Below are 52383 nucleotides of genomic sequence, written 5' to 3' on the forward strand. Positions count from 1 at the left end.
CGTAAGACTACTTCGGTAGCATTGGTCGATGAAGTGTTAAGAATCCTCTCGCCTTTAGGCAGGGGAGTATGTCAAAAACTGCACTCAGGTAAGGTAAGCGGAAAATCTCCATCGGGTCGGGATTTTCCCCCAAACTGTCTAATTCTTGCAGCAACTTCTGGCGCACCGAGGGCAAACTGTGAATCCAGTAAAACGCCCAAGCTAGGGCAGTTGCTGTGGTTTCGTGGCCTGCAAACAGCAGCGTCATCAACTCGTCGCGCAATTCTTCATTGGTCATTGGTTGCCCGTTTTCGTCGCGGGCGGCCATCATTAAGCTGAGAATGTCGGTGCGGTTGGGGTCTGGTTGGAGTCTGCGTTCTTCAATTTCCGCGTCCATCAGTTCGTCAACTTTGCGCTGCCGCTGTTTCATGCGTCCCCAAGGACTCCAAGAGCCCCAATCTTGCTGCATCCAGCCGAAAAACAGTATGCTCGATCGCAGGGGAGAGTTGGTCATATCGACGACTGAGGCAAGTAGTGGTCTGAGTGCTTGTAACCGCGGCCCGTCATCCATGCCGAAGACAGCTTGCAATATTACCCGCATGGTGACTTCCTGCATGGCGCTGCGGGCCACAAAAGGTCGATCGACCGACCACTTGCTGGCAACATCTTGAGCTATATCGCAAATTAGTTGACCGTAATTCCGCATCCGTTCGCCGTGAAAGGGCGGCATCAATAATTGGCGCTCGCGTTTGTGCCTTTCTCCTGAGAGCATAATCATGGATTGTTCTCCCAGCATGGGTTTTAGGATGCTGTTGAGCCTGCCTGGAGCGTGAAACGCGTTGCTGTTGAGCATCTCCTGGACAGCTTGCGGGTGGTGGATCATCACCAATGGTTTCCCGTTGTTCACTCTAGCTGTGAAAATGTCGCCGTATTGTTTGGCACATTTATCCATATATGTCAGCGGATCGCCGATCCATTGAATTAGCTGCACAAAGCGGGGGGTTTTGGGGCCGTTAGGTAGTGTCATAGGAATTACCTGGGTTTTGGTCACAGGACTTAGCAGCATCAAAAAACCTCAAAGGGTTTGAAGGTTTATTCAATCCCTCCCAACCCTTGTTTTTAAGGGGAGAATTGCGTAAGTCCCATCTCCAATAATTTTAATAGCTTATTCTTTAACCGTGTTCAAAATGTCCTCTCCAAGCTCTGTAAAACGCACAGTTTTGATTTGCCAAGGAGCATAACTGGTTAAAGTTTGGCGCACGCCGCCGAACAAAGCTAACATCTGACAACTCGACAGATTTTGCAATTTCTGCCGCGAATTTCCGGAGGCTCGCAGATCGACGGTAGCTATTCCGAGGTCGCGATCGATCTTGAGGCGATAACCAGCCAAACCAAGACTATCGAAAATTGGCTGCTTTAAGACTTCATTAACCGCCGATGACATTAACTGGTTCTCTGGGCCTGTAACTGTTTCCTGCTTCAGAGTTTGACACAAATTATCTACCTTATAAACCGTAACGGTGGCAGTATTTTCTGAGAGGGCAGCACTGCCTAAAACTGAGGCAACAGAGTTAGAAGGCTGCGTTAATTGACTCGATCGAGCCTCAATTTGATTTCCCGTTAGCTGTAGGTGTTGGAACTGAGGGGCGCTTGCTGAGAGTTGCCTCTGGTTTTCGGTTGAGGTAGCTGCATCTGAGCTAGAACAACTGCTACCGCCCATCAAAATTAACCAAAGGCCTAAATATCCTAACTGTTTGCAGATACGGTTCATAGTTTTTAATACTCTACTAAACGTCAGTGTATGGAGGGTAAATTTTGGTGGTAGAAAGCACTTAGACCCTGATTACACTCACTTAGAAGTATTTCCCGCAGTACGGAGATGAAAACAAGTTAAGAGTTCTTGTTAATACCGGGATTTTAGTGTTAGATCGGGTAAGAGGGGTGTAACCCTGCACTATCCCTGTCTCAGCAGAGCAAGCTCGCGACCGAGCTCGTAAGTGATATCAAATACCGTGTCACTAGGTGTGATGTACCCTTGCAATTCGAGCCATTCCAATATCTGAGGTAAAGAGCCTCTTTCCGGTTTGCGACAGCCCGAGCTGGATTAGTAGTAATGAGGACAGAATTCCGACTGGCGCGCGCATTTTAATGTCGGCTTCGGAGCGCTTTTTTTAACAGCGCCGAAATCGCGGTAGAGGGAACGTGCAAGTCGCGAACAATATCTAAACTTACGCATCAAGAGCAAAAAAACCGGGTTTTTTAACCAGGCATAAGGGCTGCAACGAAGTATTTTGGTAAAAAAAACTGGTTTCTGGTCAAGTCGCGAAGAACATAATTTCCAAGTCAGCGGAGTTGTAACGAACAAGCGTGTCAAGGGTGTTATCGCAGCATTCGGTGATTTTTGTGCCGAATCTCATAAAACACAGAGAAAAAATCATGAAACAGCAATTATTGACAAAAGTTTTGGTGGCAACAGCCCTCGCCCTCAGCGGCCTGACGCTTGCTTCTGGACCGAGTTACGGTAGGCGAGTACCGGGGGAAAGTGGATTTTGGTGCAGTACCTCGACTGGTGCGCCGGTGACGGTGTACCAAAACGCTCAAGGTGCCGTAGAGCCTTGGATTGAGTGGACTTCCGATTATTTCTCCGGTTCTGGCTACGATCCGGCAACTCGGTGTCAATTAGTCAGCCAACGCCTCGAAACCTATCGCCGCCAACGAATGCTTAAGTACATTACTGCAGGCCAAATGAACGGCCAGAACGTCATCTGCACGGCGAATCAAGTCAATGGGCGGTGTCAAAATTTGATTTATACCCTCAGACCCGGCCAAGACCCGATCGGCTCTTTGTATAATTTGTTGGCTTGGCGCCAAGGATATGTTGGGATGCCGTCTTTTGATGAAACCAGTAAAATTCCTTACATTGATGTCAGGGAAAAGCTAGGGGAAAACACGGATGAGGAGGCGCAACAGCCTTCTTTTTCCCCGCCGTCGGGACAGCCTTAAAGATGGGCAAATTTTCCATCCGATCGCCAATTCCAAGGATTGAGGTGGAAAATTTGGCGCGTCATTCGATTTTAGATTTTAGATTTTGGATTTTGGAGGCGAGCCCAGGGATAAATTCGGGGGCTTGAGGATTTTAGATTTTAGATTTTGGATTGATTCCACGGATCGAGCCGGGGGCTTGTACCACCTTTGAAATTCTTGGTCAAACAGCGGTACGCATCCCGACAGGGAAATCTTCGGGTTCTGGGACGATCGTCCGCCTGCCGGGCCAAACCTATACGGTGCTGACTAACTAGCACGTTGTGGCGATCGGACTTGTCACCGACGACGGCCTCCTCTACCTACTGCTAGGATCTCTGAGGCGGCTGGGCAATACCGATCGGGCGATCGTTCTGTTTCGCAGCGCGATCGAGTATAAAATAGCACGATTAAGCCTTGAGGCAGGAGCGGTGTCTGAGGCAATGCTGGTAGTCGGCTTTCCTGCGGGTGCTGAGGTTGGGAGTTTCGCTGACCACGAATTGCTTGATGGTATCCGCCACGTGATTTATCCGTCGAGTCAATCGAAAATCGAAAATCTAAAATCAGAAGAGCCCCCGCATTTATCCGTGGGGTCGCCTCTAAAATCTAAAATCTAAAATCTAAAATCGATTGACGCGGGCTTCGTTTCGGCGCTGCTACCCAAATCTTTGCCTCCAGGTTATAGCTTGGGTTATACAAATGAGGTTAAAATCGGTAGGAGTCGCGACCCGATTTTTAATGCCAAAGGTTTCTTGATTGGGATTAACGGTAGGGGCAAGTATCGAGATCCAAATTTGGGCGTCTATGCTTTTGAAGATGGAAGTGAACCAACAGCGGAATTATTGGAGAAAATGGTTAAATCCAGTTGGGGAATTCCGATTAGTATATATTTGCAGTTCGCCTCGTTTCATCTAGGGAGTTATCGATGAATGTGTGGAGTTTGCGGTTTGACGCGCTGACAATCATCTTGACAGGTGCATTAACAGTGACGGCGGTTGTTAGCCAACAATATGCTGCCTGTGCCAAAACAGCCGAAGAAATTGCCCAGCTAGCGACGTTGACAACTGTGGAAGTCAACAATACGCTGGGTTTTTTTGCTAGTGGATCGGGAGTAATTATTGCAAAACAGGGTAATATTTACACTGTTCTGACAGCTAATCATGTGGTGGCAAGCCTCGCTCAAAAATACAGTATTCGCACTCATTTAGAGAAGGATTATGCTGCGATTAGAATACAGCGCCTACCGAAAAATGACAGGGATATAGACTTGGCTTTGATACAGTTTCAGAGCCGAGAACAGTATCCAGTAGCACCAATGGGCGAGTCAGAACGTGCTGTTGTTGGTTCTGCTATTTACGTTTCTGGTTATCCGCTGCCAATTTCGGGAGTTGAACGAAAACTTGAGTTTACGACTGGTATCATCTCTTCTCGCTTGGGCAGCGCCTCATCAGGGTATCGTCTGCGCTACCAAGCTGTAACCAGGCGCGGGATGAGCGGCGGGCCTGTATTTAATGCTGATGGCAGGGTAATAGGAATTCACGGCCAGGGGGATACTGTTGGCACAATTAGGAGTCAGTGGAACGGTCAGATTGAGGAGATAAAAACGGGCTTGAACGCGGCAATCCCGATCGAGGCTTTTATGGCATTGCTTTCACAAAACAACCGTAACGGCTTGGATATTCTCAGCAATCTTTCTATCAGCAGCGCCTCGGGTCAAAACCCACCGAATCTGGGCTATGGAGGATTTGTGTGCGATACCTCAACGGGCGAGCCGGTGACTGTGTATCAAAATCCACAAGGGTTCAGGGAGCCTTGGATTCGCTGGAATTCTAATTTCTTTTCTAGTTCTGGCTACGATCCTCTAACTCGCTGCCAACAAGTGACTCAGCGCCTTGAGAATTATAACCGAAATAAACAGCTAAATTATGTGACTGTGGGTATGGTAAATAACCAGAAAGCGATTTGCACGACTAGCCGCGTTAATGGGCCTTGCGAAGGTTTGATCTACACGCTGCGCCGCGATCAAGATCCGACTCCTGCACTTAGCAGTTTTTTTGTTTGGCTGCGGAATCAAAAGGCTGTGCCTTCTCTTTCTGAAAGCGGTACTGTGCTGTATATCGATGTCCGGGAACGGCTGGAACAATTTTAGATTGGCGATTTAAGATTTTAGAGGGATGAGTAATGGGTAAACACAGAACCCCGACTTTTTTTTATACGTCGGGGTTCTCAAACAACTACTTATTAGCTGAAAAAGTGAGATATTTTACTTATTTATCACTCAATACGCTTGGGTTAAGGAAAATTGTAGCGAAAATCTTGGGTTTCGTTCCTCAACCCAACATTTTCGCTACTTATTAGCTGAAAAAGTGAGATATTTTACTTATTTATCACTGACATAATAGAACTCTTGATTTTTTGGAACACGGAAGCTATAAAATTACTCTTACATTAATCTAACTCAAATTTTTCAGGTATCAAGCATGACAGCAACTACCCCGCAGGCAAAGTCAACAACGCCCGCTTTTTGCGAAGGCATTCAATATTTTTCTGAAACAGTCCCTGGTTTTGAGACTTATGGGAAAACACCTGCGATCGCCGAGGGGAGCAAGTCGATCGCCGATCCTGCCGATCCCGTCGCCGTCTTTCAAACGATGCTGGGAGCAGACGCCCTGCGCTACCTGACGCTGCAAGTTACCGCCAGCAAGGCATCGGGACATCCGGGGGGTTTTGCTAGCCAAGCTGAGGCCTATGCCGCTTTGGTGATGCTGGGACACAAGAACATTGTCACCGAAGTCGGCCATCACGCCCCCGGCTTTTACAGTGCCATGTTTCTCGATCGATCTTTAGAGGATATGGGAATTTTCAACGTGCAGCAAGTGCGCGATAAATTCCGAGAAAAAGACGGTTTATTAGGACATCTTTCCGGTTTCATTCCCGGCCTTTTAGCACCGGCCGGCCCCCTCGGACAAGGGCAGCATTTCGCAATGGCTGGAGCGCTTTTGCACCGCGAAAAACTGTTTGCTTTCACAATGGGCGACGGCGGCATGGGCGAACCCTATCCGATGAGCAGCATGGCGCATTTCCACACTGCTTATCCCAGCGTTACTAACTTTTTGCCTGTGTTGGTTTGGAACGGATATTCTCAGGAACATCACAGCATGGTTTCGACTAAAACTAATGCTGAAATGATTGCTTATTGGCAAGGCAACGGTTTTGAAGAAGTTATCTTAGTTGATGCTAAGGAATTTGACGATAAAAATCAACCGGAAGATTATGTTGACAGCACTGCTTTTTCGCTCGAACAGCGCATGGCATTTACCAAAGCTGTTTTACAAGGAGTTGACAAAGCGGCAAAATCTGCTCTCGGCGGCAAATTAACTGCGTTTATTATCAAACAGTTGAAAGGTGCCGGCGTCCACGCGCGCGGAGCAAAATCTCACAACCTTTATCCGAAAGATACGCTGGATGCTCCGCACATTATCAGTGCTCTAAAAGAGCGCGCTTTGACTGCCGCTGCTTGGGAGTTGGTGCGGACAAATTGCGAGCGTGCGGGCGGCGGGCCGGCGGCGAAAACAGTTGTTACTGAGTTTACATTGCCGCTGGCAGATTTAGGCGAATTGCCTTTAGAAGAATTTGCAGTTGGGGGAGAACCGAAGATTTCGACAACAGCAATGGGACGTTTGGTAGGAAAAGTCGGCGAGTGCGATCGTACTTTTCTTGTCACTAATGCTGACGGCAATGAAGCATCGGCAATTGCCAATATCAACCAAGCTCTCAAAATTATTCACCCGACGACAGATGACCTGTACAATCAATCGCCCAACGGTCAAGTTTACGAACCTTTGAGCGAAGATGCTTGCGCTGGTTTAGCCGTAGGTTTATCGCTATTCGGAGCGCGGAGTTTGTGGTGCTCCTACGAATCTTTTGCCATCAACGGTTTACCAATTTGGCAAACTGTAACCCAAGCAATGGCAGAATTGCGTCGTCCAACTCCGGCAACTGTCACCTTATTTACAGCGGGTGCATTGGAACAAGGTCGCAACGGTTGGACGCACCAGCGGCCGGAAATTGAGGCTTATTTTGCGGCGATGATGCGGAACGGAAATGTGTTTCCTTTGTTTCCACCGGATGCTAACAGCATTCAAGCTTGTTATGAGTGGGCTTTGACTGCTAAAAATAAGGGAGTTGTGATTACTGCAAGCAAGTCGCCACTGCCAATTCGCACTACTCTTGAACAGACTCGCCAAGGTTTGCAAGACGGTGCAATAGTGCTGCACGAAGTCGATTCCCCGCAAGCTGCCCACAATCAAGGGGGGAGTAAGAAAGTTGTGTTTGCAGTTGTCGGCGACATGACGTTAATGCCAGTGTTTGAAGCGGCGGCATTTTTGGAAACAGAAGGGATTGGAGTGCGAATTGTTTCTGTTGTGAATCCCCGGCGTTTGTATCGTGCTAGCGATGTTGCCTGGGATACTTGTTCGGAAGCTGACGGCGGCTTTTTGAGCGATGAGAAATTTGCCGAAATCTTTGGCGGAGATGCCTTGATTGGCGTGACAGGCGGTGCTTCTGGGATGTTGGAACCTGTGATGCTCCGCAGCAATTGCAAGCGGGATACTTTCGCTTGGAAGCGGGGGGAAACTACTGCTAGTGCTGGTCAGTTGATGGCGTTTAATGGGTTGACTGCTGAGGCGTTGACTAAAAGGGCGATCGAGCTAGTTCATTAAGTTAGAATGTGAGTGAATGCCCCTGCCTGGTTTTTGCTGGGTAGGGGCTAGTAATATTTAAAATAGGATTGTGATACTTGTGACAGCAAAAATTTTAGAAGAAATAGGTACGCTTGCAGAACAGCGATTGATTCTCCCCGGTTATTATACTTGGGAGCAATTTGAGGCGATCGAATCTTTGATGGCCGACTCTCCTGGTTTACGGATAACTTATCTTGATGGGTGGATCGAGTTTATGACAGTGGGGGAAGAACATGAAAGCTTTAAAAAAGCGCTCGCTATATTACTGGAAGCATACTTTTTTGAACTCGGAATTGAATTTTTTCCTGTAGGTAGTGCAACTCGCAGAGACCGGGCAAGAGATGTATCATTTGAACCAGACGAGTCTTATTATATAGGTTCAAGAAAAGAGCATCCCGATTTAGCCGTGGAAGTAACGATTACTAGCAGTAGCACAAATAAACTAGCTAAATATTTGCGACTTCGTATTGCTGAAGTTTGGTTTTGGGAAAATAATCGGCTTGCTGTCTATCGGCTGCGCGAGGATGATTACGAGCAAGTTTCAAGAAGTGAGTTTTTGCCGGAGTTGGATTTAGCATTGTTGGTGCGCTGCGTTTTAATGCCTTCCAGGATTGAGGCAAGGACGGAGTTTCTTAATGGGGTTCGGCAAGTGGGTTGAATGCTGAGGAGTTGGTAAAAAGTGCGATCGTCTACGAGGGCTTCGCTAAGGACTTGATTGGTTAAGCTAAAATGCGACAGATAACCATTGGGTCTCACAAATAACCTTTGCGCGATCGGCTCCAACGATTGGTTAGACTTGTATGTGTAAAGTTACTAAGCTCAGAAATATGAAAATTTATAGCTTTTATATTAAATCTTTGAGAATCGGAATTATTCCTATCTCTCTTCTCTTCATCGGCGTGAATCTGCGTCAATCCATTGTCATCTGCAGTTAATACATTGTCTTTTTTTAACCGCAGATGAGGGCAGATCGACACAGATTAACGCAGATGAATTAGATCGAGTCCGGTTGCACCGTCCGTGATTGCTGACTGTTGACTCGATTTTAGCAGGACGAGGCTACGGGATTTGATATGATAGGATTCTAGAGTTATACGTGCAGCTTTAACCTCATGCTGAGGGGATAATTTATTGTTAAATTTTTCCTGGTTTAGTATTAAATAAGTTGGCTTTGTTAGCTGGGAATTTAGCTATAGTGCTAGAGATTGTGCTGCGACGGAACATTAATGTTGTGTGAAATATGTGTCTTAATTTTATTGCTTTTTTCCCCGCAAGCCATCAACCAAAAACTCATCATCTATCGATTTTTTGCCTAAGAACACGCGATTGTTTCTAATAGCAGTTACAGCCAATCAACCTGGAAGAATCCAGACACTCGCTGCTTACGCTGTCCTGAATCTAAATCGACTAACTGCCAATCGATAACTTCTCCATCCTGATTCAAAAATATTTCTGCACCGCGTGGATATTCTTTTCCACGAATCACATGACTCGATGATAGCACAATTAAACTGGGTCTACCGTCGGCATATCGCCACAGATCAAACTGTGAACTGCCAGGTAATCCCTCAACCCATTGATCCATATCTAGTGACTCAGAATACTCCAGCAATTCTCCTGTTTCATCAAAAGTGATACGGCTACCTGACCTGTACAAAACTTTGTTTATCTGGTAATCTGAAGCAAGCGACACATTCCACAACCGACCATTTTCATGCAGGTAGAGTACCGAATTACTAGCGCATGGAATGTCATCTAAGATAGTTTTCGAGGACAGCCAGCAGAGTTTAAGCTGTCCAGAAGAGTAGAAAACAACACTGCGACTGCCAGTACAGGGAATGTCCTGAATGATGGTATCCTGGGCAAGTATGGCATCATGAACGGAGCCGTTTGGAAACAACTCGACATCTTTTTCAAAAAAATCTATATTGTTGACTATCATGATCCTTATTAAAGCTTCTAGCAATAGCGGCTCGAACCATTTTGGGTAAGCCCTATTATTGATTTTTTTCCCCACAAGCCATCAACCAAAAACTCATCATCGATCGATCGCCCGCAGCTACAAACTCATCCCGCGAAACCAGATAGCTTTCTATTTCCGACTCGGAAATCAACCCCTGTTTGACCATCTGCAAAATGGGGCCGGAGTCAAGCAAAGGTTGAAACGCCTCAATTCCCATGATATCGCTGTGGCTGACAACCGCTTCTAAATCAACGCTAACAAACCCAGCTTCTTTGAGAATGTGGCACAGATTTCGCCCGACGCATAAATTGCCGCCCCGCGATGCTATCACCTGCTTGAATTTCTCCCTGACAATCTCGACTGACCAAGGCGGATTTGTCAGCCAAAACAGATCCGCGTCGCTATCAATAATCACCAGTTTTCCCCCAGGCTTCAAGATGCGGAATATTTCTCTAGCTGCTGCGACGGGATCTGGGAGGTGGACGAACAGCAAACGGGCGATCGCAAAATCGAAAGTGTTAGCCGCCAAACCAGTATCCGCAATAGATGCTTGGATGCGATTTACTCGATCGCCCTCTTTGTCCTGCAAATATGCTACTGCTTTTTCGTGCAGTACCGGGTCAATTTCTACCGCTGTTACCGAACTGTTTGGCAGCAATTCTAACAGTTTTTCGGTGAAGAATCCCGGCCCGCTACCCGCTTCCAAAACATTCATCCCGTCGGCTAAACCGAACCACTTTAAATTGCGCGCTTCCTTTTCCCAACTGAGGAGAACTTGAGCTTTTAACCGTTGGATTTCTCCCTCAAATTCCAGATTGTACGCGATCGCTTGATACGAACCTTCTGCGGTCATAAAATCATTCCTCTTACCGCGAAACTGGTGGCTGCAAAACTTTAGCATCATTGGCTATTTCCGTTTCCTCCAAAACCTCCTCTAAAACCGGAGAAGGAATCGGCACTTCTTCAACTACCTGATGCTTTTCCAAAGTCAAGCGAGACTGAGACGAACCAGACAATCTTTTCAACAATTTCGGTGTCGGATCGTACAGCAAATAAATAATTCGATCGCCTGCTTGCCAAATCTGAGTCGCCGACACTACTTGCAAGTACCCCTGCCTTTCCAGCAGCAGCGGCGCCAACTCCCCGGCTTTTACCAAAGCTTGCAAGTGAGCAATCTGAAACTGCAATCCCTCTGTTTTTAACTCAGTTTCCCCCAATTTCACTTCGCCGTCGCTCAAATATTCGTTCCAATCCTTCAGCGACAAATCGGAGACAAAAGCTTGATTGATTTTAGTCGGATTTGCAGGCGTATTTGCTTGCGGATCTTTGGGGAATATTGCCAAAACCCTCGGCGGTGCAAACTCTTCGGCTGCTCGCTGAGCTAACACTAAGTTTACCTCGCCGTTGTTAGTCATTGCCAAAAAAGTTCCCATCGATTCCAGTCCCGCTTCTTCTAACACGCTGTGGTCGAGAGCACTGCTCAAAAACACCCGCAAACCCTCTCGTTCTGCTTGTTCGCAAGCTTCCGGGTTCGTGTCGATAATTGCCACCGATTCTCCGCGTTCTTGAAACAAGCGAGCAATTAATCTGCTCAAAGGATTTGAACCCACAATTGCAGCACCGGTTGCGGATTTTGAGGTGATGCCCAACAGTTGAGCGATCCGTCCGGCGGTTAGTCCCTGGACGAAAACTGTCATAATAATTGTTAGGAAAACTAAGGCTTTAATCGAGTCGCCGCCGTTGATGCCCCGCTGAGTGAGCAAAATTGCAAATAAAGATGCGATCGACGCTGAGACAATTCCCCTCGGCGCTACCCAACAAACAAATAATTTCTGCCGCCAATTCAGTCCGCTGTTCCAAGTACACAGCCAAACGTTGATCGGCCGCACTACCCACATTAAAGCTAAAACTGTAAACAAACTTCCCCAACCGAGGGCGACCACACTAGCGAGGGATAAATCGGCCGCCAGCAGCACGAACAGCATGGAAATAGCCAGGACTGTGAGTTGACCTTTAAACCTCCTCAGCAGCCTTTCTTCCGGCACAGCAGCGGCTCTGAGGACGATGCCGGAGAGGACTGTTGCCATCAGTCCCGATTCGCTGCGGATTTCTTCTGCTAAGCCGAAAAATCCCCACAAACCGGCTAACACTACTAAGTTTTTGAGGTCTTCGGAGAGAAATTGCGATCGCTTGAGAATGAATCCCAGCAGCCAACCTCCCGCAACTCCGATGACTGCGCCAACTAAGAGTCGGACGATTAAATCTCGGAACACAACCAGCAAATCAGCATTGCCGTTCAAAATAATATTCAGCACCAATACTGCCAGAATTGCCCCGACAGGATCGATTAAAACGCCTTCTGCTTCTAGCAAGGCGGCAACTTTTTTGTCAACGGATACTTGTTTGAGCAAAGGGCCGATTACTGTCGGGCCTGTGACGACTACTAGAGAAGCATACAGAAATGCGATCGGCCAGGGAAATTCCCCCAACCAGTGTGCGGCCATTCCGCCGCCAATTAGTGTAATTAAAGTGCCTACCGTAACTAAATTGCGGATGCTGCCGGAAACTTTGCCCAAGTCTCGCAATTCCAAATTCAAGCCGCCTTCAAACAGAATTAAGGCTACGCAAAGGGATACCATAACTTCCAAACCGCTGCCCAGCAGATTGGGGTGCAGCACTCCGAAGCAGTCTGGACCGGCTAAAATGCCAAACAACAGCAAAAAGACGATCGCCGGAACTTTCAGATAAGCGGCGAGAACTTGAGCGCTGATGCCACAGATGACGGTCATGACCATCAACTGGGTGATGTTAAAGGGGATTTCCATAGATATAATTGTTACAGGCTGCCCGCTTAGTTTTAAATGTTCGATCGCGGGTAATTGGAGTGCAGGCGCTATTTTCGGCGCAGCTTACAAACTCGGCACGGCCCTGCATTTTTCCCAATAAGATTAAAAAACCTTGATAGTCGCTATAACTTTATCAGATAATTCTCTTGCCGTCAAAGATGCGAGTAAGCTGTAGCTAAGCGAGAGATTGTCTGTTATGTTCGAGAGTATGTTCGAGAGTCCGATGGGATGCGGGCACAGAGGGAGAGGATTTGACGAATTTTGATGGGGAGTCAATCGATTGCGCGATTTTAGATTTTAGATTTTAGATTTTAGAATTGAAGCATTGACCCCACGGATAAATTCGGGGGGCAAGTTTCTCGGATACAGGTTTTTTATTTCTGGGTCCTGAGTCTGCTTTCGGAATGAATCCGGGGGCTTGTATCCTCGATGCTTTCGGTCAATCTCCAATCAAAAAGCTCACATCTCCAATCGATCGCCGCCAGACTCATCTTTAGAGTAGTTTCCATCTAAAAAACTCTAAAATCCCAAGATTCATCTGTAGAGTCAATCTCAAATCTAAAATCTAATCGATCGCCCTCAGACTCATCTTTAGAGTAGAGTTCCCATCTAATATTATGTCCGGTCGATTACCCCTAATACGGTAGGGGCGGGTTCACCAACAATACCGGCCAATAATTGACCATCTCAAAAACCCGCCCTTTTAATCGCGGTCACTCGATCGGACATGATATAAAATCTAAAATCGCAAGATTCATCTGTAGAGTCAATCTCAAATCTATAATCTATAACCGAGTGGCATTCTGCCACCTGCGAAGAAACTCCGATAGAATTGCCGGCGAAACTCGCCCTTCCAGCCAATCTAAAGCCTGGTTTTGCTGGGGTGCGGCCCGATAAAATTTGCACGCATCTATCAGCCGAATCGGAGAATTAGTGACAATAGATTGAGAGCGCCATTTTTGTGCAAACTCGGTAATAATAGCCGGAGAAAGTTGTTTTTGCAGCCAATCTAAAGCTTGGTCTTGTTCTGCTAAACCGCGATAAAATTTGCCGACATCTATCAATCGCAAATTAGTGTCTTGAGGTAAGGTGGTTGCCCGCCATTTTTGAGCAAATTCCCCTAAAACAGAGGTAGAAACTTGACTTTGCAGCCAAATTAAGGCAGTATCTTGGCTAGCCTTAGCTTGATAAGACGAGAATACCTGAGTCAGCCGCACGCCTGATATGGGAGCGGGTGTCGGAGCGGGTGTCGGAGCGGGTGTCGGCCGCGGAGCGGGTGTCGGCGCTGGAGGGGGGACAACTACTTTGGGAGATTTTCGCATCAAAGCGGCCCAGGTTTTGAGGCTGGCAATGCCGTCTGGATTGAGACCTTGAGATTTCTGAAACGAGATGAGCGCCGCTGTGGTGTTGGCTCCAAATTTACCGTCCATCGCGCCTTGATAGAAACCTTTAATTCTTAATTCCCTCTGGATGTCTGCAACTTTATAACTTACGGCGCCTTCTCGGACGCTTTCATAAATATTGGTGTCTACATTGCCCGATACGCCAGAGACGCTGCCGCTGTCGCTGTACTGCCAAAAAGTCCAAGTTTTCCAGCCGCCGGGAACCCAAGGCTCCTCAGCAGTGGTATAGTGAGCAATCCACAGCGGGTAATCGGCAAACCGTTTTGTCCCCAGGTTGTCCCAGAAACCGGGGTAGGTGTAGATAATCGGTCGCATCAAGGTGGCTTTTTCGACGGCTTCTAGCCAAATTGCGGCTCGATCGCACAATTGATCCACAGTCAAACCGCCTGTAGTTTCGATATCCAAGACTGCGGGCAAATCCCCCGCTTCGAGTTTTACAGTTTTCAAGAACAAATCTATTTGCCCTTGAATGCTGCTTGCAGGTTGAAAAAAGTGGTAAGCACCGCGTTGAATCCCCGCCGCTTTCATCGCCGCCCAATTGCGAGCGAAAGTTTGGGCAACGAACGTTGCACCCTCGGTCGATTTGACAAAACTGAAGGTAATACCATCCCGCGCAACTGCTGGCCAATTGACATTGGGCTGGTAGTCGGAAACATCTATACCGCGAATACTCATATTGTGAAGAGTTGAAAAAAGCTGGTTGGTCTGAAGCAGCGACTCGATTAAGGGTACATTAAATTGTAATGCTAAGTCGCTAAGTGTTTTTTTGGAGGGGAGATGGTGCACATGAACTTCGATCGAATCGAGCCCGGCCCTGGTCAAGAGTCTGTTTGGGATTACCCGCGTCCCCCTCGGCTTGAGGAATCGACCAAACACGTACAGATAATTTTTAATGGAGTGACGATCGCCGACACGCGCCGTCCTCAGCGGGTATTGGAGACGAGTCACCCTCCTGCCTACTATATCTGCCCCGATGACATCAAAATGGAATATTTGCACAAAACTTTACGAGGCTCTTGGTGCGAGTGGAAGGGACAAGCCGGTTATTACACTGTGACGGTAGAGTCGAAAGAAGTAGTAAATGCTGCTTGGTTTTATCCCAATCCCACACAGGTCTTTGAGGCTATTAAAGATTATGTGGCTTTTTATCCGAGCCAGATGGATGCCTGTTATGTAGACGGGGAATTAGTGCAATCTCAACCAGGGGATTTTTACGGCGGCTGGATTACCAAAGATATTGTCGGCCCGTTTAAGGGAGGGGCAGGAACTTGGGGGTGGTGAGGGAGTTTTGAGTTTTGAGCTTTAAGTTGAGGACAGGGGCAGACACCGCGTTTTTTTACGCAAAACCTCGTTACAGCCTCGACCCAGGTTTAACAACCAGGTTTCTTGAGTTTGTGTGCACCGTCAATCGATTTTAGATTTTAGATTTTAGATTTTAGATTGAAGCATTGACCCCAGGGATAAATTCTGGGGGCTTGTTTATCGGATACAGGTTTTTTATTTTTCCACGGATGAGTACGGGGGCTTGTATCCTGGATGCTTTCGGTCAATGAGTTGAGGAATGGCGTCGAAATCGGTTTTTTTACGCCGTAAAAAGCCCCTCATCAAAAATCGAGGAAAAAAATAGAGAATAATTCAATAAATCTGTAATTTAGTGAGCATGAATCAATGCAATGCAGCTACGGCAAAAACTCAGGCAGCAGCAGTTTCCATTATTTAAAAATAGTGTAGTAAATAATACAACCAATGGTAAGAAATAAATAATTATATAATTTAAGAGCTGACACTAGCTTTGTTGCTGGTTTATTGTTTATTCGGATCTGCGCTGTGTCTGTTGAATTTATTGAGCCGTCTAACTCGCCAGAACACTCACCCCAAAATTTATCTTTAGAGTCTACCCTTAAGGATCTGGCTCTATTCAATTTTCAGGTTGACTCCTCATATCTCGCCAAAGAAGTAGCTCGGTTGTTTCAATCTCACCCGCTGCTTCCGGGAGTTATCTTGACCGTAAATGGGGAATTTTTAGGGATGATATCGCGTCGGCGATTTATGGAACGCATGAGCCGCCCTTACGGAGTAGATATATTTGCTTGCAGACCGATTATAGCCTTGTATCAAATAGCTCAAACCGATATTTTGATTTTACCAGGAGTAGCCTTAATTGTCATGGCAGCTCAGAGATCCGTGCAGCGACCGCCGGAACTGCTTTACGAGCCGATTGTGGTGCAGTTAGAGCCTCAAGTTTACCGACTTTTAGACGTGCATCAACTCTGGGTAGCTTTATCCCAAATTCACCAGCAAGCTACTTGGTCTATGAGCGAACTTTATTACAATTTATCGCTCACGCAATCCGAGTTAGAAGCAGCTAATTCTCAATTAAAAGCAGCTAATTCCGAATTGTATCGCCTTGCCAACTTAGATGGATTAACTCAGGTTGCCAACCGCCACTGTTTTAACGAATACTTAGAGAAAAAATGGCAAGAAATGGGAGAAGCAGCAGCAGAACTCTCTTTAATTTTATGCGATGTTGACTTTTTTAAGACATACAACGATACTTACGGACATCAGGCGGGAGATGCTTGTTTGCAGCAGGTAGCCAAAACTATTGTTGAGGCTGTACATTACTCAGCAGGCGAAGTTTCGGAGGAGACTCTGGTAGCTCGTTACGGAGGTGAAGAATTTGCGGTAATTTTACCCCGCACTTCGTCTGAAATAGCTGTTTGGATTGCAGAGCAAATTCGAGTGGGCGTCAAAGAACTAGAAATCGAACACCTTAATTCAGCGGTGTGTTCTTTCGTGACGCTGAGTTTGGGGGTAGCGAGCACGTTTCCTCAGCCCGAAACTTCCCAGGAAAACCTGATTGCAGCGGCAGACCGTTCGCTTTATCAAGCTAAACACCGAGGGCGCGATCGAGTAATTTTAGATGCTATAAAATTAGATAAGTAGAAGAGGTTTAGTTGAGGAACTTTTGGCTTATGGAATTGCAGGAATGGCAAAATTTGAGCGAAGAACAAAAAAATCGCTACTCACAGGAATTAGCAGCACATCTGCCACAGTCAGTAATTTTTAAAGGTTTGCGATTTTACCCTGATGGCGGCCCCGAACTCTCTATTGCCATTTTTGAGTATGGAGGAGCTTTATTTTCTCTGATGCCAGGAGGCGAAGTTCAAGTCGGATACGAAGCCAGCAACTTTCGCCCGACAGACGAGCAAATTGAATCATTTCAAAATAGTTCTGAGGAGTATGAGATCGATCGAGACATCTACTCTTACGTACAAAGCGTCACTACACCTCCTCGAAAGGTGACAATTTCCCCGATGCTTGTAGAAATTCAACCAACAAAGATTGGTTTTGAGCCGATCGGTTCCGATGAACTTAAAATTCAGAATTTATTAAAAGAGTTTCCACAAAGTTCGAGCGTTAATCGTGGCAATAGATACGGATTCGAGGGCGGTAAGGATGGTGCGGTTGCGGCTTGGCAAATTATTAGCAAGACGCAGGAAGAAATCACGACTGAATTGGCAGCCCAAGGGCTGCGTTTGCTAACTTTCGATGAATGGGAGTATGCCTGCGCTGCAGGAAACACAACTCTATTTCGCTGGGGAGACTTCTGCCCAAGCGATTTCTACCCAACTGACAATCGAGCCGACTGGACACTCCATTTGCAGCCCAACCTTTTCGGACTTCACATTGCCCAAAATCCTTACGATTGTGAGATAATTAGCGAAAAATATCGATTCAGAGGTGGAGATGGTGGATGCTTCATTTGTGGTGGAGTTGGCTTTTTTCTCGGTTGGTTAACTTTAGCAACTGCTTACTGGGAACCCGAATTACTTGAGTATTGCGATGAAGACATTAGCGGCAATATCATGCGTCGCGTAATTCCATTACCATACTGAAAAAACCAACTCGCTCTTCGCAGTCGATCGCGCTTCACCTAAAATTTTCCCAGCCACTTCTTTCTACAAAGTCTCGCACCAAGCACGTTCTGCCGTCCAGTGTCTGTCTGAAGATTCATAAATCCTCAACCCATCCAACCCGGCATTTTGGATCGTCTCCTCAACTTCATCCAGCGTAAATGCCGCTTGCAGCGAATCGCTGAACAACTGCTTCTGATGCGCGTTGCAATCTCCCGCATACAGATTGACTAAATTATCCCTGATTTCCGCTTTTTCCGGCCGCAGCAAATCCCGCAAAAAAATTCCTCCCTGCGGCTTCAACACCCGCTTGACTTCCTGGAAAAACGGCAGCGGATCGGGCAAATGGTGGATAATGCTGTTGGAAATCACCATGTCAAAATAATTGTCAGGATACGGCATGGCTTTAGCATCGATCAGTTCCAGCTTAATTTGCGATCGCACGCCCGCCTTTTCCACATTTTCTGCCCCGACTTTCAGCATATTTGCCGACAAATCAATGCAAGTCAATTTCCATGCTGGCCGCATTTGAGAAATTGCGATCGGAATTCTCGCCGTACCCGTCCCCGCATCCAAAACGTTTCCACAAACCGGCCCCAACGCCGCAGCACTCTGAGCAAAAGCAGCATTAACCTCAGCAAAATCCATCGAATCGTATTCGATCGCCTCTTCCAAGGAATCCATCACTTCCGGTTCCAAAACTCGCTGCATAAAATTTATCTCGTTCTCTGGCATTTCCATATAGGGGTTCAGTTTCGCCTGCAAAAGCTCGACTAACTCCGGTTCCATATATTCGTAATTGTCCGGGATTTGCAGGCAAATAACTTTCTTGCCTTCGAGACTTTCGGGAAATTTGCTGCGAAGTCGATCGCCATGCTTCTTCTCCATCACAAATATCAAATCCGCCCAACCCAGCAAACCCTCAGTGACTCTAATTCTTGCACCTTTTTCCGTTCCCGCCGATCGCACACTGTAGCCACTAACTTTCTCGCATATTTTCTCGGCAGTCAAACTCCTCCATTTATTCTGGCTGCACACAAACAATATCTTGATTTTATCCATCTAGACACAATTACAAAATTCTATGTTTATCGTGGCACGGGCGTCCCGCCTGTGCTTCCAAAGCGGTTAAAAATTTCCTTCTAATTTCCCCCCGCTTGCACCTTGCATACCACAAATACTGTATTTTGTCAAACTTGGCAAAATCTCCGTTACAATTCTTAAACCATAAAATGCGGATTTTGCATAAAAAATTGTACTTCTTACATTTGCGAATTCGTTAATTTTACGAGTTTAAAAGCTTTCAGCCTCAAAAACTTAAATTAGTCATAATGCCCCTGGATTGTGAAAATCGTACCACAAGCCTCAAACCAAGTAAATAGGTAAAATAATTGAGATTGACATCCACCCCGGCGTAAACGCACGGGGATTCCTAAGACTCACGACTTAGGTTTCTGCTTCCGTCCCTGACGGGGATTTCGCACCAGCCTTAACAGATTTACTCTGTTCGGGTCTTACAGTCGCTCCACAGACTGCCACGGCAAGCCCTGCCGCCAAAATGTTCTTTGCTGCGTTGATGTCTCGGTCATGGTGCGTCCCGCAATTAGGACACTCCCATTCCCGGATATTCAACGACAACTTTTCAACGATGTGTCCGCAATTGCCACACCGTTTTGAACTCGGAAACCATCGGTCAATCTTAATTAAAGTACGACCGTACCAATCGCACTTGTAGTCAAGTTGTCTGACCAATTCGCCCCAACTTGCGTCACTTATGGCAAGCGCAAGTTGGGGATTTTTAATCATATTCTTCACAGCTAAGTCTTCTACGGCGATGGCGCAAGTTTTCACGCACCAACCGTGTTGTTAACTTGTGAAGATTATCTTTCCTTGCATCAGTGATTTCTTGATGCACTTTGGCTACTTTAAGCCGTGCGTTGTGACGGTTGTTTGACCCTTTTTGCTTGCGACTTAAAGATTTTTGCGCTCTTCTAAGTTTGCGATATTTTGCCTTGAATCCTTTGGGATTGGCAATCTTTTCACCAGTGCTAAGAGCGAGCAAGCTTGTAACTCCCAGGTCGATACCGACTTGATTATTTGTTTTGGGTAATGCTTCAATTTCAACATCCACCAGCAGAGAAACTGACCACCTACCTGATGGTGCAAGCTTTACTGTAATAGTTGATGGTCGGCAACCATCAGGTAGTGTCCGGCTCCAGCGAATTGGTAACGCTTGTGTGCTTTTTGCTAGGTAGACTTGTCCATCTCTGAATTTGAATGCTGACTTGGTAAATTCTGCACTACCACCATTGCGTTTCTTTTTGAAGTTAGGATATTGTGCCCGCCCATCAAAAAAGTTGGTATAAGCCGTTTGTAAATGTCTCAAGCATTGCTGTAATGGCACACAGCTAACTTTGTTCAGAAAATCTAGTTCTTCAGTTTTCTTCCATTCGGTTAACATTGAAGAAGTCTCAGCATAGCCTACCCGTTTCTGTTCTGCGTACCAAGCTTCCGTTCTTGTGGCTAAAGCACGGTTGTAGACCAAACGAACACAACCCAAAGTACGTCGCAACAAACTTTCTTGTTCCGGCGTTGGGTAGAATCGATAGCTGAAGGCTTTTAGTGTCATGCTGACCTTAACTACGCTATTTCACAGACTAGCACGTCTTGTGTGAAATGGTATACCTTAACAAAAATTCATGTAAAGCCGTCCTAAAAGGCGATGCACGCTCGCCTTGCACTGAGCGTAGCCGAAGGGTAGCCGAAGTGACGGGGTTTGGGCCCTCCGCTTCGCTCCGCCCATTTTTTTGATGAAGTCAATAATTTCGGTCGTCTTTAGATTTGCTTAAGATTTCAGCCCTTAAAATAGATCGAACATTTAAAACTAAATCGACTTTTAGATTGTTTTTGCTTATTAAAGTAGCTGGAATTGCCCCGAAGACCGATCGACCCTCAACAATAGATACAGATGCTCGATCGCCCAATGGCATCAAACCAAACTCGATCGAACTCTGCTAGAATTAGTAAAACGAAGTCGTTATGAGTTTAATTAAATAGCTATGACCAACGAAACCGTAGAAAACCTAGTAATTATCGGCTCAGGCCCAGCAGGCTACACAGCAGCAATCTACGCCGGGAGGGCAAACCTGAAACCCGTAGTCTTTGAAGGCTACCAAATGGGAGGCGTCCCCGGCGGTCAACTGATGACCACCACAGAAGTCGAAAACTTTCCCGGCTTCCCCGAAGGCATCACCGGGCCGCAACTGATGGATCGGATGAAAGCTCAAGCAGCGCGCTGGGGTGCCGAATTATACACAGAAGATGTAATTTCGGTGGATTTGACCAAGCGGCCGTTTACAGTGCGATCGGAAGACAGAGAAATCAAAACCCACACGATAGTAATCGCTACAGGCGCGACGGCGAAAAGGCTGGGGCTGCCTAGCGAACACGTATTTTGGAGTCACGGCATTTCTGCCTGTGCGATTTGCGACGGCGCTACCCCACTTTTTAAAGGAGTAGATTTAGCTGTAATCGGCGCGGGCGACACCGCAGCGGAAGAATCTATTTATTTGACAAAATACGGCTCTCACGTACATATGTTGGTGCGGCGCGATCAAATGCGCGCCAGCAAAGCCATGCAAGACCGAGTGCTGAGCAATCCCAAAATTACCGTGCACTGGAACACCGAAGCACTGGATATTTTGGGCGAAGCGGGCGGCAAAATGGACGGGGTGAGACTTAGAAATATCGTGACAGGCGCTGAGAGCGATTTGCTGGTGAAAGGATTGTTTTATGCGATCGGTCACACTCCCAACACCCAACTGTTCCAAGGTCAGCTAGAACTCGACGAAATAGGTTATATCGTTACCAAACACGGTTCGGTAGAAACCAGCGTCGAGGGAGTTTACGCCGTCGGCGACGTGCAAGACCACGAGTTTCGCCAAGCAATCACTGCAGCAGGCAGCGGTTGTATGGGGGCGATGCTGGCAGAACGTTGGCTGTCAGTCAACGGTTTAACGCAGGAATTCCATCAAACCGAGGCATCCGAGCAACCCACAGCAGCGCCGGAATCTCCAAAAGTACGCAAAACCAGCGAGAACTTTGATATCCAAGACACGCGCCACGAAGGAGGTTATGCTTTGCGGAAGTTGTTCCACGATAGCGATCGACTGATTGTAGTCAAATATGCCTCTCCGAGTTGTGGGCCTTGCCACAGCCTCAAGCCGATTTTGAGCAAAGTAGTAGATGAGTTCGAGGGCAAAATCCACTACGTGGAAATTGACATCGAAGAAGATCCAGAAATTGCTGAAAATGCTGGCGTGATTGGTACGCCGACGATTCAGTATTTCAAAGACAAAGATTTGGTAGCTGAGCTCAAAGGAGTTAAGCCGAAAAGCCAGTACCGCGAGTTAATTGCCAGTAATTTGTAGGAATTCGATCGATTTTAGATTTGAGATTCCCCACAAGAGATTCAACCTAAACTCAACTTGCGTCCAGCCTGCCAAAAACCCGGTTTCTCCCCTGTACAGTCCTCGACTCACTGTGGAGTCAAGAAACCGGGTTTTTTAGCCGTATCCCGCGAGGCGCGACGCATCCCCCGAAAAAACCCGGTTTCTGGCAAGTGTTTGGCGAATAAGGGAGAGGATTTTTGATTGTTCCGGGTTTTTTCGCCTGAGTGCTACTAAAATCGAAAAGTCTTATATAGGTCGATCGTCATTATGGCTCAAAGCCGCCTCCGACTGCCGCGATTTCTCAACAGTGCCTCACCGTCAAGCCTGTCAATGAAAATGATGTGGGCAGGTTTGACAATAACTGCCGTGTTTATATTGGTAGCAACCTTGTCTCCAGCTATGCAAGCTTGGGGATGGCTGCAAAATCCTACCGAGGCTTTGAGTAACCCCATCCACGAACCGCCGTCGGCGAATTATTGGTTTGGTACTAGCCGCAGCGGCTACGATGTGTTTTCCCGCACGCTTTTTGCTTCTCGGGCGGCTTGGCACGTGGTAATTTTAGCCACTGCTTTGAGTTTGTTTATCGGTGTGCCGCTGGGTTTGGTTAGCGGTTATTTGGGCGGTAAGCTCGATCGAGTGCTGTTATTTTTAATGGATACAATTTATACTTTGCCGGGGCTGCTGCTTTCTTTGACGCTAGCGTTTGTAGTGGGAAAAGGAGTTTTGAATGCTGCGATCGCCCTGAGCATTTCCTACATCCCTCAATACTACCGCGTCGTCAGGAATCATACCGTCAGCGTCAAAACCGAATTGTTTGTCGAAGCTGCGCGAGCAATGGGTGCCGACACTTGGACAGTGCTTTCGCGCTACCTGTTTCTGAATGTGATTCAGAGCGTACCGGTGCTGTTTGCGCTCAACGCTGCCGATGCAATTTTAACATTAGGAGGTTTGGGATTTCTCGGATTAGGACTTCCCGAAGCAACTCCCGAATGGGGACACGACTTGCGTTTAGCTTTAGATGCGCTACCTACTGGCATTTGGTGGACAGCTTTGTTTCCCGGTTTAGCAATGACTTTAATGGTAGTGGGACTGTCTTTGGTAGGGGAAGGATTAAACGAGTTTGTTAACCCTCGCCTGCGGAATCAGCAGTAATGTGTCTCGCGGTTAAATTAAGTTCGCAGTCAGGACTTTAGTTTTTTCTTCTTCTCTTTTCTTCCTACCCTTCGGGAACGGCTTCGCCGAACGCGCACTTCGCGTCTTCGCGGTTCGTTAAAGGAGAAATTACGATTGAAAAAACCGAGATTATAATTGAGGAGGTGAAATGATGAAAAATATTCCCCGTATAGAATATCTCAAAGTCCAAAATTACCGTGCTTTGCACAATCTCGAACTCAAAAATCTCACCCCCTTAACTGTCTTCTTAGGCCCCAACGGTAGCGGAAAGTCAACTATTTTCGATGTTTTCGCTTTCCTATCCGAATGTTTCACCGAAAGTCTAAGAAAAGCCTGGGATAGACGGGGCAGATTTCGAGAATTACGCACCAGAGACAGCGAAGGCTGCATTATCATTGAATTAAAATATCGAGAGACATCCGCATCGCCTTTAATTACCTATCATCTCGCTATAAATGAAGAAAATAATCGTCCCTTCATTGCTGAAGAATGGTTGCATTGGCGACGCGGACAATCTGGAAAAGGAAAACCCTTTCGTTTTTTAGACTTCAAAAAAGGGGAAGGACAAGTCATTAGTGGCGAAAGTCCTGATGAAAAAGGTGAAAGGATAACCGAAAAATTAGAATCATCGGAATTTTTAGCAGTAAATACATTAGGACAATTTGCCAAACATCCCCGTGTTAGTGCATTAAGACGTTTTATTACAGGCTGGTATTTATCATATTTAACCGCAGATCATACCCGCAGCCTTACCGAAGCAGGTGCACAGGAAAGATTGTCCGCCACGGGGGATAATTTACCAAATGTTATCCAATACCTCAAGGAACAACATCCCCAACGGTTAGAAGAAATATTAAAAACCCTTTCCGTTCGTATTCCACGCCTCGAAAAAGTCGAAGCATCAATCATGCAGGATGGCAGACTTTTGTTGGAAATTAAAGATGCTCCTTTTTCTCATCCAATTCTGGCAAAATTTGCCTCCGATGGTACGTTAAAGCTCTTAGCTTATTTGATAGTATTATTTGACCCAAATCCCCCGCAGTTAGTGGGGATAGAAGAACCAGAAAATCATTTACATCCGAGATTATTACCTCAGCTTGCAGAAGAATGTCGTTCTGCTTCTGCGAATACTCAATTAATGGTGACAACGCATTCTCCCTTTTTTGTGGATAGTTTGAAACCAGAGGAATTATGGGTATTATATCGAGATGAGAAAGGTTTTACTCAAGCAAAAAGAACCGCAGATATGCAGGGAGTAAAACAATTTATGGAACACGGTGCCTTACTGGGTTCGCTGTGGATGGAAGATTTCTTTGAGGTGGGAAATCCGCTTAAAAATGCGGGTGCACCGCAATGATTTTACACTTAAAATAAAGAGAAGGTGAGGATTTTGCATCTTGAGTTTTTAGTGGAAGAAGCATCACTAGAATCAGCTTTAACCCAGATTTTACCCAAAATATTGCCATCGACTGTTACCTATAAAATTCATGCTTTTCGAGGGAAAACCGATTTACTGGCTAAATTGCCTAACCGTTTGAAAGGTTATCAAGCATGGCTTCCCCCTGATTGGAAAATTGTTATTTTAATAGATGAAGATCGAGAAGATTGTATTAAATTAAAACAACAACTAGAAATAATAGCAATATCATCGGGATTAATCACTAAATCTTCCTGTCAAAAAGATAAATCATTCCAAGTTTTAAATCGAATTGTAGTTGAAGAATTAGAAGCGTGGTTTTTCGGCGAGGTTGAAGCAATTCGCCAAGCTTACCCTAAAGTCTCTCCCAATTTAGCTACTCAACAACCGTATCGCGACCCCGATGCTATTAAAGGGGGTACATGGGAGGCTTTGGAAAGAGTCCTGAAAAAAGCTGGATATCATCCGGGAGGACTAGAAAAATATAAAGCCTCTAGCGAAATTTCTCAATATATGAATCCTGAATTGAATCGTTCTAAAAGCTTCAAAGTCTTTTATAAAGCTTTATTAGAAATCATCAATAGTAAGCAAGTATAATCAACTTTATAGACAATTTTCGATCTCGTCATTGCTGAGCTAGGAGCCAGGAATGATTTAGAGAGCAAACCTAGATCGGCGCTTTCTGATGACACGCTGTAAATAATAACAAAATTTTGAGCATCGCACCAGCGTCCTACCCCTCCACATCTTTAAGCGCATCCTGCAGCTTATGCCTTCTCCAACAATAGCAAGCACATCGCTAACTGGGTAAATTTTTCTTCCCTGGCGGAGTTATTATCTGCAGGTAGTTGCATCAACGTCCGCTGGGGATTTTTTTGCGTCTGCTTGAAATTATCAAGACAATTCGGGAAGGCTATCTAAATTTAATTAAAGGGGTTTATGGAATCTTCACACTGTCACGATATATTTAAAGGAATCGTGAAGTTATACTTGCGGGAGATGTCGAATTGTATTGTTTGTGAGAGCGTGCGATCGCGCAAGTGCGAACCCAAAGCCAAAAATTTTAGAGAAGTTCGCAGCCGAGAGTTGTGCGGCGGGTTAACTCTCAGTAGAATTTATCCTGGTGGTTTTTGCCACTGACGCGACAAACTCGTGTCGAACTGCTTAAATAAGAATGTGACGTTAAGAACTTAATGTGATTTAACGTCAAAATTAAAGCCAATTTCTGAGATTTGAGCTAACTTAACAATGAAAGCCCCTGTTGCACTACTCAACCCGCAACGCTTCATTTGGGGTCAGAGTCGGTCTCTAATCTAGAGTGGCCGGCTTAAAACTAAAGCTACGAGCTTTATTCAATCGCAGATTGCGTATGATTCAATTCAGGGAAACAGGGTAATGATGGGTGTATCTACACGGATGGTATTGGTCCCAATTTGGGCAACTCAAAAATTGTCTGCTAACTGTCTGGCCAACTACGCCGCAGCCGTTCACCCAGATATACGCAGAAAACAGCGCCGTTCGATCGTGCCAAAGTTTTTGCGGGCCGTTCTCAGGATTTAGCAGAGCCGGACATGAGTTAGTATTGTCAAGCTAAGCTGACAGAGTTTTCCTAGTTCTTGACAAACAATGGAAAACAACTTCCATTTTTTGTGAGAAAGGCTACAATCGGAAAGGTCTTGGCAAGATCGGATTCTCCCCGTTTGGTGCTTCAACCCTCTGCTGTTGCATTGGAGGCAGCAGACCGGCATCCAAGGTGGCGAAAATTTGCCGTGCAACTGTCATGTCTGACAACCAGAGTGAAAGCAAGGCATCAAAAGTTCGACACCTCCAATACAAAAGTTAGAGGGTTCCGTGCGGGAAAACTTGTACGGGTAAAAGCTCGAAGTACCGAGTAAAAAAGCCAGTATTTTTGGAAGTGCGATCGATCGCACTTCATGGTTTGCTTCTGGGGGCAAGGTATCGCAGATGATGTGGTAACTCGCTCCGCAAGAAAAAGCCTCAAGCTCAATTCAAGGTCGCGATGTTAAAATCTGCGATCGATTGAATGCGCTGGCTGCTTCCAACCGGAACTCGAACTTTGACTCATAAAACAGGTGCAGTTTCAGTAACAGATTCAGCTAGCAGACCGAAAATCCCACTATTTTTTCCTGCGGGAATGTCAATACTGGCTAACTTGTCTAAACTACAAACAGACACTATTCCACTGTTATTTATTCTTTAATTCAGGAGCATGAGGAAGACGGCATGATCCAGGCTAACACCGTACTCGCAACCACAATTACACCGGAAATGGAAACACTCGAGTTGCTTCGGGGCGCCGAAAGCGTTCTACCTGAGAGCGAGTTGGAACTCTTTATCGACGAAGAAGACGATCGAGAAGAATTCTTGGACTCTCAATCTGAGGACGACACTAAATCTGGCAAAGGCGCCAAAGCCCGCCGTCGGGCACAGGCAAAGAAAAAGCATTATACTGAAGACTCTATTCGTCTTTACCTGCAAGAAATCGGTCGGATTCGACTGCTGCGAGCTGACGAAGAGATTGAACTAGCGCGCAAGATAGCAGATTTGCTGGAATTAGAGCGAGTTCGAGAACAACTGCTCGAAGAGTATAACCGCGAACCCAAAGACAGCGAATGGGCGAATGCTGTAGATATGGCACTTCCTGCATTCCGTCACCGACTTCACGTCGGCCGTCGGGCAAAGGAGAAAATGGTGCAATCAAACCTGCGTTTGGTGGTGTCGATCGCCAAAAAATACATGAATCGCGGTTTGTCTTTCCAAGATTTGATTCAGGAAGGCTCTTTGGGTCTAATCCGGGCCGCTGAAAAATTCGATCACGAAAAAGGCTACAAGTTTTCTACCTACGCAACTTGGTGGATACGTCAAGCCATCACCCGGGCAATCGCCGACCAATCGCGCACTATCCGCCTACCTGTTCACCTTTACGAAACCATCTCGCGGATCAAGAAAACTACCAAACTCCTGTCTCAGGAAATGGGTCGCAAGCCTACGGAAGAAGAAATTGCTACCCGCATGGAAATGACGATCGAGAAGTTGCGGTTCATTGCTAAGTCCGCACAGTTGCCCATCTCTCTAGAAACTCCGATCGGCAAAGAGGAAGACTCGCGTCTGGGAGACTTTATTGAATCTGACGGGGAAACGCCAGAAGATCAAGTCTCGAAAAACTTGCTCAGGGAAGACTTGGAAAGCGTTTTGGATACTCTCAGCCCTCGAGAACGGGATGTACTGCGGCTGCGTTACGGCTTAGATGACGGACGGATGAAGACCTTGGAGGAAATTGGTCAAATCTTTAACGTCACCCGCGAGCGGATTCGCCAAATCGAGGCTAAAGCTCTGCGGAAGTTGCGCCATCCCAACCGGAACAGCATCTTGAAAGAATATATCCGCTAGAGTAATTTGCTAGCATCACCCAAAAGAGTGATTCGCACTCTTTTTTTGGGGGGGAGACCCCCCGCCCCGGTTTGAGCTATAGCTGTTAAATTTTGTGCTGCTAACTGCAGGGAGCAATTGGCTATTTGTGGCCCACATCGCGCTGTCAAAATTTTGGGAGTCCGTAACGGAACTCCCAAGCTTTGCAGTGTCACAAAAGTCTTAACTTGAAAATTACATCACGCCCCAAAAGTGAAGCAGACCTTGACCGGAAACCAATTCGATGATGACAGCGGCAGAGAAACCAATCATCGCCAAACGACCGTTCCAATTTTCGGCTCCTTCGCTGAAGCCCCAGTTCCAAGCGTTGCGTTTTTGTTCTTGCATAGTGCGAACTCCTTTCGTTAACTTTTGTAAGGCTTATGTAAATAAATATAACATTCCTTGATAAAAATGCAAGCTTGTGATTAGTGATATCGGTCACAACGGTCGATCGACCTTGATGATTTTGCCTAACGAGGAAAAATAGCCAACTCGGTATCAGGGTCGAACAAGTGAATTTTGTCATGGGCGATGGCCAGCCAAAGCTCCTCGCCAACTCGGATCGATCGCTCAGGAGGAACCCGCACTTGCATCCGCACCGCCGGAGCATCCGTCAAACAAACTCCCAAATAAGTTTCGTGTCCCAAAGCCTCTACAATTTCCACTTGTACCGAAAGATTTTTGGTAGCCGGAGGGTTAATGCTCAGATGTTCGGGCCGAATGCCCAAAATTAGCCCTCGCCCGTCATATTGTTGTAGACTTTTTGCCCAAATATCGGGTAAAGTAAAGCGAAATTGCGGGTGAGAAATCAACAACGGAGCAGTAAATTGCACCGACAAAAAATTCATCGGCGGAGAACCGATAAACTCAGCAACAAACAGATTAGCCGGCTTGTTGTAAAGCTCTAGAGGTTGAGCTACTTGCTGAATCTGGCCGACCTTCATAATAGCAATCCGATCGCCCATAGTCATCGCCTCAGTTTGGTCGTGAGTGACATAAATAGTTGTAGTTCCCAACTGTCGCTGCAACTGCACAATTTGCGATCTCGTTTGGGCCCTCAATTTCGCATCAAGATTCGATAGCGGTTCGTCCATCAAAAAAACTTCAGGATTTCTAGCCATCGCCCTACCCAAAGCTACCCGCTGTTTTTGCCCTCCCGAAAGTTGTTTCGGCAAGCGATTTAAAAGAGATTCTATTTGCAATAATTCAGCCACCTCCCGCACTCGTTTTCCTACCGCCTTTTCCCGTTCCGACAAATAGCGCAAACCCGGAGGCAACTTGCGAGTCGCTCCTCCTAAAAAGTCCTCAAACCAAGGATAACTTAGAGGATTTTTTAAAGAATTAGAAGCTAAATCATTAATAACCTTTTCTACCTTCTTCCTAATTGTTTCTATCTTCGGGATGCTTTCTTCTTCTCCTTGTATCTTTCCCCTTATCCCTTCTTCCTTCTTCCTTCTTCCCTCTTCCTTCTTCCTTCTTTCTTCTTCTTTCTCTCTTTCCGAGCGGCGCAATCCAAAGGCGAGATTATCGTAAACTGTTAAGTGAGGATAGAGAGCATAATTTTGAAATACCATAGCGATATCTCGGTCTTTAGGAGGCAAATCGTTAACCAGCCGATCGCCCACCCAAATATTGCCGGCAGTCAAAACTTCCAAACCGGCGATCGAGCGCAGCAAAGTGCTTTTTCCGCAGCCAGAAGGCCCCACCAGCACCATGAATTCGCCGTCTTCGACCGTTAGGTTAATGCGCCGCAAAACGCTGTTAGACGCAGGGCGATCGGCTATAGGCGAGACACTTTCTGCGACGGTGTTTGCTTCTTTTTCCTGTTCTCCTTGGCGGAGCGGAAAACTTTTGTAGATATTTTCTAATACAACTTGCGCCATTAAACAATTTTAGATTTTAGATTTTAGATATTAGATTGGGGAATTGGAGGCAGAGCCTCCGGGTATGTATTCCCAGGCAGAGCCTGGGAACAAGGCTTAATGGGGAATAGAATTGGACGTAGACGCTCGAAGGCAACAAGGCCAAGTCTCAATCGAGGCACAGCGAATAATGACCAATGACTAATGACTATTGACTGCTGATAACTTTGATAATTTTTTCACCTGGATTGAGGTCAAAAACCCGATCGCCCGCAGCATCTTTCCCCCAAAAAGCTATAGCATCAATAGTCGATCGCAGCAGGCGGCCCGAATTAGTAAAAAGTTTGACATCCGTACCCGGAACAGCCTGCAGCAAGCCAACTAAAGCATCTTTAGGCTCTGAGAAACGAAAAGCTTGAGTGCCAATTTCGCCCCGGTTAGTAAGTCTGACAGAACCTGCAGGCATTCGTTTTGCCCAACCCAACTCGGAAAATAGCACCAGACTGTCGTTCGCGTCGAGAGTGATGCAACCCACCAACTCTTCCTGCTTCCGCAACCTGGTTACTTGAGATCCCTGGGCCGCGCGGCCCATTGGCGGCAGTTGTTCATCATCAATCTCAAATCGGAGGACTCGGCCTCCTGAAGTTGCGATCGCCACTTGCTCGCCGACTTTAGCCAGACTCGCACAGCGCAGGCGATCGTCCTCCTTGAGTTTAACCAATGTAACGCCGCGATTAGTCAAATCAGCAAATTCCTGCATCGGCAAGCGCTTAATTTTCCCTTGCTGAGTCAGAGTTACTAAATCTGCCGCTTCCGAATTTTCCGGCAAAATAAAGTGTGCAACTGTGATTTCCGACAAAGCGCGACCGGCACTTTCTTTAGTAGCACTCGGCGACAACAAACTAACGATCGGCGTTCCCCGGTCTTTGGCGCTACTACTAGGAATGTCGGCCACTTTCAGCGGGTAAGCTTTGCCGTTAGGAGTTAAGACAACCAAAGTGCGATCGGTTTTCGTCAGATTTGCCGTCACAATAAAATCTTCATTTTTTTCTAAAGCTGAAACCGATTTTTCGCGACTTTTCGAGCGTGGCTTTTCCCCAGCCGGCAAGCGTCGCACGTACTGCTTGTGCGAAAATTCAACAATAGTTTCCTCTGCCTCTAGAACGGGCAATAAGTTAGGCTGAATCGTTGCCGGCGACAACTGCTTCACCCCAGAATTTTTCTTACCAGCAAATTGTGATTCAGCGTTTGCTGCGCGTGCGGTTCCATTGGCGAATTTAGTGCGGCGGGGGTCAGCGTACTTGCGTTTGAGCGATCGAAATTCCTTCTTTAAAGCCTTCAAAAGTTCGCGCCTGTCGCTCAACAAGCGCTGCAATTCTTGAATATTAGCCATCAACTCATCAAACTCAGACTGCAAATTTTGCCTTTCCAAACCAGTCAGCCTACGCATAGGCATCGCCAAAATCGCATCAGCTTGACTTTCGCTCAAATTGAGGCGAACTTGCAAAGTTTGCTTAGCAGTAGTGCCGTCAGGAGAATTTCTGAGAATGTCGATCGCTGTATCGAGATTTGTCAAAGCCAACATTAAGCCTTCGACAATATGACAGCGGCGTTCTGCTGCTTGCAACTCGTAATTGTAGCGGCGGGTAAGAGTCACTTCCCGGAAATCCAGAAATTCTTGCAACAATTGTCTCAGCGTCAACTGTCGGGGTTGACCGTTGACAATTGCCAGCAAAATCGCGCCAAAATTTGTTTGTAGGTCAGTTTGTTGATAAAGACGAGCCAGAACCGCTTCTGGGGTAAATTCCCGCTTGAGTTCAATCACCACTCGAATGCCTTCGCGATCGCTCTCGTCACGCAAATCAGAAATACCGTCAAGGCGGCCAGCATTGACCAACTCCGCCACCTTTTCAATCCAAGCCGCCTTATTTACCTGAAACGGAAATTCCGTCACCACGATCGCCGTTTTAGTACGCACCTTGCGATTACCTGGCACCTCTTCCACCCCGGCCACACCCCTGACCGCAATGCTGCCTCGACCCTTAGTGTAGGCGTCAACAATGCCCTCTGTAGCAACGATTTCCCCTCCGGTTGGAAAATCTGGGCCCGGAATCAGTTCTATCAACTTCTCGTCGGATAGTTCCGGGTTTTCAATCAAAGCAATTAAACCGTCTACCACCTCCCCCAAATTGTGTGGCGGGATATTAGTTGCCATCCCGACAGCAATGCCCGTACAGCCGTTGAGTAACAGAAACGGCAACTGAGCAGGCAGCGCCGTCGGTTCCTGCTGCGAATTGTCAAAGTTTCCAGTAAAATCAACAGTTGCATCGCCGACTTGGGTTAGCATAGCTTCGTGGGCGATCGGTGCCAGCCTAGTTTCCGTATAGCGCATAGCAGCCGCCGGATCGTTGTCCACCGAACCGAAATTGCCGTGACCCGCCAGTAAAGGATAGCGGCTCGAAAACTCCTGAACCATGCGTACCAGAGCGTCGTAAACCGATTGGTCGCCGTGGGGGTGATATTTTCCCAAAACATCTCCAACTACCCGGGCGCACTTACGGTAAGGTCGGTCTGGCGTCAGACCGAGTTCGTGCATCGCATATAAAATTCGACGGTGAACAGGTTTTAAACCGTCGCGGACATCAGGCAAAGCTCGCCCGACGATCACACTCATGGCATATTCGAGGTACGATTGCTGCATCTCGGCGTGCAGAGGCGTAGAAATTACTTGCCCGGAAAGTAGGTTGAGTTGTTTAGCCATGAGTCCTTGTGTCCGTTAATTCCTGAGTGAAAACAGCCTCTGTCAATAATGCCGAGGTTCCCTGTCTCGATTGAAAAGCCTTTGCCGCAGGCGAACCGAAAGTTCGACCCAACCGCCCAGTTGAAGAATAAAAATAAACTTAACTTGTGAAAGCAGAATCAGAGTCCCGAAGACGGGCAACACTTGCCTCTTACTCTCCACTCTTACCCTAACCTCTATGTTGCCGACCTTTGCGCCTACCTGTCTATTTACCTTCTGCCGTGAGAAGGTTGATTCACAGGAGAGCACGGAATGCCAGAAACTCAGAACGTAGTGAGGCTTTAGCTCTTCCTAGGAAAGCGTCACGAGGGACTTGAGTCCCCGTCAATCCATGATAGAATTTAATTGCAATTAGGAATAACCATCTACACGAAGAAATATTATATTCAGGAGAAACCCCAGATTGATCTCGTCTCGGTACAGCCGTAGCGTGGATCGAGCAGCAATGGTAGACGATCGAGCTTACCGTATTTTGGCAAGCCTGATGGACTCCGAAACTATTAAAAAAGAAAAGTAAGCGGAATTGGAATATCTCTGGTACTGGTACTTGGTCTGAGCGTGTAGAGGCGACTGGACTATGAGTGAAGTCCAAGTTTTGGGCTTATTCAACCATACAGCGTGGCCCTGACTCGCTGAGAGTGTCAAAAATGCCGATATTGATGAATTCATCAGTCAAAAGCTCTCCTGGCGATATCTCCTAGTCTGACATCCCCTTGATGAACGCAAGCGTGGATATTTTCAGCCGTTTTGAGGGGTTAAAACTGAGTATTAGGAATCTCCAACAATCCCCGCTAGATTCGCTACTTCAAAGGCTGTGGCGACGGGAGTATGTGAATAAACATGGCTTGATTCTAATGAGAAGGAAGGAAAATAATTATCACACATTCCCGAATCTAATACCAGTTCAAAAAATAATGCAACTGTAGGCCCGTGTTCCAAACGGATATCCAGTCAATCAGTTCCCATCTAAAATCTAAAATCTAAAATCTAAAATGGTAGAAGCCGAAGGCTTGACCGAAACAGAGGATACTATAGTCCAGGACGCACGGGTAGTCAGAAACCGGGTTTTTTCATAGCAAGAGTTCGTTATAGCCCGCCGAAACGATCAAAAACCCGGTTTCGAGGCGTCGTCCATCCGTCCTGGATTGTACTAGAAACCTGCTACCTGAGAATCTTGAGACTCTCACCAGTGCCAGGTCTAGTTTTGACACTCCCCGACTATCAAGGTGCGGGGATTCTTAATTCAGCGACTAACCTTTAAGTGTTGCGTCATGAAAGGCAATACTCCGACTTTTCAACCGTAGAATCCTACCAATTAACGAGCCTGATTCGCAGCCACCCCAGCGGGTCTGTCTCCAAAAGCGTACTAGAATACTTATCTAGAGTTTGGGTATGCCCTACCCTACTTAACAATCCTAAAAATAGTTTGTTTTGACTGGTTTAAGACTTACTGAATTCAGCCTCTAGCTGTTTAAAGAGTTTTCGCTGCTCTGCGTCCCCCGGTTTATGCCTAAAAGTGTGTCTCATGTCCTGTTTCACGAGGGCATTGCGAATTTGACCTTGACTTTTATACTATACCCCAGATATCGGAACTTATCGGACTTTTTGAAAAAAGTTTTAAGAAATTAAAGCTGTCCTAGAAGGACAGGGTTTTAAACCCAAATTTTTGATAAAAAAGAACTAAACTGTCTGTGTGTAGTAGTCTAAATGATGGTACTGGATGCTTCTAGGCATCTGTAAACCCTCTCACAGCTAGTGGCTCAAGGATATACATACGGGTTTTGCAGGGTTCCCGGCTGATGGCGCTAAAAACTCTGCATTTTTGACGGGGATGTAGTCCCCGTGCCGTGTTCCTCTTTGGACTAAAGTCACAAAGTTTCTATACTTCCCATATTTATTTATGAAAACCGTTCTGATTGTAGAGGACGATTTGGTTAATGCTCGGGTTTTTTCCAAAATTCTGACTAAGCGGGGGGGCTTAGCCGTGAAGCACACGGAAAATGTTGAAGAGGTGATGAAGATTGCTGCCAACGGCGAAGCTGATTTGATTTTAATGGATGTGTCTCTTTCGCGCAGCGTGTACCAGGGCAAATCTGTTGACGGGATTAAGATTACTCAACTGCTCAAAGCTGACCCCCAAACGGCCTCGCTGCCGATTATTTTGGTAACGGCTCACGCGATGGCTGGTGATAAAGAAACATTTCTGGATCAAAGCGGTGCCGACGGTTACATCTCTAAACCTGTGGTAGACCATCAAGAGTTTGTGAATCAAATCAAGGCTTTGCTGCCTGATTGAGTGAACCATACATGAATAAGGAATAAGAAGCAATACGGTTGGGTTAAGGGAAATTGTAGCGAAAATGTTGGGTTTAGTTCCTCAACCCAACCTACACACGAGCGGTTTTTTTAGCACTAACTGAACGGTATTGGAATAAGAAGGAAGAAGGAAAAAGGAAGAAGGAAGAAAGAATTGTTTGTTTAAACCAACAAACAATTAAAACTCTCTTATTTACAAAGTTTGCTTAAACTCTGAATCTTTCTTCTTCCTTCTTCCTTTCGATGTCCTTGCAGCACAATGCTATGAGTTCGGACTTGTAATTTCTGAGGAAAAATTTGAGATTTTTCAACTCATGAAATAGGAGTGTGCGGCGCCCGTGGAACAAACTTATCCTCAGCGAGCGCAACACCATTCACTCGCTTCATGCAATCTCAAAACACGAGATTAGTCTTCATCCTCATCAAAATCAAAACCAATATCATCATCATCGTCAACATCAGACCCCAAAGCATCGTCTTCAGACTCAGGGACAAACTCATCTTCATCAACCTCAACTTCCTCAAAATCCTCATCAGGCTCAATATCGGCTCCGCGGCCAATTTCATAGCCGCTTTCGATCGTATAAGCACGACGGGCAGTTCGATCGTCAAGCACAACATCCTCCTGCAAATCGTGGATGTCGTCATCAAACACAGCACCATCAAAGCCCGCATCCTGGACTCCAGCATCCTCATAGGCATTGAACCCAGTACCCGCGGGAATCAAGCGGCCGATAATCACATTTTCCTTCAGGCCCCGCAGCCAGTCAGACTTACCCTCGATCGCAGCCTCAGTCAACACCCGCGTAGTCTCCTGGAACGAAGCAGCGGAGATGAAGCTATCAGTATTCAGCGAGGCCTTAGTAATCCCCAGCAACACGGGAGTATAGTCTGCCGGCGCCCCGCCAGTAATAGACATGGCTTCGTTCACCTGCTCCACCTGCCGCAATTCCACCAACTCACCGGGGAGCATGGTGGTATCGCCGCCATCTTCCATCCTGACTTTGTTGGTCATCTGCCGGACGATTACCTCGATGTGTTTGTCGGAAATATCGACGCCCTGAGACTGATAAACCGACTGCACTTCGTTTACTAGAAATGTCTGCACTTGTTGGAAACTCTCTAAGGCTGCTTCAAAGGTAGATTGCCGCTCTTTGAGTACGTGGAAGAATACTTCGAGTATTTCGTGAGGGTTGGCAGGCCCGTCGGTCAAGGCTTCGGCGACGCCTACGCGCTGTCCGTCAGAAACGATCGGATTTTGACCAGGCAACAAAGGATACTCCTCAATCCGGCCGTCATCCTCAATCACCGCCAGTTCCACAACATCGTCATCCGTAACCACACGAGCCGTCCCCGGCCGCTTGGCTAAAATACAAGCTTCCTTCGGCTTCCGTCCTTCCAGAAGTTCCTCAATCCGTGGCAAACCCTGAATGATATCCCCAGTCTTTGCTCGCTCAAATACCAGAATCACCAAATTGTCGCCCCGCTGCACCAAGTCGCCGTCGTCCACGTGCAGGACTGCACCCGCCGAAACCCGGTAAGGACGGGCTACTCTGAGCAAGAGTTTGGTCGGTTCTGTCTCCGAGGCAGGGACAACTTTCACAACTTGGCCGGATTCTTCCAGAACAACCCCCGGAGCTATTTCGGTACCGGCTACCAGCAGTTGACCGGGACTCACATCCGGGGTACCCGCCACAGAGATGGAAATAGAATCGGCATCTCGCATCACCAACAGCCGGCGCACTGGTTCGCCTAGCCCCTCACGGATGCCTCGAACGATACCTGCTTCCTTGCAGAGAATCTCGGTGCGGGCGACTACTGCTCCCGGTGCGATCGACTGTCCATCCTCGACCAACAGCCGCGTGTGAGTGCTTCCCTGAGTCGGGTCAGCAGAGACATCCCGCCGAATCACCAGCGATTCCAAAATGACTAGCTGCAAGCGGAAAGTCTTGGAAGCAGGGGGGCCCCCATCATCCCCAGCCACCGCCAACTCCTGCGACGCAACAATATCTTCAGCCGAGCCCCAAGCCGGCCCAGAACCGTCGGCCCCAAAAGCCGCAGCATCTTCCTCATCCGGCAACAGCTCAATATCCGCCGCCAGTTGCGGAGCCCCCGAACCAATTTCCAAAATAAGCTGAGTCCGCAGCAGTTCCAATCCCTCCACAGACTTCACCCGTTCCCCATCTTTGTAAGGAAGCCGCTGCACTGCTTTCAAAGAAATCGACTCGTTGAGGGCCGTCTGAGAAGGCACGGGAGGCTTGTCGGGTACGGGAAATTCCACGACGGGCCGCAGCAACAAAGCCGGGCCTTCGGGGGTTTCGATATACTCGGCATAGCCCAACTCCTCCGCAACCAAGCCTGGGAAAATTTCTTGGCCGGCGTTGACAATTTGACCTTCGCCTAATGTTAGGGGGGGGCGGTCTACTACATGGAGGGTGCCCGGTTTGATGACAATTTCCCGGAGGATGTCGTTTTTCTGGGTGATTTCTACTGCTCCGCTGGTTTGGCAGAAGATGTCTTTGACGACTTCTGTACCGGCCTCTACGTACTGGCCGTCTTCCACCAGCAGCAGAGAAATATCTTTGTTGACTTCGTGGCACTCTTCCGGTATCCACAGCAGGGTGCCGCCTTTGACGACTTCGTAGCCAAGTTTGGCTTTGCCGCGCTTGTGGACTTCGACTCCGCCGTATTTGACGATGCCTCCTGTGGCTGTGCGGTAGCTGTCGTCGAGCAGTTCGGCCACTACTTCCCCGTTGATGACTTTGCTCCCTGGGGCTGTTTTGAGGGAAAACCGCTGTTTGGAGGATGTTTCGATCGTGTAGTGGTCGCGGCCGCCTGTGCTTTCGGCGCGGACTACTGCTTGGTCGAGGAGGACTTGGGCGGTGATTATTTCTATTTCTCTGGGGTCGGCGATGCGGACTACGCCGCCATGTTCGGAGACGAGTTTGGTTTCGGCTATGACGCTTTCGGCGGGAATGCGATCGCCATTTTTCACTGCTGGTTCGGCGCCGGGGGGCAGGTTGTAGACTTCTCCTGAGAGTATCCAAATGAGTCCGCCTTTGCTGGCGGTGCGGGTGGTGTTGCCTTGGCGATCGGTTTTTTCTTCTGGTACTAAGTCGGCAAATTTGGCTTCTCCGGCTAGGTCGGAGGCTACGTCTGTGGTGACTTTTTCGGTGGTTTTGCGGGCGGCGCGTCCGACGATCGGCACTTCTGCTAATACTTGGCCGGGTATGGCGCGCTGTCCGTCTTTGACCATCAGGGTAGAACCCTGGACGATCGCTAGTTCGATTTTCAGTTTTTGATTTTTGGCCCCGGATTTCCCTTCTTCAAATCCGTCGCCCTCAAATACCAGTTTGCCGTTGTTCTCGGCGACCAGTGCTTCTTCGCCGTGTCTGGTGCGGAACGATCGAGTACGCAAGTTCTTGAATTTGACTACGCCGCTTGTAGGGGCGCGTTCTTGTTTGGCGACTTCTCCGGTGAATACGCCGCCGGTGTGGAAGGTACGCATGGTGAGTTGGGTTCCGGGTTCCCCGATCGACTGGGCGGCAATAATCCCGATGGCTTCTCCCATGTCTACCATTTTCAAATGCGCCAGACTCCAGCCGTAGCAGTGCTGACAAACCGATCGGGTTGATTCGCAGGTCAGGGGCGATCGTAAAAACACCTCCCCCACCCCAGAATTACCAATTTCCCCCGCCAACTCCTCAGTAATTGGCTGATTTCGGACAGCTTTTTCGTCGCCGTAGGCCACAATTTCCCCGGTTTTGGGGTGCACCACATCTTTGGCAAACACCCGCCCCAGCAGCCTGTCCTTGAGGGGAATCAGCACCGTTGCTCCGTCTGTCATCGGCCGCACTCGAATTCCCCGCTGGGTGCCGCAGTCTACTTCCCGGACAATTACATCCTGCGACACATCCACCAAGCGACGTGTAAGATAGCCAGAGTCTGCCGTCCGCAACGCTGTATCTACTAGGCCTTTGCGAGCACCGTAGGAGGAGATGATGTATTCGGTGACGGTGAGTCCCTCACGGAAGTTGGTTTTGATTGGTAGGTCGATAATTTCCCCTTGCGGGTCTGCCATCAATCCCCGCATTCCCACCAACTGCCGCACCTGAGAAATGTTCCCCCGTGCTCCAGAGAAGGCCATCATGTACACCGAGTTTAGGGGGTCTGTGGCTCGGAAGTTTTTGACTACTTCGTCTTTGAGGTCTTCTGAGGTGCTGTTCCAGGTGTCGATTACTTTTTGGAAGCGTTCGACTTCGGTGATTTCGCCTCTGGTGTATTTTTGTTCGGTGATGCGGATTTCTTCTTCGGCTGCATCTAGGAGCGATCGTTTTGATGGCGGCACCTGCAAATCGTCTACGCTAATCGAAACTCCCGCTCGTGTTGCAAACCGGAAACCCAAGTCCTTGAGTTTATCGGCCATTTGGGCTGTACGGGCCGTTCCGTAGTGCATGAAAGACCAAGAAATTAACTTTTTGAGCTGACCTTTGTCAACAACTCGATTGCGAAAAACAATTTCTTTATTTTCTGTCATTTTTCTGAGTGGTGGTAATTGGTAATTGGTAACTTTTTCTGCTGTTCGATTTGGGTTTTCCCGATCGAAACCCCAAGGGTTCAGGAACCGGGCAGCCGAGGTGTTGGTAGTTGGTTGTTGGTAAGTGGGTAAGCGAGCAAGTGGAGCGAGAAGGAAAAAATAACAAGCATTTTGTGGGGTTGGTTTAGCTTGAGTAAGAAAGAGAGCATTCGCTAGGAGATGAATGCACCAAGATTGCCTTTCCCATAAGAAAGTTTATTTTCACCTACCTACTTAATTGGTAATTGGTAACTTTTTTTGCCCTTCGACTTCGAGCGGTAACACCGGAGCCGCAGTATTGTTAAGTAATAATGGGTAATTTTTCTGTCTTAGATCGCCATTATTTGTTAGCAATTATTAGCCAGTTATTACCCATTACCTGTTACCTCTTACTTCTTACCTCTTACCGATTTCTAATTGTTAATTACCGATTCGATGGTTTGGTGATAGATAATCCTGCCCGGAGTAGTGCGAATGAATTGATTGATTACTTTGCCTTCTGGGTCAACGCGTTCCCGGCGGAACTTGTATTCTTTCGTCACTATACCGTCGGTCGATCGTTCGACTTTCAGCGGTTCTCCCTCCGGTTCTGCATTTTCTATGGCGCCTTGAAACCTCACCCACACATAAGAATGCAAATCAACAACTCCTTGTTCGTAAGCCACAACAGCGTCGGTGAGGTTGGAGAAATAGTGACCGGCTCCTTTTTGAGCGTCAGGATTTTCGGCTGTCAAGTAATAGCAACCGAGCACCATATCTTGAGAAGGAGTAACGATCGGTCTCCCAGTAGCCGGCGACATAATGTTGTTAGAAGCCAGCATCAGCAAGCGTGCTTCGGCCTGAGATTCCAGAGACAATGGCACGTGCACGGCCATTTGGTCGCCGTCAAAGTCGGCGTTAAAGGCCGGACAGACTAGCGGGTGAAGCTGAATTGCCCTCCCGTCTACCAAAATCGGCTCAAAGGCTTGAATCCCCAAACGGTGCAGGGTGGGGGCCCGGTTCAGCATTACTGGGTGTCCTTCAATCACTTCCTGAAGCACGTCCCAAACACTAGGATCGTTGCGCTGGATCAGTTTTTTGGCTGCTTTGATGTTGTTGACCAATCCTTGGCGGATCAGGCGGTGGATGACGAAGGGCTGGAAAAGTTCGATCGCCATTTCTCTCGGCAAACCGCACTGATGAATTTTCAGTTTCGGCCCCACTACAATCACCGATCGTCCGGAGTAGTCAACCCGTTTCCCCAGCAAGTTTTGTCGGAAGCGACCTTGTTTCCCTTCAATGATGTCCGACAGCGACTTCAGCGGCCGATTGTTTGCCCCCACCACCGTCCGTCCCCGGCGACCGTTGTCAATCAGCGCATCCACTGCTTCTTGCAGCATCCGCTTTTCGTTGCGGATGATAATCTCCGGCGCCAGAATTTCTTGCAGTCTGGCTAACCGGTTATTGCGGTTGATGACTCTCCGATAGAGGTCGTTGAGGTCACTGGTTGCAAAACGGCCGCCGTCTAACTGCACCATTGGCCGCAAGTCGGGGGGAATCACCGGAATCACATTGAGCACCATCCAATCGGGTTGAGAACCCGTAGCGATGAAATTGTCAATAACCCGCAAGCGTTTAATTAACTTTGCCCGTTTTTGCCCTTTAGCATTAGCAATATCTTCCCGCAACTTTTCCGCTTCACTTTCTAGCGGAATATTTTGCAGCAAAACTTGCAAAGCTTCGGCACCTATGCCTACTTCTACGCCTGTGAGTGTGGAATCTTCGCTGTAAAGTTCGTCTTCTATTTCCAGCCAAGCATCTTCGGTGAGCAATTGCTTGTATTGCAGCTTCTCTGCATTACCTGCATTTAGGACAACGTAGGCATTGAAATACACGATTTGTTCGACATCTCGGAGCGGCATATCTAACAGAATTGCCATGTAACTTGGGATGCCTTTGAGATACCAAACGTGAGCTACGGGAGCCGCTAATTTGATAAATCCCATCCGGTGACGGCGGACGCGAGATTCAGTGACTTCTACACCGCATCTTTCGCAAACAATGCCTCTATGACGAACTCGTTTGTACTTCCCACAATGACATTCCCAATCTTTTGCAGGCCCAAAAATGCGCTCGCAAAACAAGCCATCCATTTCAGGTTTTAACGTGCGATAATTAATTGTTTCTGGTTTTGTCACCTCTCCAGTTATCTGACCGTTGGGTAAAGTCCTCTCTCCCCACTGTCGAATTCTTTCGGGTGAAGCTAACCCGATCTTGACGTAATCAAAGCGTTGTTCTATTTTAGCCATTCTTGACTCCAATTGATAATTTACAGTAGATTATTTGGGGTGGTTTATCTTTTTTCTGTCCTTTTTTTAGGTTTAAATCACTCTTTTACTCCTTTATATGTGATATTATTTTTAATATCATAGATAACACTTGAGGATACTTTTAAGTCATCAGCTATTTTAGAGATTGATTCTCTATCTCTAATCCTTTTTCGTACCTCAAGAGCTTGCTCGAAAGTCAATTTTCGTTCAAGATATCCACCCATGCGAGGAACTGGAACCTCTTCGCCTGCTTCCTTCCAAGTGACGTGATATTTAATATCGTGTATGGTTTTGCGGCCGACACTGTATTCCTGTGCTACATCCTTCATCCTCTCTCCTGCTGCTAGCTTTTGTCGAATTTCTCGCACCTTTTCCCAATCTAATTTGGCATTGGAAAGAGGATGACTTTTTCCTTGAGTGCGTCCTTTCTTAGAAGCATCTAACAAATTTTGAGTGCGAGTACCTGCCCAAAGGTGTTCTGGATTGATGCAACTGGGGTTGTCGCAGGTATGACAAGCATCCATCGAAGTCGGAAGTTCATATCCTAATTTCTCGGCTAAAACAGCACGGGTAACTGATTTTAATTTCCCATTTTTCCAGTATCTGCCATAACCTTGACCATCCTTTCCACCTGAGAAAATGATGCAGCCGCTGTCTTGAATTTCTCCTAAAAAATTGGGTGAAACTGTAGTGAAGTTATCGGGAATATTTGTCTGAAGTATCTTAGTAATAGTTTCATGTTGTACTCCATACTCTTTTGCTAGGTGGTTCTTGATGGTTCCAGATAAATATTTAGTCTGAATTTCCCGTAGTTGTGCGATCGACAATATGCCAATACCGGGAATACTTTTGCGTCTGGGAGTTTTGCGATCGCGCCCAATCATCTGCCCGGTATTCTCAGCAGCAGTTCCAGCTACCAGATGTGCCGGGTTGATGCAGCTTCGATTGTCGCAGGTATGGCAACCAAAATAACCGGAACCGAGGAATCCTGCTATTTTTGATTCGAGGACTAAACGGTGGACTAATACTGTTTTGCCATCGATCCACTTGCGCCCGTAACCGTTGCCAAACTTGCTCCCTTGCCAATTAATACAGCCCGTCGCCCGGTCAACTTCTCCTTGAATTCCTGGGACAACTGTTACAATATTCATGTTCAGCGTCTCTCCTGTTTAGAGCGTTGATTCGCCTCAGCAGTGGTACGAACACTGCTGAGGCATTTTAATTTGAGATTGCCGATTAAAGATTAAAGAATTGAATGCTGTCAAAAAATCTTTAATCTTTAATCGACAATCTTTAATGCCTAATCATCGTCAAGTTCGTCACGAGAAAGGGATTCGTAAGTAGGCCGGGAGGGCGATCGCTTGCCCCCAGCATCCGCCATCAAATCCACCTCAACGTGCTCGCTGCCCTCGTCGGACGTATTCACCTTGTGCACAGCAATATCCAAGCACAAAGATTGCAACTCCCGCATCAGCACCTTGAAAGATTCAGGCGTACCGGGGCGCGGAATGGCTTTGCCTTTGACGATCGCATTCAGCGCTTCATTCCGCCCCTGCATATCGTCCGACTTCACAGTCAGCAACTCTTGCAAAGTATAAGCTGCGCCGAACGCTTCCAGAGCCCAGACTTCCATTTCTCCGAACCGCTGACCCCCCTGCTGTGCTTTGCCGCCCAAAGGCTGCTGCGTTACCAGCGAGTAAGGGCCCGTGCTGCGGGCGTGGATCTTATCGTCTACCAAGTGAACCAGCTTCAGCATATAGGCGATGCCGACTGTGATCGGGCGATCGAACGGTTCCCCAGTTCGGCCATCGTAGACAATAGTCTTGCCGGGGTGCTTTTCATTAAACACCCAAGGCTTGCCGGTTTTTTCGCGCGCCTCCTGTAACTTGCCGTGTACGGTTTCGCGCGACTTTTCAGCCCCGTGCATTTCATCAAAAGGCACCATCTTGAACCGCATCGACAGATTTTCGCCCGCCCATCCCAGCAAGCACTCAAAAATCTGACCCACGTTCATCCGCGACGGTACGCCCAAGGGATTGAGCACTATGTCAACGGGAGTCCCGTCGGGCAAATAAGGCATATCCTCCATCGGCAGAATCCGGGACACAATACCCTTATTTCCGTGGCGGCCGGCCATTTTGTCGCCGACTTGAATCTTCCGCTTTTGAGCCACGTAGACGCGGACGACCATGTTGGCGCCGGGGGGCAGTTCGTCGCCCTGTTCGCGGGTAAACACCCGCACGTCCACCACGCGGCCTTTTTCGCCGTTAGGGACGCGGAGGGAATTGTCGCGCACGTCGCGGGCTTTTTCGCCGAAGATTGCCCTCAGCAGTTTTTCTTCCGGCGGTTGGTCGGATTCGCCCTTGGGGGTGACTTTGCCGACTAGGATGTCGCTGGCTTCTACCCAAGCACCTTTGCGGATAATTCCTTGTTCGTCTAGCTGGCGCAGCGCGTCTTCGCCGACGTTAGGAATTTCGCGGGTGATTTCTTCGGGGCCGAGTTTGGTTTGGCGGGCTTCGATTTCGTATTTTTCAATGTGGATCGAAGTGTAGACATCTTCGTACACCAAACGCTCGCTAATTAGCATGGCGTCTTCGTAGTTGTAGCCTTCCCAAGGCATATAAGCTACGAGGATGTTATGACCCAGAGCGAGCTCTGCCCCTTCGGTGGATGAACCGTCGGCGAGCACTTGACCTGCTACGACTCGATCGCCCTCATAAATCAGCGGACGCTGGTTTAAACAAGTATCCTGGTTAGAGCGCTGATATTTTTGCAGTTCGTGTTCGATGCAGCCAGCATATTTTTGCTTCCAAACCGAGGGCTGTTTGACTTTGAGATCGTCGTATTCCTTAATCAGGAAATGTTCTTCGCTGGAATTCGATTCGGCATCTACAGCCAGGGGTTTGACAATAATCCGGGTAGCGTCGATGTAAATCACCTCGCCGTCGATCCGGGAAACCACAACCATCCCGGAATCTCGGGCGGCCTGAGCTTCCAAGCCCGTACCGACGAGGGGCCGTTCTGGTTTCAGTAGCGGCACAGCTTGCCGCTGCATATTCGAGCCCATCAGAGCTCGGTTGGCGTCGTCGTGTTCCAAGAACGGAATCAGCGATGTCGCTACGGAGACGATTTGCACCGGCGAAATCGCCATGTAGTCCACCTGCATCGGAGTGGTGGTAGTAAACTCTTGGCGGTAGCGGACGGCTACTGTTTCGCCCAAGAGGTTGTTGTTTTCGTCGAGGCTGATGTCTCCGGGCGCCACGCGCAAATCGTCTTCTTCATCGGCTGTCATGTAAACGGGGGCTTTGTCGCGCAGCACCCGTCCTTTTTCTACTGGATAAAAAGGAGTTTCAATGAAGCCGTAGGGGTTGACGCGGGCGTGGGTTGCCAAGGAACCGATCAGACCGGCGTTGGGGCCTTCTGGTGTTTCGATCGGGCAAATCCGGCCGTAGTGGGACGGGTGAATGTCCCGTACTGCAAACCCGGCGCGCTCGCGAGTCAGACCTCCAGGGCCCAAGGCGGAAAGCCGACGTTTGTGAGTCAGTTCTGCCAGGGGGTTGGTTTGATCCATGAACTGCGATAGCTGGGAGGAACCGAAGAATTCCTTGATTGCTGCTACCAGCGGTTTGGGGTTGACCAGAGAAGCGGGGCTGAGGGAGTCGGCATCCGAGACGGTCATTCTTTCGCGGATGATCCGTTCTAAGCGGTTGAGTCCGACGCGCACTTGGTTTTGCAGCAGTTCTCCGACACTGCGGACGCGACGGTTGCCTAAGTGGTCGATGTCGTCGGTGGAGCCGATGTCGAATTCGAGGTTAATTAGGTAGTCGATCGCGGTCAAGATATCTTGCGATGTCAGCACCCGCGTTGTATCGGGGACTGTCAAGCGCAATTTTTTGTTGAGTTTGTACCGGCCGACTCTGCCCAAATCGTAGCGTTTGGGGTCGAAAAAGCGCGAGTGGAGGAGCTGTTCGCCGCCCGCCACGGTGGGGGGTTCACCCGGACGCAGTTTGCGGTAGAGCTCCATCAAAGCTTCTTCTTCGCCGAATTGTCCTTCTTTCTCGATCGTTTTTTGGAAGTATTCCGGGTGCCGCAGGGAGTCGTAGATTTCGCCGTCTGTGAGTCCGAGGGCTTTGAGCAGCACCTGAGCCGATAGTTTGCGGGTTTTGTCGATTCTGACCCAGACTAAATCGTTTTTGTCTGTTTCAAATTTCAGCCAAGCGCCGCGGTTAGGAATGAGCGAGGCGTTATACGAACGGCGACCGTTTTTGTCGGTTTCCGATTTGTAGTACACGCCGGGGGAACGCACGATTTGGTTGACAATTACCCGTTCGGCGCCGTTGATAATGAAAGTGCCGCGCTCGGTCATCAATGGCAAATCGCCGATGAAGACTTCTTGTTCTTTGATTTCCCCTGTTTCTTTGTTAATCAGGCGGGTGGGGACGTACATTTGCACCGAGTAGGTGCTGTCCCGGCGCTTGGCTTCGTCCACATCATATTTGGGGCGCTTGAGTTTGAAGTCTTTGCCCATGAAGTGGAGTTCCAGCTTGCCCGTGTAGTCTGTAATCGGGGAGAAGCTGTCGAGTTCTTCGATCAGTCCGGCTTCTAGGAACCAGCGAAAACTTGCCCGCTGGATTTCGATCAAATCGGGCAAGGTGAAGGCGAATTCTGTGTAATCTTTAGTGATCATGGGTGTCCTTTTTCCGCAGTGGCTCTAGCTTTTTACATGGCGCCAAGGCTGGGCTTTTTTACCTTGTTGCGTTTTTTTGATGGATTGTGTGAGAGAATTTATATGATGTTTTCGATCGCCTGCCAACTGCTGCAACGGTTATTATTGCTGGTGGCTCGCAGTATTTTTGTGCGGATTTTAGTTTCGATCGAGATGCTTTTAGCTCTGATCTCGTGGTATCCCTGGGTGAATTCCCTACACTTTTGACTCCTAAAATTGACTTGACAGCTATTGCCAAATTGCTGAGGTTCCAAGTTTCTTCTGATGTGTAAGTTTGAGTGTGTAAGTTTGAGTGTGTAAGTTTGAGTGTGTAAGTTTGAGGTATTGCGTGAAGTTTTGACCGCTCCCGAAGGTTAGCGTACTCGCGTTGTGTTGGTAGTTTCCGGGCGACATCGCAGTCGCGGAGACTAAGCCAATGCCCGATCGGTCGGTTCTTTTTATTATAGGACGCAAATCCGATCGCAACAGGCAACGCCAAAAGAATCTCCAATAAAGGATGAATCCGGTTTTTCTGGCAGGATAGAAATGGGATTGTCCCGATCGCTGGCTCTTAAATCAACTTGTTTTCCTCGTTTCTCTGTTCTGCTATAACTAAACAGAAAAGCCGAATAGCTGACAGGCATTTTCGGTTGTCTGCTGGGACAAAGTTAAGAGAGAAACTCCTCTCAATTTAGCAACTTGCTCGGCTACGTAGTAGACGTAGGCTGGTTCGTTGCGTTTTCCCCGCTGGGGTACGGGGGCGAGAAAAGGGCAATCTGTCTCGACTAGGATGCGATCGCTATTTACCATACAAGCTGATTCTTGTATTTGCAAGGCTTTTTTAAAGGTGACTGTTCCGCTAAAACTAATGTAGAAACCTAGGTCTAAAAACCACTGGGTTTCTTCGGGCGTGCCTCCCCAGCAGTGCATGACCCCGCGCACTGGTCCGCGTGTTTGCCAAAAGTTCCTCAGCATTTCGGCCATTGGGGCGGCGGCGTCGCGACAGTGGATAATGACTGGTTTGTCAAGTTCCTGGGCGATTTCAAGCTGTGCCTCAAACACTTTAAACTGGTGTTCTCGATCGTCAGCTTTATAAAAGTCCAGTCCGGTTTCGCCGATCGCCACTACCCTAGAGTCCGAACTTGCTAATTCCCTAATCTGGCTTGCAGTCTCGTCTTTCCACTTGTCGGCATCTAGGGGGTGGAGTCCAACCGCAAACGAGACTTCTGCAAACTGGTTGGCGATTGCTTGAATGCCGGCAAACTCTTCTGGCTCTACACAAGAATGAACCAGCCGAACTACACCAGCTTCGCGCCAGCGTTCTCGAATGGCTTCTAACTCAGATTTGTAGATTTCAAAGTTGATATGAACGTGAGTGTCGATGAGCTGCATGGGGGAAGCAGATTAGAGGTGATACGGGAGAGTCCTGGTGGGATAGGGCGAGGGGGGAGTGAGAGAGTCTGGGAGTTGGAGTGGGAGAGAGTGTGCGGGAAAAATCTTCCGTCTTCTTTCTTCCTTCTTCCTGCTTCACGCTTGACTTCTTCACGCTTGACTTCTTCCCTCAACATCCATCCCTTCAATCTTGTACACTGCTTCGTTGCCGAACTTTCTGCTTCCTTAAGACGCTACCGAGGATGTTTCGTGTGGCTTGAGGGTTCTTGCCAAGCGGGACTTTTTGCGAGCGCCGTTGTTGCGGTGGAGTACACCTTTTTTGACAGCTTTGTCAATTTTGCTGTAGGCCTCAGACATTCGCTGCTGGACTTCTTGCATTAATTCCGGGCTCGGAGCTGCGGCGTACTTGTCTACGGCAGCGAAATACTTCTTCATCAAAGTTTTGACCGCTGACTTGTAAGATTTGTTGTACAAGCGGTTACGTTCGGCGATTTTGACTCGTTTGACGGCGGACTTAATATTTGCCATAGTTCAGTTGCTGGAAGTAGGTATTCATCAGAATTATGGGTTTGAAACCCCGTCCTTCTAGGACGGCTTTACAATTCCCTTGCGGGGTTGGGGAGGTAGGGTTGCCTCCCCGCCGGGATATGGTTGTCCCGTTCTCCTTGCGGAGTAAAGTTAGCTTCGCCAATGTTTAGTGAGCTTGTTAGGCTAGCAGCACTACTTCAGGGACCTTAAAGTTGTTTAACTACTAGCGACAGAGCGGAAAACTAGCTTCGCATTCTCCGGTGTCGTGACTCAAAAAACGTAGTCAATTAAGACTTAGGCTGGTCAGAATGGCTTGTTAGATTTCTCCTTCAAGCCTCATGCCGTCAGGGCTGAGGTTCCTGACTGATACACCCTAGTCTCAAGACAGTCCCAAGACACGGGGATTTTGAAGGACAACCTTTTCGGGAGCTATCCGCAAAAAGCTTGATTTTTAATGGCGGAGTGAGACAGCCACTCTCCCTTGGCTCAGATTGAGCTGAGTCGGTGGCTACTTTTTGGCGACGCCCGCGCAATAATTTTTTATTGACTCATTTAACTGCCTGTTCTTTACCCCTGACAATACCCAAAGGTATGACACGGGTTTTACAGAGGCGTTTTGCGGTGTTTCCACCGTCACGAGTTAAAGTCACGGTTTCTTGCGCGCAATTTTCAAGTATACAATAATTTGGCGTTTTTTTATAAAAAAATTATCAGGTGTTGGAAAAACTAATATAGCACCTATTTTGCTTAAAATCCAATTCTCTGAAAAATCCAAGTTAAGCTATAACAAAGAATACGGGTTATTTGGGCTTCGGCAAGAAGCACTTACCGAAGGTAGAAGGTAAAAAGCTGAAGGTAGAAGGTAGAAGGTAGAAGACAGCCGGATCAGAAGGTAGAAGGTAGAAGGCAGAATCAAAATTCTCCCGATCGAACACTCTCCCTCTCGGATATTATCGGCGTCGGACACTCTCCCCCTCTGCGTTCCAACCCTCTCCCTCCGCAACCGGTTCTCTGGCGGGCAATTCCTAGAGAATGTGGTGACTTGTCCTCAGTGTTGCAAAATCCTCGACAGAGATTTAAACGCTGCACTGAAGCCTTGGAAAATGCCGCGACTATCGCGGTTTAAGCTTGTGGACTGGTGGTGGCCTACTTCTCTAGGAGATAGCCACAAAAATCCCCAATTGTCAAGCAAATGTTAGTGAAGTTATAGACGGCATTCCTAATCTCCATGCTGCGAATCATTACTCAGTGGGTTGAGGCACAAGCTGAACTGCGACGGATCTGCGATCGCACCCATGACGAACTTGTCGTTCACAAAGAAGCCACCGTGCGGGAGGTGCTGCAAGCTGTAAGGCGCAGAGGCGATCAGGCTGTGCTGCACTACACTGCTGAATTTGACCGCATGACCCTAAATGTAGAAGATTTACGGGTGACAGGCGCCGAATTGGATGCTGCTTACCAGCAGGTGTCGAAAGAATTATTAAATGCCATCCGGCTGGCTTGCAAACAGGTAGAGGCGTTTCACCGACAGCGCGTACCCAAGTCTTGGGTGCAGTTTGGTGATGACGAGATTGTTTTGGGCAAGCGCTACACGCCGGTCGATCGAGCAGGAATCTACATTCCTGGCGGTCAGGCGTCCTATCCAAGCTCGGTGATCATGAATGCGGTTCCTGCGAAGGTCGCCAAGGTGCCGAGACTGGTGATGTGTACTCCCCCCGGACAGGAGAAGAAAATGAATCCTGCGGTGCTGGTAGCGGCTCAGGAAGCGGGAGTTGATGAGATTTATCGAGTAGGCGGGGCGCAGGCGATCGCGGCTTTGGCCTACGGTACGGAAACTATTCCGAAGGTGGATTTAATTACTGGGCCGGGGAATATTTACGTCACCCTGGCTAAAAAACTGGTTTACGGGACTGTGGGGATCGATTCTCTGGCTGGCCCGTCGGAGGTGCTGATTATTGCGGATGGTTCGGCGAATCCTGTGCACGTGGCTGCGGATATGTTGGCTCAAGCTGAGCACGATTCGATGGCGTCGGCAATTTTGCTGACGGCGGATTCGGTGCTGGCTAGGAAGGTGGTAGCTGAGGTAGACAGACAGTTGGCAAATCACCCGCGCCGAACTTTAACAGAAAAGGCGATCGCCAACTATGGTTTAGTCGTAGTAGTTGACTCGATCAAAGCGGCGGCGGAACTCTCTAATGAGTTTGCGCCCGAACACTTGGAATTGCAAGTTGCAGATCCCTGGGCTTTGCTCGATCAAATTCGCCACGCTGGGGCGATTTTCTTGGGCTGCTCGACGCCGGAAGCTGTGGGGGATTATTTGGCTGGCCCGAATCACACTTTGCCGACTTCTGGGGCTCCGCGCTATGCGTCGCCGCTTGGTGTCGAAACTTTTATGAAGCATTCGAGTTTGATTCAATATTCACCTGCAGCACTTAAGAAGGTGGGTAGGGCGATTAATGTTTTGGCCCAAGCCGAGGGGCTTCCTTCTCACGCTGATTCGGTGCGGCTGCGGACTGAAAATGAGGGAAAGGGTGAGTTTTAGATGGTAGATTTGAGATTGGCGATCGGCAAAATACATAGGTAGTCAAAAGCGAGTGAATTGCAATGAAAGGAAGCAATTATCTTGCGATTATGGTAGCTTTACATTCTGTGACAAGCGACCCAGTTTATTTGCACCTACCGAGTTACGCACTGCGGGCTTAAGAAACCCGGTTTCTTCCAGAATCTTGCTTAAATGACGCAATTATGTTAAGAAACCGGGTTTCGGGGTAGGTAATAATGATGTTGGTGGGAAGCGCGAAATTGTCGAAAGTAGGCGACAATCAGCGAAAAGTTAAAGTCTAAATATCGGAAATTTAAAGGTGCATGGTATTGAATACTGTTTTGGTAGCGATCGACAATTCAGAGTTAGCGACTCAGGTATTGCAAGTTGTAGGACAATTTCAGCTAGAACCGACGGCAAAGGTGATTCTAGTTCATGTTGTCAGTTCTGGTAGGTCGGATTTTGACGCGGTTGTCGATCGACCTCACGCTCAGGGAAATGAGATTGCTTACCGAGAGGTAGAGAAGTTGCTGCAATCTTATCAGGAAAAGTTGCCTTGCCAGAGCGAATTGGAGATTGTTTCGGGAGAACCAGCAGAAGAAATTGTCCGTTTGGCTCATATCTATAAGGCCGATTTAATTGCGATCGGCTGTCGGGGTTTAACTGGTTTAAAGCGGATTTTAGAGGGTTCGGTGAGTGGGGAGGTTGTCGCTGAAGCTCCTTGTTCGGTGTTGGTGGTGCGGGCTAAGTAAGTAGGCTGGTAAATGCGATCGGGAGCATCTCAGTTTTGCGTTTACAGTGCGAGCGTCCCCGCTCGCGTATTGTACAATACGCGAGCGGGGACGCTCGCACGACAATAAAAAAAATGCTTTTTACAAAACTGAGATGCTCCCTCTAATATTATTTACCAAACCAATCTTTCATTTTTTGTTTAAGTAGGTCGGCGCAAAAAAACCGAACTATGTTAAGATAAGTAAACAAAAAGAATATATCTACTGAGGTAACTCAA

The 52383-nt window shown here is 47.7% G+C and carries 40 protein-coding genes; 21 read left to right on the plus strand and 19 right to left on the minus strand.

Annotation, left to right across the window (positions count from 1 at the left end):
• Positions 1-7: 7 nt before the first annotated feature.
• Both QT992_RS22010 and QT992_RS22015 read right to left on the minus strand, forming a co-directional pair.
• Positions 8-1006 (minus strand): cytochrome P450, encoded by a 999-nt coding sequence (locus tag QT992_RS22010; protein ID WP_333337972.1) that lies wholly within the window; start codon positions 1004-1006, stop codon positions 8-10.
• Between the two features lie 138 nt (positions 1007-1144).
• Complete coding sequence (locus tag QT992_RS22015; RefSeq protein WP_333337969.1) at positions 1145-1750, minus strand: hypothetical protein; 606 nt, start codon at positions 1748-1750, stop codon at positions 1145-1147.
• 665 nt (positions 1751-2415) lie between these two features.
• On the opposite strand from QT992_RS22015, the gene QT992_RS22020 reads away from it, so the two are divergent.
• The 7 genes from QT992_RS22020 to QT992_RS22050 all read left to right on the plus strand — a co-directional run bounded on the left by QT992_RS22020 (position 2416) and on the right by QT992_RS22050 (position 8400).
• Positions 2416-2982 carry a COP23 domain-containing protein gene (locus QT992_RS22020; RefSeq protein WP_333316314.1) on the plus strand — a complete coding sequence of 189 codons (567 nt, stop codon included), beginning with the start codon at positions 2416-2418 and terminating at the stop codon, positions 2980-2982.
• 152 nt (positions 2983-3134) lie between these two features.
• Entirely contained in the window at positions 3135-3278 is a 144-nt protein-coding gene (locus QT992_RS22025; protein ID WP_333316312.1) for a hypothetical protein, read from the plus strand.
• A 6-nt stretch (positions 3279-3284) separates the two neighbouring features.
• Positions 3285-3617, plus strand: a complete 333-nt coding sequence (locus QT992_RS22030) for a hypothetical protein (RefSeq protein ID WP_333316310.1) — start codon at positions 3285-3287, stop codon at positions 3615-3617.
• 69 nt (positions 3618-3686) lie between these two features.
• Entirely contained in the window at positions 3687-3929 is a 243-nt protein-coding gene (locus tag QT992_RS22035) for a hypothetical protein (RefSeq protein WP_333316308.1), read from the plus strand.
• On the plus strand, positions 3926-5149 hold the full coding sequence (locus QT992_RS22040) for a COP23 domain-containing protein (protein WP_333316306.1): 1224 nt from the start codon (positions 3926-3928) through the stop codon (positions 5147-5149). The genes QT992_RS22035 and QT992_RS22040 overlap by 4 nt, the downstream gene beginning before the upstream one ends.
• Positions 5150-5480: 331 nt before the next feature.
• Positions 5481-7721 (plus strand): phosphoketolase, encoded by a 2241-nt coding sequence (locus QT992_RS22045; RefSeq protein WP_333316304.1) that lies wholly within the window; start codon positions 5481-5483, stop codon positions 7719-7721.
• A 79-nt stretch (positions 7722-7800) separates the two neighbouring features.
• Positions 7801-8400 (plus strand): Uma2 family endonuclease, encoded by a 600-nt coding sequence (locus tag QT992_RS22050; RefSeq protein ID WP_333337964.1) that lies wholly within the window; start codon positions 7801-7803, stop codon positions 8398-8400.
• 684 nt (positions 8401-9084) lie between these two features.
• On the opposite strand, the gene QT992_RS22055 is transcribed toward QT992_RS22050, so the two are convergent.
• The 4 genes from QT992_RS22055 to QT992_RS22070 form a co-directional block, all read right to left on the minus strand.
• Positions 9085-9684, minus strand: a complete 600-nt coding sequence (locus QT992_RS22055; protein ID WP_333316299.1) for a hypothetical protein — start codon at positions 9682-9684, stop codon at positions 9085-9087.
• A gap of 55 nt (positions 9685-9739) precedes the next feature.
• Positions 9740-10558, minus strand: a complete 819-nt coding sequence (locus QT992_RS22060) for a methyltransferase domain-containing protein (protein WP_333337961.1) — start codon at positions 10556-10558, stop codon at positions 9740-9742.
• Positions 10559-10571: 13 nt separating this feature from the next.
• Complete coding sequence (locus tag QT992_RS22065) at positions 10572-12530, minus strand: cation:proton antiporter domain-containing protein (protein WP_333337958.1); 1959 nt, start codon at positions 12528-12530, stop codon at positions 10572-10574.
• Positions 12531-13336: 806 nt separating this feature from the next.
• Positions 13337-14629 (minus strand): GH25 family lysozyme, encoded by a 1293-nt coding sequence (locus QT992_RS22070; RefSeq protein ID WP_333337955.1) that lies wholly within the window; start codon positions 14627-14629, stop codon positions 13337-13339.
• A gap of 111 nt (positions 14630-14740) precedes the next feature.
• Here QT992_RS22070 and QT992_RS22075 point away from each other — a divergent pair, with 111 nt between their 5' ends.
• The 3 genes from QT992_RS22075 (at position 14741) to QT992_RS22085 (ending at position 17853) form a co-directional block, all read left to right on the plus strand.
• On the plus strand, positions 14741-15235 hold the full coding sequence (locus QT992_RS22075) for a DUF427 domain-containing protein (protein ID WP_333337954.1): 495 nt from the start codon (positions 14741-14743) through the stop codon (positions 15233-15235).
• A 546-nt stretch (positions 15236-15781) separates the two neighbouring features.
• Positions 15782-16900: a diguanylate cyclase domain-containing protein gene (locus QT992_RS22080; RefSeq protein WP_333337951.1), complete on the plus strand. Its 1119-nt coding sequence runs from the start codon at positions 15782-15784 to the stop codon at positions 16898-16900.
• Between the two features lie 29 nt (positions 16901-16929).
• Positions 16930-17853, plus strand: coding sequence for a hypothetical protein (locus QT992_RS22085; protein WP_333316287.1), 924 nt, complete (start codon positions 16930-16932; stop codon positions 17851-17853).
• A 63-nt stretch (positions 17854-17916) separates the two neighbouring features.
• Here the strand turns inward: QT992_RS22085 and QT992_RS22090 are convergent, their stop codons facing one another.
• The 3 genes from QT992_RS22090 to QT992_RS22100 form a co-directional block, all read right to left on the minus strand.
• Positions 17917-18933 carry a methyltransferase domain-containing protein gene (locus QT992_RS22090; RefSeq protein WP_333337947.1) on the minus strand — a complete coding sequence of 339 codons (1017 nt, stop codon included), beginning with the start codon at positions 18931-18933 and terminating at the stop codon, positions 17917-17919.
• Positions 18934-19317: 384 nt separating this feature from the next.
• Positions 19318-19677 carry an RNA-guided endonuclease TnpB family protein gene (locus QT992_RS22095; protein WP_333316360.1) on the minus strand — a complete coding sequence of 120 codons (360 nt, stop codon included), beginning with the start codon at positions 19675-19677 and terminating at the stop codon, positions 19318-19320.
• Positions 19670-20500: a transposase gene (locus tag QT992_RS22100; RefSeq protein ID WP_333316284.1), complete on the minus strand. Its 831-nt coding sequence runs from the start codon at positions 20498-20500 to the stop codon at positions 19670-19672. The genes QT992_RS22095 and QT992_RS22100 overlap by 8 nt, the downstream gene beginning before the upstream one ends.
• Positions 20501-20930: 430 nt before the next feature.
• On the opposite strand from QT992_RS22100, the gene trxB reads away from it, so the two are divergent.
• The 7 genes from trxB to rpoD all read left to right on the plus strand — a co-directional run bounded on the left by trxB (position 20931) and on the right by rpoD (position 28323).
• The gene (gene trxB, locus QT992_RS22105; RefSeq protein WP_333337944.1) at positions 20931-22301 is read left to right on the plus strand and encodes a thioredoxin-disulfide reductase; all 1371 of its coding nucleotides are present in this window, start codon (positions 20931-20933) and stop codon (positions 22299-22301) included.
• Positions 22302-22589: 288 nt separating this feature from the next.
• Complete coding sequence (locus tag QT992_RS22110) at positions 22590-23474, plus strand: ABC transporter permease (protein WP_333316280.1); 885 nt, start codon at positions 22590-22592, stop codon at positions 23472-23474.
• Between the two features lie 169 nt (positions 23475-23643).
• Entirely contained in the window at positions 23644-24852 is a 1209-nt protein-coding gene (locus tag QT992_RS22115) for an AAA family ATPase (RefSeq protein WP_333337941.1), read from the plus strand.
• A 51-nt stretch (positions 24853-24903) separates the two neighbouring features.
• Positions 24904-25509, plus strand: coding sequence for a DUF4276 family protein (locus QT992_RS22120; RefSeq protein ID WP_333337938.1), 606 nt, complete (start codon positions 24904-24906; stop codon positions 25507-25509).
• Positions 25510-25851: 342 nt separating this feature from the next.
• The gene (locus QT992_RS22125) at positions 25852-26052 is read left to right on the plus strand and encodes a hypothetical protein (protein ID WP_333316274.1); all 201 of its coding nucleotides are present in this window, start codon (positions 25852-25854) and stop codon (positions 26050-26052) included.
• Between the two features lie 255 nt (positions 26053-26307).
• Positions 26308-26472 carry a hypothetical protein gene (locus QT992_RS22130; protein WP_333054806.1) on the plus strand — a complete coding sequence of 55 codons (165 nt, stop codon included), beginning with the start codon at positions 26308-26310 and terminating at the stop codon, positions 26470-26472.
• A 684-nt stretch (positions 26473-27156) separates the two neighbouring features.
• On the plus strand, positions 27157-28323 hold the full coding sequence (rpoD, locus tag QT992_RS22135; protein WP_333316272.1) for an RNA polymerase sigma factor RpoD: 1167 nt from the start codon (positions 27157-27159) through the stop codon (positions 28321-28323).
• A 213-nt stretch (positions 28324-28536) separates the two neighbouring features.
• On the opposite strand, the gene QT992_RS22140 is transcribed toward rpoD, so the two are convergent.
• The 3 genes from QT992_RS22140 to QT992_RS22150 form a co-directional block, all read right to left on the minus strand.
• Positions 28537-28689: a high light inducible protein gene (locus QT992_RS22140; protein ID WP_015179166.1), complete on the minus strand. Its 153-nt coding sequence runs from the start codon at positions 28687-28689 to the stop codon at positions 28537-28539.
• A 125-nt stretch (positions 28690-28814) separates the two neighbouring features.
• A complete protein-coding gene (locus tag QT992_RS22145) occupies positions 28815-30227 on the minus strand; it encodes an ATP-binding cassette domain-containing protein (protein WP_333377726.1) in 1413 nt (470 codons plus the stop codon).
• A 187-nt stretch (positions 30228-30414) separates the two neighbouring features.
• On the minus strand, positions 30415-32967 hold the full coding sequence (locus tag QT992_RS22150) for a DNA topoisomerase (ATP-hydrolyzing) (protein ID WP_333377729.1): 2553 nt from the start codon (positions 32965-32967) through the stop codon (positions 30415-30417).
• 1939 nt (positions 32968-34906) lie between these two features.
• On the opposite strand from QT992_RS22150, the gene QT992_RS22155 reads away from it, so the two are divergent.
• On the plus strand, positions 34907-35302 hold the full coding sequence (locus QT992_RS22155; protein WP_333316266.1) for a response regulator: 396 nt from the start codon (positions 34907-34909) through the stop codon (positions 35300-35302).
• A gap of 426 nt (positions 35303-35728) precedes the next feature.
• On the opposite strand, the gene QT992_RS22160 is transcribed toward QT992_RS22155, so the two are convergent.
• The 4 genes from QT992_RS22160 to rpoB all read right to left on the minus strand — a co-directional run bounded on the left by QT992_RS22160 (position 35729) and on the right by rpoB (position 46894).
• On the minus strand, positions 35729-40084 hold the full coding sequence (locus QT992_RS22160; RefSeq protein WP_333337975.1) for a DNA-directed RNA polymerase subunit beta'': 4356 nt from the start codon (positions 40082-40084) through the stop codon (positions 35729-35731).
• Between the two features lie 227 nt (positions 40085-40311).
• Entirely contained in the window at positions 40312-42186 is a 1875-nt protein-coding gene (locus QT992_RS22165) for a DNA-directed RNA polymerase subunit gamma (RefSeq protein WP_333316264.1), read from the minus strand.
• Between the two features lie 77 nt (positions 42187-42263).
• Positions 42264-43358, minus strand: a complete 1095-nt coding sequence (locus QT992_RS22170) for an HNH endonuclease (protein WP_333316262.1) — start codon at positions 43356-43358, stop codon at positions 42264-42266.
• Between the two features lie 149 nt (positions 43359-43507).
• A complete protein-coding gene (gene rpoB, locus QT992_RS22175; protein WP_333316261.1) occupies positions 43508-46894 on the minus strand; it encodes a DNA-directed RNA polymerase subunit beta in 3387 nt (1128 codons plus the stop codon).
• Between the two features lie 102 nt (positions 46895-46996).
• Here rpoB and QT992_RS22180 point away from each other — a divergent pair, with 102 nt between their 5' ends.
• Positions 46997-47140: a hypothetical protein gene (locus QT992_RS22180; RefSeq protein WP_333316259.1), complete on the plus strand. Its 144-nt coding sequence runs from the start codon at positions 46997-46999 to the stop codon at positions 47138-47140.
• Positions 47141-47373: 233 nt separating this feature from the next.
• Here QT992_RS22180 and QT992_RS22185 read toward each other — a convergent pair whose 3' ends face one another.
• The 3 genes from QT992_RS22185 to rpsT all read right to left on the minus strand — a co-directional run bounded on the left by QT992_RS22185 (position 47374) and on the right by rpsT (position 48832).
• Positions 47374-47556: a hypothetical protein gene (locus QT992_RS22185; protein ID WP_333337924.1), complete on the minus strand. Its 183-nt coding sequence runs from the start codon at positions 47554-47556 to the stop codon at positions 47374-47376.
• Positions 47525-48304 carry a TatD family hydrolase gene (locus tag QT992_RS22190; RefSeq protein WP_333244503.1) on the minus strand — a complete coding sequence of 260 codons (780 nt, stop codon included), beginning with the start codon at positions 48302-48304 and terminating at the stop codon, positions 47525-47527. The genes QT992_RS22185 and QT992_RS22190 overlap by 32 nt, the downstream gene beginning before the upstream one ends.
• Before the next feature lie 225 nt (positions 48305-48529).
• Positions 48530-48832 carry a 30S ribosomal protein S20 gene (rpsT, locus tag QT992_RS22195; RefSeq protein WP_333066838.1) on the minus strand — a complete coding sequence of 101 codons (303 nt, stop codon included), beginning with the start codon at positions 48830-48832 and terminating at the stop codon, positions 48530-48532.
• A 1228-nt stretch (positions 48833-50060) separates the two neighbouring features.
• Here rpsT and hisD point away from each other — a divergent pair.
• Positions 50061-51374, plus strand: coding sequence for a histidinol dehydrogenase (gene hisD / locus QT992_RS22200; protein ID WP_333316257.1), 1314 nt, complete (start codon positions 50061-50063; stop codon positions 51372-51374).
• Positions 51375-51697: 323 nt separating this feature from the next.
• Positions 51698-52126, plus strand: a complete 429-nt coding sequence (locus QT992_RS22205) for a universal stress protein (protein ID WP_333337920.1) — start codon at positions 51698-51700, stop codon at positions 52124-52126.
• Positions 52127-52383: the final 257 nt, after the last annotated feature.

The sequence above is a fragment of the Microcoleus sp. T3_D1 genome, assembly GCF_036700405.1.
Classification (GTDB): domain Bacteria; phylum Cyanobacteriota; class Cyanobacteriia; order Cyanobacteriales; family Microcoleaceae; genus Microcoleus.

Coding starts and splice junctions, on each gene's coding strand:
- QT992_RS22010 (WP_333337972.1), bottom strand. CDS start 1,006: ATGACACTACCTAACGGCCCCAAAACCCCCCGCTTTGTGCAGCTAATT.
- QT992_RS22015 (WP_333337969.1), bottom strand. CDS start 1,750: ATGAACCGTATCTGCAAACAGTTAGGATATTTAGGCCTTTGGTTAATT.
- QT992_RS22020 (WP_333316314.1), top strand. CDS start 2,416: ATGAAACAGCAATTATTGACAAAAGTTTTGGTGGCAACAGCCCTCGCC.
- QT992_RS22040 (WP_333316306.1), top strand. CDS start 3,926: ATGAATGTGTGGAGTTTGCGGTTTGACGCGCTGACAATCATCTTGACA.
- QT992_RS22045 (WP_333316304.1), top strand. CDS start 5,481: ATGACAGCAACTACCCCGCAGGCAAAGTCAACAACGCCCGCTTTTTGC.
- QT992_RS22055 (WP_333316299.1), bottom strand. CDS start 9,684: ATGATAGTCAACAATATAGATTTTTTTGAAAAAGATGTCGAGTTGTTT.
- QT992_RS22060 (WP_333337961.1), bottom strand. CDS start 10,558: ATGACCGCAGAAGGTTCGTATCAAGCGATCGCGTACAATCTGGAATTT.
- QT992_RS22065 (WP_333337958.1), bottom strand. CDS start 12,530: ATGGAAATCCCCTTTAACATCACCCAGTTGATGGTCATGACCGTCATC.
- QT992_RS22070 (WP_333337955.1), bottom strand. CDS start 14,629: ATGAGTATTCGCGGTATAGATGTTTCCGACTACCAGCCCAATGTCAAT.
- QT992_RS22075 (WP_333337954.1), top strand. CDS start 14,741: ATGAACTTCGATCGAATCGAGCCCGGCCCTGGTCAAGAGTCTGTTTGG.
- QT992_RS22085 (WP_333316287.1), top strand. CDS start 16,930: ATGGAATTGCAGGAATGGCAAAATTTGAGCGAAGAACAAAAAAATCGC.
- QT992_RS22090 (WP_333337947.1), bottom strand. CDS start 18,933: ATGGATAAAATCAAGATATTGTTTGTGTGCAGCCAGAATAAATGGAGG.
- QT992_RS22095 (WP_333316360.1), bottom strand. CDS start 19,677: ATGATTAAAAATCCCCAACTTGCGCTTGCCATAAGTGACGCAAGTTGG.
- QT992_RS22100 (WP_333316284.1), bottom strand. CDS start 20,500: ATGACACTAAAAGCCTTCAGCTATCGATTCTACCCAACGCCGGAACAA.
- trxB (WP_333337944.1), top strand. CDS start 20,931: ATGACCAACGAAACCGTAGAAAACCTAGTAATTATCGGCTCAGGCCCA.
- QT992_RS22110 (WP_333316280.1), top strand. CDS start 22,590: ATGGCTCAAAGCCGCCTCCGACTGCCGCGATTTCTCAACAGTGCCTCA.
- QT992_RS22115 (WP_333337941.1), top strand. CDS start 23,644: ATGATGAAAAATATTCCCCGTATAGAATATCTCAAAGTCCAAAATTAC.
- QT992_RS22125 (WP_333316274.1), top strand. CDS start 25,852: ATGGAATCTTCACACTGTCACGATATATTTAAAGGAATCGTGAAGTTA.
- QT992_RS22130 (WP_333054806.1), top strand. CDS start 26,308: ATGATGGGTGTATCTACACGGATGGTATTGGTCCCAATTTGGGCAACT.
- rpoD (WP_333316272.1), top strand. CDS start 27,157: ATGATCCAGGCTAACACCGTACTCGCAACCACAATTACACCGGAAATG.
- QT992_RS22140 (WP_015179166.1), bottom strand. CDS start 28,689: ATGCAAGAACAAAAACGCAACGCTTGGAACTGGGGCTTCAGCGAAGGA.
- QT992_RS22145 (WP_333377726.1), bottom strand. CDS start 30,227: ATGGCGCAAGTTGTATTAGAAAATATCTACAAAAGTTTTCCGCTCCGC.
- QT992_RS22150 (WP_333377729.1), bottom strand. CDS start 32,967: ATGGCTAAACAACTCAACCTACTTTCCGGGCAAGTAATTTCTACGCCT.
- QT992_RS22155 (WP_333316266.1), top strand. CDS start 34,907: ATGAAAACCGTTCTGATTGTAGAGGACGATTTGGTTAATGCTCGGGTT.
- QT992_RS22165 (WP_333316264.1), bottom strand. CDS start 42,186: ATGGCTAAAATAGAACAACGCTTTGATTACGTCAAGATCGGGTTAGCT.
- QT992_RS22170 (WP_333316262.1), bottom strand. CDS start 43,358: ATGAATATTGTAACAGTTGTCCCAGGAATTCAAGGAGAAGTTGACCGG.
- rpoB (WP_333316261.1), bottom strand. CDS start 46,894: ATGATCACTAAAGATTACACAGAATTCGCCTTCACCTTGCCCGATTTG.
- QT992_RS22180 (WP_333316259.1), top strand. CDS start 46,997: ATGATGTTTTCGATCGCCTGCCAACTGCTGCAACGGTTATTATTGCTG.
- QT992_RS22185 (WP_333337924.1), bottom strand. CDS start 47,556: ATGCCTGTCAGCTATTCGGCTTTTCTGTTTAGTTATAGCAGAACAGAG.
- QT992_RS22190 (WP_333244503.1), bottom strand. CDS start 48,304: ATGCAGCTCATCGACACTCACGTTCATATCAACTTTGAAATCTACAAA.
- rpsT (WP_333066838.1), bottom strand. CDS start 48,832: ATGGCAAATATTAAGTCCGCCGTCAAACGAGTCAAAATCGCCGAACGT.
- hisD (WP_333316257.1), top strand. CDS start 50,061: ATGCTGCGAATCATTACTCAGTGGGTTGAGGCACAAGCTGAACTGCGA.
- QT992_RS22205 (WP_333337920.1), top strand. CDS start 51,698: ATGGTATTGAATACTGTTTTGGTAGCGATCGACAATTCAGAGTTAGCG.